This is a genomic window from Chelatococcus asaccharovorans, assembly GCF_003201475.1.
Taxonomy (GTDB): Bacteria; Pseudomonadota; Alphaproteobacteria; order Rhizobiales; family Beijerinckiaceae; genus Chelatococcus; species Chelatococcus asaccharovorans.
In genome coordinates this window covers 229,818-287,488 of sequence record NZ_QJJK01000009.1, presented here as the reverse complement: position 1 = coordinate 287,488, position 57,671 = coordinate 229,818, and the positions used below count along the sequence as shown (strand labels likewise).

48 protein-coding genes and 2 other RNA genes (1 of these 50 only partly in view) are annotated in these 57,671 nt (G+C 65.5%); 16 read left to right on the top strand and 34 right to left on the bottom strand.

Translation table 11 applies throughout. The annotated features are described in order from the left end of the window. The 5 genes from hflC to C7450_RS22085 all read right to left on the bottom strand — a co-directional run. A protein-coding gene (gene hflC / locus C7450_RS22105) for a protease modulator HflC (RefSeq protein ID WP_110376610.1) crosses the window boundary here: on the bottom strand, positions 1–851 show its 5' portion. The gene continues 85 nt to the left of window position 1, outside the view; the window shows 851 of its 936 coding nt (coding positions 1–851); it begins with the start codon at positions 849–851; its stop codon lies beyond the left edge, outside the window. After that, entirely contained in the window at positions 848–1,984 is a 1,137-nt protein-coding gene (gene hflK, locus C7450_RS22100; RefSeq protein WP_110376609.1) for an FtsH protease activity modulator HflK, read from the bottom strand. Before hflK ends, hflC begins: the two co-directional genes overlap by 4 nt. 311 nt (positions 1,985–2,295) lie before the next feature. Then, positions 2,296–2,808 carry a dihydrofolate reductase gene (locus C7450_RS22095; protein WP_110376674.1) on the bottom strand — a complete coding sequence of 171 codons (513 nt, stop codon included), beginning with the start codon at positions 2,806–2,808 and terminating at the stop codon, positions 2,296–2,298. A gap of 141 nt (positions 2,809–2,949) precedes the next feature. Beyond that, on the bottom strand, positions 2,950–3,744 hold the full coding sequence (locus C7450_RS22090; RefSeq protein WP_110376673.1) for a thymidylate synthase: 795 nt from the start codon (positions 3,742–3,744) through the stop codon (positions 2,950–2,952). 367 nt (positions 3,745–4,111) lie between these two features. Continuing rightward, complete coding sequence (locus tag C7450_RS22085) at positions 4,112–4,585, bottom strand: hypothetical protein (protein ID WP_146227451.1); 474 nt, start codon at positions 4,583–4,585, stop codon at positions 4,112–4,114. 391 nt (positions 4,586–4,976) lie between these two features. Between C7450_RS22085 and ssrA the strand changes: the two genes are divergently transcribed. The 5 genes from ssrA (at position 4,977) to C7450_RS22060 (ending at position 8,223) form a co-directional block, all read left to right on the top strand. Beyond that, positions 4,977–5,350, top strand: a transfer-messenger RNA (tmRNA) gene (gene ssrA, locus C7450_RS22080). A gap of 42 nt (positions 5,351–5,392) precedes the next feature. After that, positions 5,393–6,001, top strand: coding sequence for an SspB family protein (locus C7450_RS22075; protein WP_110376672.1), 609 nt, complete (start codon positions 5,393–5,395; stop codon positions 5,999–6,001). A 242-nt stretch (positions 6,002–6,243) separates the two neighbouring features. Then, positions 6,244–7,635, top strand: a complete 1,392-nt coding sequence (fumC, locus tag C7450_RS22070; protein WP_110376607.1) for a class II fumarate hydratase — start codon at positions 6,244–6,246, stop codon at positions 7,633–7,635. A gap of 118 nt (positions 7,636–7,753) precedes the next feature. Then, the gene (locus tag C7450_RS22065; protein ID WP_110376606.1) at positions 7,754–7,972 is read left to right on the top strand and encodes a DUF4169 family protein; all 219 of its coding nucleotides are present in this window, start codon (positions 7,754–7,756) and stop codon (positions 7,970–7,972) included. Continuing rightward, the gene (locus C7450_RS22060; RefSeq protein WP_245450050.1) at positions 7,969–8,223 is read left to right on the top strand and encodes a ribbon-helix-helix domain-containing protein; all 255 of its coding nucleotides are present in this window, start codon (positions 7,969–7,971) and stop codon (positions 8,221–8,223) included. The genes C7450_RS22065 and C7450_RS22060 overlap by 4 nt, the downstream gene beginning before the upstream one ends. A gap of 112 nt (positions 8,224–8,335) precedes the next feature. Here the strand turns inward: C7450_RS22060 and C7450_RS22055 are convergent, their stop codons facing one another. The 3 genes from C7450_RS22055 to C7450_RS22045 all read right to left on the bottom strand — a co-directional run bounded on the left by C7450_RS22055 (position 8,336) and on the right by C7450_RS22045 (position 14,362). Continuing rightward, a complete protein-coding gene (locus C7450_RS22055) occupies positions 8,336–12,166 on the bottom strand; it encodes an AsmA family protein (RefSeq protein ID WP_110376604.1) in 3,831 nt (1,276 codons plus the stop codon). 343 nt (positions 12,167–12,509) lie between these two features. Next, positions 12,510–13,922 (bottom strand): FAD-binding oxidoreductase, encoded by a 1,413-nt coding sequence (locus tag C7450_RS22050; protein ID WP_110376603.1) that lies wholly within the window; start codon positions 13,920–13,922, stop codon positions 12,510–12,512. Positions 13,923–14,131: 209 nt separating this feature from the next. Then, positions 14,132–14,362: a hypothetical protein gene (locus C7450_RS22045; protein WP_146227449.1), complete on the bottom strand. Its 231-nt coding sequence runs from the start codon at positions 14,360–14,362 to the stop codon at positions 14,132–14,134. Between the two features lie 346 nt (positions 14,363–14,708). Between C7450_RS22045 and C7450_RS22040 the strand changes: the two genes are divergently transcribed. The 7 genes from C7450_RS22040 to C7450_RS22005 all read left to right on the top strand — a co-directional run bounded on the left by C7450_RS22040 (position 14,709) and on the right by C7450_RS22005 (position 21,836). Further along, entirely contained in the window at positions 14,709–17,132 is a 2,424-nt protein-coding gene (locus C7450_RS22040) for an ATP-dependent helicase (protein WP_110376601.1), read from the top strand. 430 nt (positions 17,133–17,562) lie between these two features. Then, positions 17,563–18,021 (top strand): aminoglycoside 6'-N-acetyltransferase, encoded by a 459-nt coding sequence (gene aac(6'), locus C7450_RS22030; RefSeq protein ID WP_110376671.1) that lies wholly within the window; start codon positions 17,563–17,565, stop codon positions 18,019–18,021. A 398-nt stretch (positions 18,022–18,419) separates the two neighbouring features. Continuing rightward, entirely contained in the window at positions 18,420–18,602 is a 183-nt protein-coding gene (locus tag C7450_RS22025; protein WP_146227447.1) for a hypothetical protein, read from the top strand. Positions 18,603–18,717: 115 nt separating this feature from the next. Beyond that, entirely contained in the window at positions 18,718–19,647 is a 930-nt protein-coding gene (locus tag C7450_RS22020) for an AraC family transcriptional regulator (protein WP_110376598.1), read from the top strand. A gap of 43 nt (positions 19,648–19,690) precedes the next feature. Next, positions 19,691–20,473, top strand: a complete 783-nt coding sequence (locus C7450_RS22015; RefSeq protein WP_245450048.1) for an AzlC family ABC transporter permease — start codon at positions 19,691–19,693, stop codon at positions 20,471–20,473. Between the two features lie 312 nt (positions 20,474–20,785). Continuing rightward, complete coding sequence (locus tag C7450_RS22010; protein WP_245450046.1) at positions 20,786–21,526, top strand: AzlC family ABC transporter permease; 741 nt, start codon at positions 20,786–20,788, stop codon at positions 21,524–21,526. A gap of 7 nt (positions 21,527–21,533) precedes the next feature. Then, entirely contained in the window at positions 21,534–21,836 is a 303-nt protein-coding gene (locus tag C7450_RS22005) for an AzlD family protein (protein ID WP_110376597.1), read from the top strand. A 27-nt stretch (positions 21,837–21,863) separates the two neighbouring features. On the opposite strand, the gene C7450_RS22000 is transcribed toward C7450_RS22005, so the two are convergent. Beyond that, positions 21,864–23,690 carry an aminopeptidase P family protein gene (locus tag C7450_RS22000; protein ID WP_110376596.1) on the bottom strand — a complete coding sequence of 609 codons (1,827 nt, stop codon included), beginning with the start codon at positions 23,688–23,690 and terminating at the stop codon, positions 21,864–21,866. Between the two features lie 280 nt (positions 23,691–23,970). Here C7450_RS22000 and C7450_RS21995 point away from each other — a divergent pair, with 280 nt between their 5' ends. Beyond that, positions 23,971–24,165, top strand: a complete 195-nt coding sequence (locus C7450_RS21995) for a hypothetical protein (RefSeq protein ID WP_110376595.1) — start codon at positions 23,971–23,973, stop codon at positions 24,163–24,165. 84 nt (positions 24,166–24,249) lie between these two features. After that, positions 24,250–24,372: a hypothetical protein gene (locus C7450_RS34915; RefSeq protein ID WP_281064281.1), complete on the top strand. Its 123-nt coding sequence runs from the start codon at positions 24,250–24,252 to the stop codon at positions 24,370–24,372. A 75-nt stretch (positions 24,373–24,447) separates the two neighbouring features. On the opposite strand, the gene C7450_RS21990 is transcribed toward C7450_RS34915, so the two are convergent. From C7450_RS21990 to C7450_RS34065, 25 genes are all read right to left on the bottom strand, one after another. After that, positions 24,448–25,425 carry a 50S ribosomal protein L11 methyltransferase gene (locus tag C7450_RS21990; RefSeq protein WP_110376594.1) on the bottom strand — a complete coding sequence of 326 codons (978 nt, stop codon included), beginning with the start codon at positions 25,423–25,425 and terminating at the stop codon, positions 24,448–24,450. Positions 25,426–25,649: 224 nt separating this feature from the next. Next, positions 25,650–27,773, bottom strand: coding sequence for an NAD-dependent DNA ligase LigA (gene ligA / locus C7450_RS21985; RefSeq protein WP_110376593.1), 2,124 nt, complete (start codon positions 27,771–27,773; stop codon positions 25,650–25,652). An 87-nt stretch (positions 27,774–27,860) separates the two neighbouring features. Next, entirely contained in the window at positions 27,861–29,534 is a 1,674-nt protein-coding gene (gene recN, locus C7450_RS21980) for a DNA repair protein RecN (RefSeq protein WP_110376592.1), read from the bottom strand. 102 nt (positions 29,535–29,636) lie between these two features. Beyond that, entirely contained in the window at positions 29,637–30,530 is an 894-nt protein-coding gene (locus C7450_RS21975; RefSeq protein WP_110376591.1) for an outer membrane protein assembly factor BamD, read from the bottom strand. A gap of 185 nt (positions 30,531–30,715) precedes the next feature. After that, positions 30,716–31,696, bottom strand: a complete 981-nt coding sequence (gene lpxC / locus C7450_RS21970) for a UDP-3-O-acyl-N-acetylglucosamine deacetylase (protein ID WP_110376668.1) — start codon at positions 31,694–31,696, stop codon at positions 30,716–30,718. A 371-nt stretch (positions 31,697–32,067) separates the two neighbouring features. After that, on the bottom strand, positions 32,068–33,783 hold the full coding sequence (gene ftsZ, locus C7450_RS21965; protein WP_110376590.1) for a cell division protein FtsZ: 1,716 nt from the start codon (positions 33,781–33,783) through the stop codon (positions 32,068–32,070). A 107-nt stretch (positions 33,784–33,890) separates the two neighbouring features. Beyond that, on the bottom strand, positions 33,891–35,228 hold the full coding sequence (gene ftsA, locus C7450_RS21960) for a cell division protein FtsA (RefSeq protein ID WP_110376589.1): 1,338 nt from the start codon (positions 35,226–35,228) through the stop codon (positions 33,891–33,893). Continuing rightward, positions 35,225–36,112 carry a cell division protein FtsQ/DivIB gene (locus tag C7450_RS21955; protein ID WP_245450044.1) on the bottom strand — a complete coding sequence of 296 codons (888 nt, stop codon included), beginning with the start codon at positions 36,110–36,112 and terminating at the stop codon, positions 35,225–35,227. The genes ftsA and C7450_RS21955 overlap by 4 nt, the downstream gene beginning before the upstream one ends. A gap of 53 nt (positions 36,113–36,165) precedes the next feature. After that, positions 36,166–37,089, bottom strand: coding sequence for a D-alanine--D-alanine ligase (locus tag C7450_RS21950; protein WP_110376587.1), 924 nt, complete (start codon positions 37,087–37,089; stop codon positions 36,166–36,168). A gap of 26 nt (positions 37,090–37,115) precedes the next feature. Further along, positions 37,116–38,051 carry a UDP-N-acetylmuramate dehydrogenase gene (murB, locus tag C7450_RS21945; RefSeq protein ID WP_110376586.1) on the bottom strand — a complete coding sequence of 312 codons (936 nt, stop codon included), beginning with the start codon at positions 38,049–38,051 and terminating at the stop codon, positions 37,116–37,118. A gap of 364 nt (positions 38,052–38,415) precedes the next feature. Beyond that, entirely contained in the window at positions 38,416–39,825 is a 1,410-nt protein-coding gene (gene murC, locus C7450_RS21940) for a UDP-N-acetylmuramate--L-alanine ligase (RefSeq protein ID WP_110376585.1), read from the bottom strand. Continuing rightward, positions 39,822–40,970 (bottom strand): undecaprenyldiphospho-muramoylpentapeptide beta-N-acetylglucosaminyltransferase, encoded by a 1,149-nt coding sequence (gene murG / locus C7450_RS21935; protein ID WP_245450042.1) that lies wholly within the window; start codon positions 40,968–40,970, stop codon positions 39,822–39,824. The genes murC and murG overlap by 4 nt, the downstream gene beginning before the upstream one ends. Continuing rightward, positions 40,963–42,144: an FtsW/RodA/SpoVE family cell cycle protein gene (locus C7450_RS21930; RefSeq protein ID WP_110376583.1), complete on the bottom strand. Its 1,182-nt coding sequence runs from the start codon at positions 42,142–42,144 to the stop codon at positions 40,963–40,965. Before C7450_RS21930 ends, murG begins: the two co-directional genes overlap by 8 nt. Before the next feature lie 3 nt (positions 42,145–42,147). Next, entirely contained in the window at positions 42,148–43,575 is a 1,428-nt protein-coding gene (murD, locus tag C7450_RS21925) for a UDP-N-acetylmuramoyl-L-alanine--D-glutamate ligase (RefSeq protein WP_110376582.1), read from the bottom strand. Continuing rightward, on the bottom strand, positions 43,572–43,853 hold the full coding sequence (locus tag C7450_RS21920) for a hypothetical protein (RefSeq protein ID WP_110376581.1): 282 nt from the start codon (positions 43,851–43,853) through the stop codon (positions 43,572–43,574). Before C7450_RS21920 ends, murD begins: the two co-directional genes overlap by 4 nt. Before the next feature lie 7 nt (positions 43,854–43,860). Further along, positions 43,861–44,964, bottom strand: a complete 1,104-nt coding sequence (mraY, locus tag C7450_RS21915) for a phospho-N-acetylmuramoyl-pentapeptide-transferase (protein WP_110376580.1) — start codon at positions 44,962–44,964, stop codon at positions 43,861–43,863. 47 nt (positions 44,965–45,011) lie between these two features. After that, positions 45,012–46,493 (bottom strand): UDP-N-acetylmuramoylalanyl-D-glutamyl-2,6-diaminopimelate--D-alanyl-D-alanine ligase, encoded by a 1,482-nt coding sequence (locus C7450_RS21910; RefSeq protein ID WP_110376579.1) that lies wholly within the window; start codon positions 46,491–46,493, stop codon positions 45,012–45,014. After that, positions 46,490–47,968: a UDP-N-acetylmuramoyl-L-alanyl-D-glutamate--2,6-diaminopimelate ligase gene (locus C7450_RS21905; protein WP_110376578.1), complete on the bottom strand. Its 1,479-nt coding sequence runs from the start codon at positions 47,966–47,968 to the stop codon at positions 46,490–46,492. Before C7450_RS21905 ends, C7450_RS21910 begins: the two co-directional genes overlap by 4 nt. A gap of 46 nt (positions 47,969–48,014) precedes the next feature. Further along, on the bottom strand, positions 48,015–49,850 hold the full coding sequence (locus C7450_RS21900) for a peptidoglycan D,D-transpeptidase FtsI family protein (RefSeq protein WP_110376577.1): 1,836 nt from the start codon (positions 49,848–49,850) through the stop codon (positions 48,015–48,017). Between the two features lie 8 nt (positions 49,851–49,858). Beyond that, positions 49,859–50,248 (bottom strand): cell division protein FtsL, encoded by a 390-nt coding sequence (gene ftsL, locus C7450_RS21895; protein ID WP_110376576.1) that lies wholly within the window; start codon positions 50,246–50,248, stop codon positions 49,859–49,861. After that, positions 50,245–51,351: a 16S rRNA (cytosine(1402)-N(4))-methyltransferase RsmH gene (gene rsmH / locus C7450_RS21890; RefSeq protein ID WP_110376575.1), complete on the bottom strand. Its 1,107-nt coding sequence runs from the start codon at positions 51,349–51,351 to the stop codon at positions 50,245–50,247. The genes ftsL and rsmH overlap by 4 nt, the downstream gene beginning before the upstream one ends. Beyond that, on the bottom strand, positions 51,348–51,842 hold the full coding sequence (gene mraZ, locus C7450_RS21885; protein ID WP_110376574.1) for a division/cell wall cluster transcriptional repressor MraZ: 495 nt from the start codon (positions 51,840–51,842) through the stop codon (positions 51,348–51,350). Before mraZ ends, rsmH begins: the two co-directional genes overlap by 4 nt. Before the next feature lie 959 nt (positions 51,843–52,801). Further along, positions 52,802–53,196, bottom strand: an RNA gene (gene rnpB / locus C7450_RS21880) — RNase P RNA component class A. Positions 53,197–53,248: 52 nt separating this feature from the next. Then, complete coding sequence (locus C7450_RS21875) at positions 53,249–53,800, bottom strand: lytic transglycosylase domain-containing protein (RefSeq protein WP_170147363.1); 552 nt, start codon at positions 53,798–53,800, stop codon at positions 53,249–53,251. Between the two features lie 245 nt (positions 53,801–54,045). After that, positions 54,046–54,816: a lytic transglycosylase domain-containing protein gene (locus C7450_RS34065; protein ID WP_170147362.1), complete on the bottom strand. Its 771-nt coding sequence runs from the start codon at positions 54,814–54,816 to the stop codon at positions 54,046–54,048. A gap of 787 nt (positions 54,817–55,603) precedes the next feature. Between C7450_RS34065 and C7450_RS21865 the strand changes: the two genes are divergently transcribed. Both C7450_RS21865 and C7450_RS21860 read left to right on the top strand, forming a co-directional pair. Next, the gene (locus C7450_RS21865; protein ID WP_110376571.1) at positions 55,604–55,873 is read left to right on the top strand and encodes a glycine zipper domain-containing protein; all 270 of its coding nucleotides are present in this window, start codon (positions 55,604–55,606) and stop codon (positions 55,871–55,873) included. 174 nt (positions 55,874–56,047) lie between these two features. Beyond that, on the top strand, positions 56,048–56,860 hold the full coding sequence (locus C7450_RS21860) for an N-acetylmuramoyl-L-alanine amidase (RefSeq protein WP_110376570.1): 813 nt from the start codon (positions 56,048–56,050) through the stop codon (positions 56,858–56,860). The last annotated feature ends 811 nt before the right edge of the window (positions 56,861–57,671 follow it).

The window sequence follows — 57,671 nt, the reverse complement described above, 5'->3', positions numbered from 1 at the left end:
CGGAAGAAATCCGAGTTCGGTGAGAGCACGAGCCGTGTCCCCCCCGCGGCCTGCGCGCCAAGCCCCGTTTCATAGGCCTGCATGGAGCGGAAGAAGGCGAAGAAGCTCGGATCGCGATTATAGGCTTCGGCGTAGATGCGGTTGCTCTCCGCATCGCCCTCGCCGCGCAAGGTTTCCGCCTTCTGGCTCGCCTCGGCCTTGATAACCGTCACCTCGCGGTCGGCACGAGCCCTGATGCCCTGCGCAAGCTCGGAGCCCTGGGCGCGAATGTCGGCGGCCTCGCGCTGGCGTTCGGTCTGCATGCGCTGGAACACGGCCTGGCTGTTCTGCTGCGGCAGGTCCACGCGGCGCAGCCGCACATCCACCACGGAAATGCCGAGGCCGTTCGCCTGGGTGTTCACTTCCTGACGGATACGCTGCATCAGCTCCTCGCGGCGCGTCCGCACGATCTCCGTGAAGGTCGCGTCAGCCACAAACTGGCGAACCGTCGAATTGATGATATTGGCGAGCCGGAGATTGGCGCCGGCCACGTTGCTGACCGTCTGGTAGAAGCGCACGGGATCCGTAATGCGATAGCGCGTGAAGGCATCGACGACGAGACGCTTCTGGTCGGAGGCGATCACCTCCTGCTCGGGCAGGTTGAGGTCCAGCACACGCTTGTCGAGATAGACCACGCTCTCGATCAACGGCACCTTGAAGTAGAGGCCAGGGCTCGAAATGACCTGGCGCACGCCGCCGAAGCGCAGAACGAGAGCCTGCTGGGTCTGGCTGACGACAAAAGTCGCGCTGTAGAAGACCACGAGGAGGATGAGGACGGCGATGATGCCGACGGTCTTGAGGGCGCTGCTCATCGCGTGGCTCCCTGACGCACCGTCGAACCCTGTACAGGCGGCGTCGACCGCTGCAGTTCACCCAATGGCAGATACGGCACGACGCCCTGGCCCTCCTTGGAATCGATCAGCACCTTGTCCGACCCGGACAACACACGCTCCATCGTCTCGATGAACATGCGCTCACGGGTGACGTCCGGTGCCGCAGCATAGGCCTCGTAGACCTGCGTGAATCGCGATGCGGCACCGCGCGCTTCCGCGACGGCGCGTTCACGATAGCCCTCGGCCGCCTGGATGATGCGCGTGGCCTCACCACGCGCCTCCGGCACGACGCGGCTCGCATAGGTCTCGGCCTCATTGCGAATGCGGTCCTGATCCTGGCGGGCCGCCTGCACGTCGCGGAAGGCATCGATGACCTGCTGCGGCGGGTCGACCTTCTGGAGCTGAACCTGGCGGATTTCGACGCCGGCGCCATATTCGTCGAGCAGTTTCTGCATCGACTGGCGAACCTCAGCTTCGATCGCGCCGCGATCGGTCGTCAGCACCGACTGGATGTTACGCCGTCCAACGATCTCGCGCATGGTGCTCTCGGCCGCTGCCTTGATGGCCGCGTCCGGGTTCTGCAGGTTGAAGACATAATCCTGCGGCCGCGACGGGCTGACCTGCCACTGCACCGTGAAGTTGATGTCGACGATATTCTCGTCGCCGGTGAGCATCAGGCTCTCTTCCGGCACCTCGCGTGCCGTCGCAACACGGCGCGAGGTATCGCCCGTGCGCTGGCCGACTTCGATCGTGTTGACCGTCGTCACCTGCGGCTTGATCACCGAGCCGATGGGATAGGGAAAATTATAGCGCAGACCTTCGCCGGTCGTGCCGACATAGCGGCCGAAGATCATGTTGATGCCGACCTCGTCGGGACGGACCGTATAGAAGCCCGTGGCGAGCCACAGCAGCACAGCGCCTAGTGCGATCAGCGCGATGCCACGCCCGCTGGCGCCGCCGCCCGGAATGATATTGCGCAGCTTGTCCTGGCCACGCCGGATGAAGTCCTCGAGATCGGGCGGATTGCCGCCGCCGCCTCCCGAAGGGCCCGATCCCCAAGGACCGCCGGGCTTTTGGCCCCACGGACCGCCGCTGTGGTTGCTCCAAGACATGCTTAGCCGTTCCTCACTACCGCCGTGTTCTGGTGTTCCGGTCCATTCCGGCGCGAAAGCCGGCCCGAGCCTGATCCCAAACCATCAAATTCCGCCCCGTTCAGACGCCGGGGCCGCCCCCCTGCGACAGGTCATCAGCACCTCCGCATGGCGCGCCCGCGAAGAGTTTGCTCAAGGTTGATGGGTTGCCTGGGGGGCCCATGTCAAGCGCAAGTGGGGTTAAAACCGCGCTTCGTCAACTCACGAGCGTATCAGGGATGGCGGAAAGCCAAGAAAATCCAAACATTGTCCGAACGTGGAGAGGCGATCCCTCACCCGCGCCTGACATAGTCGATGAAAGTGAAGGCGTGATCGTCATGCGGCCCGGCCAGATGCTCCTCGCGCAGAGTCTCCCTGAAATCGCAGGGATCGAAGGTGGGAAAGACCGTGTCGCCGTCCGGCGCAGCATGCACGCGCGTGAGGTGAAGGCGGGCGGCGAGGTGCAAGGTCAATGCGTAGATCTCTCCGCCTCCGGCCACCATCACCGTGTCGGCGCCGAGGCGCTCCGCCGCCGCCTCCGCGCGCCGCAGCGCGTCCGCCAGATCGTGCGCCACCGCGACACCCTCCGGCGCGAAGGCAACGTCCCGCGTCAACACGACGATGGCGCGTCCTGGCAAGGGCCGGCCGATGGAATCGTAAGTCTTCCGCCCCATGAGAAGCGGTCGCCCCTGGGTCAGGCCCCGAAAACGCTGGAGATCGGTGCGCAGATGCCACAGCAGGCGATTGCCGTCGCCGATGACGCCATTGTCGGCAACCGCCGCGATCAAAGCGAGAGGCCTGGTCATCGGCATACGGAATGATGGCGCCTGAAGGCGGGAAACGGCATCATCGCATTCTCGTTAACAGGGTTCAACGCCAGCCACCGACCATCGGCCAGCCATGGCCGGTGCAGCTTGGCCGCCGTTGGCGCAACCCGGAAGCGGCGTTCAAACGGCAACGGGCGCCTTGATGGCCGGATGGGGCGCGTAGCCTTCGAACGCGATGTCGTCGAAGCCGATGTCGAACAAAGACCGGACGGCCGGATTGAGCCTGAGATGCGGCAAGGGCCTGATATCGCGCGACAGCTGCAGGCGTGCCTGTTCGATATGGTTGATATAGAGATGCACGTCGCCGAAGCTGTGCACGAAATCGCCGACGCCGAGCCCGCATTCATGCGCGACGAGATGGGTCAGCAGGGCATAGCTCGCGATATTGAACGGCACGCCCAGAAACACATCGGCGGACCGCTGGTAGAGCTGGCACGAGAGACGGCCGTCGGCAACGTAGAACTGGAACAGGCAATGACAGGGGGCGAGCGCCATCTTGTCGAGATCGGCCGGATTCCAGGCACTGACGACGAGGCGCCGCGAATCGGGGTTACGCTTGATCTCGTTGACGACCCAGGCGATCTGATCGACCGTCTTGCCGTCCGGCGCGGCCCAGGAGCGCCACTGGCGGCCATAGACGGGGCCGAGATCGCCATTCGCGTCGGCCCATTCGTCCCAGATGCTGACGCCGTGGTCCTTGAGATAGCGAATATTGGTGTCGCCCTTGAGGAACCAGATAAGCTCGTGCACCACCGATTTCAGATGCACGCGCTTGGTCGTGACGAGGGGGAACCCTTGCGTCAAATCAAACCGCATCTGATAGCCAAATAACGAAAGGGTGCCCGTACCGGTGCGGTCGGACTTCGAATGCCCTTCGTCGAGAATGCGCCGCAAAAGGTCGTGATAGGCCTGCATGGTCCACCTGCCGCATAAGCCGGAGGCGCCGCCGGACGGGCCGAAGACGCGATAGCCGCCGGGCCCGCTCAAGATGGTTCCGGCGCGCCGAAGCTTCAAGCCTATCCATAGCAGACGGCATGGCTCCCGCAGAGTTCGATTGTCTGCCGATTCGCCATCATCAACAACGATGTGGGGGGCAGCCCCGCTAGCCGGCGGCCGCCCCACCACAGATCCCGGCACAATGCCCTGTTCCGGTCGAATCGTCACCCTACCAGATGCCTTCGGACCTTTGGATCCAGATATGCGCGCGATCCGAAAAGCCGCATTGTGCAAGTCAACGGTACTGTGAGCACGTGCCCATACAAATTCGCAATCATTCAAAGCGTTAGTAGCTGTAGTAAACCGCATTCGTCCAAGGGGACACTGTCGTGTAGGCGGCCCGGTGGATCACACGACGGATCACCTGGCGCTGCGTGGCCACGACGTAATGACGGCGCACAACCCGCGTTGTCACCACAGGGGTCGAGACGACACGTGTGGTGATGACGCGTGTACGCACTTGAGGAGCAGCCACGAATTGCGTGACGGGCGCAGCCACGACATGCGTGACGAGCGGAGCCGCACGCACATAGACGCGCTCGCCGAACTCACCAGAAGCCAGCGCGTAGCCGGGCACGAAGGGACCGGCAACCGGACCGCCGAAATAGACGGGGCCGCCCGCGATATAGCTCGTACCCGCGAGATAGCCCGTACCCGCGAGATAGTTGCCAGCCAGGAGAACCTGAGCCGAGGCCGGTGCGGAGAATACGATGCCGCCAGCAATTGCGGCCGCAGCAACGAGCAATGAACGTTTCAACATGTCATTACCTCACAAAGGCGATCAGAAAATGCTGATCGGAATGACAATACTTCGGGAATGCATTTGGTTTCACGATGCGGGGGCAGCGAGCCTATATGCGAAAAACACTAGGGATTTTCGAATGTTACGGCGCATCTGGCGCCAATCCTGATACATCACCGCCATATCCTGGGTGTCAGCGGCCGCTGGCTTCCCCTCGCTTGATGAGAAAGCCCATATCCGCCGCGCGTGGGAAGAAGGCGCGAAACATGTCGCGTTGCAGCGCTCGGCACTCGGTTCTGTTGGGACGAGCGCCGGCCCTTCATTCCATGGAGATGAAGCCGGACGGGAGCCCGCCCGCGCCAAAAAAATACGGGGAGCGTATCCCTGATTGTGCATCACGCGCTCGGACGATCTTCCCAGCGGCCATCAAGCCCCCTATATTATTGGTGCCGTCGCAAGACGGCTATGGCGATAAACGGCCATCGCAATAAGCCTTTCGGACCCGGGGGCGGTACCCGGCGCCTCCACCAAAGGGCAGCGGCGACAGCGTGCATGCGCGGCGGCTGCCCTTCGGCGGGGGCGAAATAGGATCGACGAGGGTGTAAAGGGTGGACTTTTGCTCGGCATGGTTCCGCCGTTATCGGGCCGAACATATAGTTGCCAACGACAACTATGCTCCGGTTGCCCAGGCTGCGTAACGCAGTTTAGGTATCCGATTCAAAGTCCCGGCGGTTAGCCCCGTCGGGCGGGGTTCGGAGGCACCTGGCAACAGAAGCCTCCACTTCTTTCCGCCTGTCCGTTGTTTGTCCCAAGCGTTCCGAGCTGATGGCCCAGGATCAAATTCGCTACGATCTCCACGTCCAGGAAGCCTTGCGCGGCGCCGTGCGCAAGATTCTTTCCGAAGTCGCGCGTGATGGCTTGCCTGGCGACCATCATTTCTTCATCTCATTCCGCACACGCTTTCCCGGCGTCAGGCTGTCGGCGCGCATGCGCGAGCGCTATCCGGACGATATGACCATTGTGCTCCAGCATCAGTTCTGGGATCTCGCGGTCACGGACTACGCCTTCGAAGTGTCGCTTTCATTCTCCGGCGTCTCCGAGCGCCTCCTCGTGCCCTTCGAGGCCGTCACCGGCTTCTTCGACCCCTCCGTCGATTTCGGACTGAAATTCGAGACGGACAGCGAAGCGGAGGCCGACGACGCCAAGGGTGCAGGCCCTGTTTCCGGGCCGCGAGCGGAGACCGACAAGTCGGGGACGCCGGGCATTGCTCCGGCCAAGCGCCCTGATCCGCGCGCGGGCGTTGATGATGCTGGCGCGACCCCCTCGAAGGCAAAGCCCGCCGTGAAATCATCACCTGCCTCTGAACCGGCGGAAGCCGGCGCGGAAGCGGGGGCCGAGGTGGTCAGCCTCGACGCATTTCGCAAAAAGACCTGACCGCCAGAGGATCCGCGCCAGGACTGAGTTTCGGGACCTGGCTGCGTTCACCTGCGGCGCAGCGCGTTCCGGGGCTGGCCCTTGCGTGGGTGCAGGGGACGTTCGTCTTCGCGCCGGCGACGGATCAAAAAAGACCCTGCGATGACATTTCTCCTGCTGCAATGACATTTCTCCTGCGGGTGCCTCTCGACTCCGGGCCTCAAGGCTTATATGGCCTGCCCAAACCGTGACAGGAGCGCTTGATGCCCAAGATCCGCAGCGAAACTGATTCCTTTGGCCCCATCGATGTCGACGCGGACCGCTATTGGGGCGCGCAGACGCAGCGCTCTCTGCAGAATTTCCGCATTGGTGGCGAGCGCCTGCCCCTTCCTCTCGTTCACGCGCTGGCGCTGGTGAAGCGCGCCGCCGCGCTCGTCAACAAGGACCTCGGCACGCTTGATCCGACGCTTGCCGACGCGATCGCGACCGCCGCCACGGAGGTCATGGACGGCAAGTTCGACGACCATTTCCCCCTTGTCGTCTGGCAGACGGGCTCCGGCACCCAGTCGAACATGAATGCCAACGAGGTCATCGGCAACCGCGCCAGCGAGATCCTCGGCGGTGAACTCGGCTCGAAGAAGCCGGTCCACCCCAATGACCACGTGAACCGCGGCCAGTCATCGAACGACTCCTTCCCGACCGCGATGCACATCGCTGCGGCCCGTTCGATCACCGCCCACCTCCTGCCGTCGCTCGCCCACCTCCACAAGGCGCTGAGCGACAAGGCCGAAGCCTTCAAGGATGTCGTGAAAATCGGCCGCACCCATTTGCAGGATGCGACGCCCGTCACGCTCGGTCAGGAATTCTCCGGCTATGCCATGCAGATGGAACTCGGCATGGCCCGCATCAACAAGACGCTCGAGGATCTCTACCGCCTGGCGCAGGGTGGAACGGCCGTCGGCACGGGCCTCAACGCCCATCCGCAATTCGCCGAGGCCTTCGCCGCCAAGGTCGCCGAGCTGACCGGCCTGCCCTTCACCTCCGCACCGAACAAGTTCGAGGCTCTCGCGACCCATGACGCGATGGTCTTCGCCCATGGCGCGCTTGTCAGCGTTGCCACCGGTCTCAACAAGATCGCCAATGATATCCGCCTGCTCGGCTCCGGCCCGCGCTCGGGGCTCGGCGAGCTGTCGCTGCCGGAGAACGAGCCCGGTTCCTCGATCATGCCCGGCAAGGTGAACCCCACCCAGTGCGAGGCCATCACAATGGTCGCGGCCCAGGTGCTGGGCAACGAAACGACGATCTCCGTCGCGGGCTCCCAGGGCCATCTCGAACTCAACGTGTTCAAGCCTGTGATCGGCTATGCCTTCCTGCAGTCGGTCCGGCTGCTCGGGGACGCAGCCGTGAGCTTCGCCGACAACTGCGTGGTCGGCATCGAGGCGAATACCAGCCGCATCAACGAGCTCATGCAGCGTTCGCTCATGCTGGTGACGGCGCTCGCACCCAAGGTCGGCTACGACAAGGCGGCCTCCATCGCCAAGGCGGCCCATCACAATGGCACCACGCTGCGCGAAGAGGCCTTGAAATCGGGTGCGGTGACGGCAGAGGAATTCGATGCCATCGTCCGGCCGGAGGATATGCTGAGCCCCCATTAGCATAGGAGCTTACGACTTCCAGGGCTGCCTCCAGAAAGCCGCAACTTGCGATATGATGCCCGCCTAACAAGAGCTTGAGCCGGCTATCCAGTTCCGGCCACCGCAGGACGGGGCGAATATGGCTGAAATCGTCAATCTGAGGCAGATGCGTAAAGCGAAGCTTCGTGCTGAGCGCGAGACGCAGGCGGACCATAACCGCGCTCGGTTTGGAGAGCCCTCGGCTCTCCGCCGGGCGCGTGACGTTCAGAACGAGCGCGACAAGCGCCGGCTTGAAGCCCATCGCCTGGGACAGTCCCCAGGCGTTGAAGGGAGCGCCGACGGCGAACCCGCATCATGATGGCCACCGACCAGAAGGCGGCCGCGGGGCGTAACCTGGTCGCCAAGCGATCGGTCGTTATCGCCGGCCATCGCACGAGTGTCTCGCTTGAAGAACCTTTTTGGGAAGCGCTGAAGGAAATCGCCGCAGAGCAAGGGCGGCCCATTGCGGAATTCATCGCAGCGATCGATGCGAGCCGCGCCGGGAATAATCTGTCCTCGGCGATCCGGGTCACGATCCTTGAGCACTATCGCAAGCGTGCCGTGAACTGAAAGCCCCCGGCGAGAGCAAATCCGTCTTTCGCAGATCGGCTCCGCATAGAAATAGACGAGCAAATTCACCGGCTTAGATGGCATCAGACGATTCCATCCAAGCGGATTTGCTCTACCGCAAGGGAACGGAGCTCGGCGGGCGGAGGTCGAGCGGAGCACTGGCCCGCGGCAGCGGCAAGGATTGCACGCTCAATGGCGCATGTGCGCTCGTCGCCGGCTGGGTCGGGACGCGCACGGATTGAGCGGGGCGTACACCATGGCTGCTCAGCGATGGCCTGTCCTGCGGTTCCCTTTCCCCCGCACCGATCGCCGTACTCTCATCGCCCGCGAACGCGGGCACGATCGCCGGGATCTCCGAGCGAGGTGAGACGATTGGCGCCGCCGGACTGCTGTCGGCCGGAGGCGGCGGCTCCTGCGACGGCAGGCTGTTGGTGCCACCCGTGGTCGCCGGTTCCTGCCTTTTGGGGTCCTGGCTATCGCGTTGTTCGGCGGCCCGCTTCTCCGCCGCCAGTCGCTCGCGCTCCAGGCGCAGCTGACGGATCCGCTCGGCACGCTCCTTGGCATCCGCCTCCAGCTTGTCGATACGGTCGAGTTCGCGCGCCAGTGCAATGACCGCAAGGCCATTGGCGAGCGCTGCCGCCTCGACGCTGCGCGCGGGATGCGTGAGCGGACCACGCCATGACACAGCAATCTCGGGAGCCGCCCCGCTCCAGCCTTGCGGCAACTGCCGCGAAACCATCAGGCCGCGCGCGTCGAGGGTGAGAGCTCCGAGGTCGACCGTGCCTGCGAGCCGCAACTGCGTATCGCGATCCTCGACCGCGACCGGCCCGAAACGCAGTGTCCCGCCCGAGACGGACAAGGGCAGCACCACCTCGGGAAGAACCCAGTGCGACCTGTCGAGCTCGGTTGCGATGGCGTCGCGAACCAGGGCCGCCTCGGCCCGAATGGGTTCCTGCGCCATGAGCTTGCCAAGGCCACGCGCGATCGCGGCCGGATCAAGCGCGGGGATCGTTGCGCCGACGCTGCGCAATTCGCCCCCGCCCGCCATGTTGGCGACCAGGGTCGCGACGCTCTCGCCGGAGCTGCCGGCCTCCATATGCCCGGAAAGCCGCCCGGAAGGCTGCTCACCCCGCGCACTGCCGAAGAGGGCCGCCGCGGCCACGTCTTTGAGCCCGACATTGGCTGTCAGCGTGGCGAGGGACCCCTGCCGCTGGAGCCTCAGAGTGGCAAGCACCGAGCCGCCGCCGAAGCGCCCCGTGACATCGCTCACGGTAACGCCGTTGGGGGCGAGGTCCAGCACGAGCTTGCCTTCGGTCAAGGCCATGCCGTCGACGACGTCGAGCTGGCCGAAGCCGAGCTCCACCTTGCCGATGACCGGTGGCGCCGCCTGGACGAAGCGTTGCGAGGACCAGATCTGCCCCTTGGCCGGCGGCGCCACCGGCCCCAGCGCCAGCGCGGCAAGATCGGCAAAGGCAACGCGCGGGACGGTGAGCGCCCCGTCGATCCGGCCATCCTCATTGATGGCAAGCCGGCCCGCGACAGGGGATCCCGCCACATCCCCCTTGAGACCCGTGAGGGCGACGCCCTCCGCGGTCAGGCGGCCATCGGCCTCCAGATTGGCGGCCATTCCGGACTGAAGCCCGGGAAACGAACGCGCGAGAACCTGCGCCAGCGGCGCCAGATCCTCCGTGGCGAACTTCACCTTGCCTTGCGCCAGCACCGCCGCGCCACCGGGCCGCTCCGGCGCGCCGAGGCGCCCCGCCACCGAGAGTGCCGCGCCTGCCACCTTGAGCTCGGCCGTGCCGGCGAGATCGGCCAGGGTCGGGCCCTTCGCATCGAGGACAAGCCGCCCTTCGCCGATGCCGGGCAGAGGCACGACGTCAGCGCCCAGCTGCCGCAGGAGATTGACGCCATCGGGTGCGACGAGCTCGACAGCGACGCGGGCATCATCGGCCTTGGCTGCCTTCTGCACCTCCTGGGCGGGCAGATTGAGCGCCGTCCGGAAGGCGGTGCCGCCGGCCTCCCCTTCGATGGTGGCCGACACAGGGGCGCCCGCATCGCGCCGCTCGGCCTTCAGGGACAGGGTCAGGGGGGCGGCCAGCGGCGCGAGACGTTGCAGCGGCCCGGCGACAGAAGGCGGCAGGAAGCGCGCGGCAAGCGCCGCCACCACCGCCGGACGCGGCGCGGTCAAGCGCCCATCGATCTGGCCCCCAGCGCGGCCGATGCGACCGGCAAGGCTCATATTCGCGCCATCGACATTCGTCATCTCGGCGCTGGCGATTGTCAGCGCCTCGGCATCACGCGTGATGCGCGCCTTCAGTCGGCCTCCCGGAGAGGCGATCGTCCCGAAGCGGGGCGCCTCAAGATCGATCGCCAGGCCGAGGTCCGCCCCTGTCAAGCCACCTGCGCCGGTGTCAAGCAACGGCAGGCTGGCGAGATCCAGTCCCTTGCCGGCGAGCTGCGCGTCAAAACGAGCCCGCTCCGCCCCGGTCGGAGGCGTATAGCGGAACAGGCCGGAGAGCGTGGCATCACCAGATGTGAAACGAATGTTGCGCGCGGCGAACACGGCCGGGGACAGGGAGAGGTCGGCCGTGCCCCGCGCGGCCGGCAGCGCGGCGATTGCTTCCGTCAAGGGTCTGGACAGGCCGATGCGTCCCAGCGAAAGGGCCAGGCGCGCCGGCTCCTTTGTACTGAACTGGACACGTCCGGAAAACGCGGTTGCCGTGCCGAAGGCGATATCGCCCGCGGCCTCCAGCCGCGCGTCACCCGCCCCTGCGAGGGTCAGACGCTCGATCGTGGCCTTGCCGCCCTGCCGCGCGATGACGAGGTCGAGCGGCCCGAACTCCTCGCCGGCGAATGCGAAACTCGCGGCCTGGATACCGATGGACGCCTTCAGCGACGGCAGGGTCGTGACGAGCGTCTCGCCGACGGCGCCGAAATGACCGGCAAAACCGTTGCCCTGGGCCACCTCCAACCGGCGCGACGTCAGCGCCATCGACAAGGCCGGGCCGTTCCGTCCGAGGTCGAGTTCACCGGTGCCCGTCAGCGCGAGGCTGGAGCCGCCATTGGCATTGGTCACCTCGACCATCTCGGCCCTCAGGCGCCGTCCGGATGTCGTCACAGTCGCCGTCATGGCCAATGCCGGGGGCGCCTCAGCCCCCTGATGCGCCGGCTCCGCGCGTGCGGCCTCGGCCTGGGGCAGCGGTATCACCACCCCGAGCTTGCCCGTGAACGCCGGCGCGAGCGCGCGCGATGGGCCGGGCGCGGCGGACGCCAGGGTGACATCGCCATCGATATCGAGATGGGGCGCGGTGAGATCGCCGATCCCCCCCTTGACCCGAAGGCGCCCGTCGGCATCGACGGTACCGGTCGACAGGCGCAGGGGAATGTCGCCGACACGCCCCGTGATCCGCCAGGGTCCAGCGAGGGCCGCAGCCTGGATCTCGGCGTTGATCGGCCCGATGTCGCGGACGCCGCCCTCCGCTTCGATGATGTGCAGCCTTCCGTCATCGACCTCGAGCTTCTCGATGCCGAAGGCCGTGATCGGCATGGATAGGGAGTTGCTGAGCTCGGGAAGCAGCACGCGCCCGTCATCCTCGACGACCGCCGTCACCACCGGGCGCACGAACCGCGCCTCGACCACGCGGATCGCTCCCGAGAGCAAGGCCGCGGTCTCGAGCTCGACCGACAGGGTATTGGCGGTGATGCCGGGGCGGCCGGCGGACGGCGTCCCGATCGTGACCCGGCCGAGCACCACCCGTGGCGTGGGCAGGAGCCTGAGATTGATGTCGCCCTGCGTCATCACCGGCAAGCCGAGCGCGCGCGACAGCGCAAGCTCCACGTCGCCGCGCCGCGCCTCCCAATCGACGAAATACGGCACGGCGAGCGCCGCGCAGAGCACGACGACAACGAGGCCAGCGATGATCGTCAGGATATCGCGCACGCTTAACGGCTCATCGATCGATCGGTCATGGGACAGCCGGCCTGAGGAAACAGGGTCCAGCGGCTGTTACAGTCTCACTTATACTAACGAACTTCGCGCGAAAATGGCCAGAGCATCGGACCGAAAAGGCTCTCCCCGCCGTCGAAGAAATCCGATGCTCGCACAAAGAGATAGGATCACATCCTCGCACGGCCCGAGCCTCACGGCCCTGAAACGGGGACGTATTCCGGCCGCAAACCTAACTCTTCACACCCGGTGGCGACGCATCCCTGCGACGCTTCTACGATGACACGACCTCCAGCACCGTATCGTCCTCGATGGGCATTGCGAGGGCATCCGCGCATTAAACATCGACGATCTTGCCGGGATTCATGATGTTGAGCGGATCGATCGCCCGCTTGATCCGCGCCATCAGGTCGAGTGCGGGTGCGCCATGCTCAGCCTCCAGATAATGCATCTTCTTCTGGCCGACGCCATGTTCACCGGTGCAGGTGCCGCCCATCGCGAGCGCACGCATCACGAGGCGCTGCAGGAAGGCTTCGAGCACCTCGATCTCGGCCGGATCGTCCGTATTCACGAGGGGCTGGACATGGAAATTGCCGTCGCCGACATGACCGACGATGGGCGCGATCAATCCGGCCTCGGCAATGTCGGCGCGCGTCTCCTCGACACAATCGGCAAGGCGCGAGATCGGCACGCAGACATCGGTCGGCACCGGACGGGTGCCGGGGCGCAGCGCAAGCGTCGCCCAATAGGCGTCATGACGCGCCTGCCACAGACGCGACCTGTCCTCCGCCTTGGTCTCCCAGATGAAGGGGCCGCCGCCCAGATCCCTGGCGATCTCGTCGAAGCGCTCCGCTTGCTCACGCACGCTCGCATCGGTGCCGTGGAACTCGACCAGCAGCAGCGGGCTCTCAGGCAGCCCAAGCTTTGAATGCAGGTTCACCGCCCGGACCATGGTCTGGTCCAGAAGCTCGATGCGCGCGACGGGAATACCCGTCTGGATGGTCAGGATCGTGGCGTCGCAGGCGGCATGGACCGTTGGGAACGGGCAGATGCCGGCGGATACCGCTTCCGGGATCCCATGCAGCTTCAGCGTGATGGAGGTGATGACGCCGAGCGTGCCTTCAGAGCCGACGAAGAGCCGCGTCAGATCATAGCCGGCGGAGGACTTCTTGGCGCGGCTTGCGGTCTTGACGACCTCGCCCTCCGGCGTCACGACGGTGAGCGACAGCACATTGTCCTTCATCGTGCCGTAGCGGACGGCATTGGTGCCGGACGCGCGCGTCGCAGCCATCCCGCCGATGGAGGCATCGGCGCCGGGATCGATGGGGAAGAACAGGCCCTGGTCACGCAGAAAGTCGTTGAGTTCCTTGCGCGTCACGCCGGGCTCGACGGTGCAGCTCAAATCCTCCGCATGCACCGCGACGACACGCTTCATCAGGCTGGTATCGATCGAGATGCCACCCAGCGGCGCGTTCACATGCCCCTCGAAGGACGTGCCGGTGCCGAACGGGATGACCGGCACGCGATGGGCGGCGCACAGCTTGACGACAGCGACCACCTCCTCCTCCGTCTCGGGGAAGACGACGGCATCCGGCGGCTGGCTCGGAACCCAGGTCAGCGTGTTGCTATGCTGCTCGCGGACGGCGTGGCTGGTGACGAGCCGCGCGCCGAAATCAGCGGCCAGCGCGTTGATGACGGCGGCGACGGCTTCCGGTGAAGGACGGATGCCGGTTGGCGCGGCTTGCAACATCTCGATCAGCCCCTTGTTCTTGCGTTATGCGCAGCACGCAAGGCGCTGCGGCAGCCAGGTCCGCGGCTCTTGTAGCGGCGCGCGCGGCCCGTGTCGACGGTTGGCCCGTGTCGAAAGGAAAACACGGGCGCCGCGCAAACAGGCGCTCACAGAACCTCTTTGCACACCGGCCTGCCCTGCGGCGCGCGCGGCGAATGACGCCGCCTGACCTACCGCCTGAAGTTCTGCACCGGCGGCGGCGGTGGCACGTAAGGCGGAGGCGTGAGCTGCTGGCGCATCTGCTGGCCGCGGATCTGGTTCAGCTGTTGCTGCTGAAGCTGTTGCTGGCTGTTGTCCTGCAACTGGCGCTCGATGGCGCGATTCTGCTGCTCATAGTTGCGCTGGAGCTGGCTATCGGCCTGGGCAAAAGCGGCCTGGGCACCGGCCAAAATCAGCAACACGCCCGCAATCCCGGAGAAAGTCTTCCTGGGAATGCTCTTCCCCGCGCTCCCTGCGCCTGTCGCTGGCGGCGCAAGACTGTCTTGCTTCAAGGAACCCATGGATCGATCCCAACCCATGGCTCGACCCCAACCCATTGATCGATCCCAAGAAACACTCGCACGCATTGCGGTACACATCGCACCGACCCTCCCATCGAACGCTCCCGGTACTTATATCAGGGCGTATCATCAATATGGGGATCAAAGCCGTCAGGCACCACGGTTTTGGTGTGGGCAGCGCCGCAATCGCGCCACCCGTGCCCTGTGAAAGCTCGACGCCGTTCGCGTTTTGGTCCAAGGTCGGCACATGAATCAAGGTTTGAACCACCCTCCCCCGAAGCGCGAGAGCGATGCCGAGGCGTCACGGATCGCGCCGCGCAGCGGGAGCCTCAGCGAGCGCGCGCGTGCGGCCGCAGCGCCCGCGGCCTATCTCGCCGGCCTCAACCACGAGCAGCGCCTGGCCGTCGAGACCACGGAGGGGCCGGTGCTCGTGCTTGCCGGCGCCGGCACGGGCAAGACCCGGGTGCTCACAACACGGATCGCCCATCTCATCGCCACCGGCCGGGCACGGCCTTCGGACATTCTCGCCGTCACCTTCACCAACAAGGCGGCGCGCGAAATGAAGGCGCGCGTCGGCATGCTCGCCGGCCCCGCCGCCGAGGGCATGCCCTGGCTCGGCACGTTCCACGCCATCTCGACGAAGATCCTGCGCCGTCATGCCGAACTCGTCGGTCTGCGGAGCGATTTCACCATCCTCGACGTGGATGATCAGATCCGCCTCCTGAAGCAGGTGCTTCAGGCTGCCAATCTCGACGAGAAGCGCTGGCCGGCTCGCCAGCTCGCGAGCCATATCGACGGCTGGAAGAACCGGGCGCTCGGGCCGGACCAGGTGCCGCATGGCGAAGCCGCCGCCTTTGCCAACGGCCGCGGCGCGGAGCTCTACCGCCACTACCAGGAACGCCTGAAGATCCTGAACGCGGCTGATTTCGGCGATCTCCTCACCGAAACCATCCGGCTGTTCCGCGAGCACCCGGATGTCCTCGCTCAGTATCAGCAGCGCTTCCGCTACATGCTGGTGGACGAGTATCAGGATACCAACGTCGCCCAGTACCTCTGGCTCCGTCTGCTCGCCCAGGGGCGCGAGCCCGGCCACCGCAACCTCGCCTGTGTGGGTGATGACGACCAGTCGATCTACGGCTGGCGCGGCGCGGAAGTCGATAACATCCTGCGCTTCGAGCACGATTTTCCCGGCGCCGTGGTGGTGCGGCTGGAGCGCAATTATCGCTCGCACGCCCATATCCTGGCCACGGCCTCCCATCTCATCGCGCATAATGAAGGCCGGCTCGGCAAGACGCTGCGCACCGACGACGAGCCGGGCGAGAAGGTGACGATCACCGGCGCCTGGGATTCGGAGGAGGAGGCGCGCCTCGTCGGCGAGGAGATCGAGGCGCTCCAGGCCAAGGGGCACAATCTTTCAGAGATCGCCATCCTCGTGCGCATCTCCGCCCAGATGCGCGAGCTGGAAGATCGTTTCGTGCAGCTCGGCCTGCCGTACCGCGTCATCGGCGGCCCGCGCTTCTACGAGCGCATGGAGATCCGCGACGCGCTCGCCTATTTCCGCTGCGTGGCCCAGCCCGCCGACGATCTCGCCTTCGAGCGCATCCTGAATACGCCGAAGCGCGGCCTTGGCGATGCGACCGTGCAGGTTCTGCATGCGCATGCGCGGGCAGCCCGCATCCCGCTGATGGAGGCGGCGCGCTTCATCGTCGAGACGGAGGAGCTGAAGCCGAAGCCACGCGGCGCCTTGCGCGAATTGCTCTCGGCCTTCTCGCGATGGAGTTCGCTGATCGACACGACGCCGCAGACCGAGCTTGCCGAGATGATCCTTGAGGAATCCGGCTACACCGAGATGTGGCAGAAGGACCGCTCGGCGGAGGCTGCCGGGCGCCTGGAGAACCTCAAGGAGTTGGTCCGCAGCCTCGAGGAATTCCCTGATCTCCGGGCCTTCCTCGAGCATGTCTCGCTGGTCATGGACGCGGTCGAGAACGACACGGAAGACCGCGTCAGCCTGATGACGCTGCATGCGGCCAAGGGCCTGGAGTTCGACACGGTCTTCCTGCCCGGCTGGGAGGAAGGGCTCTTTCCCAACCAGCGCGCCCTCGACGAAAGCGGTCGCGCGGGGCTCGAGGAGGAGCGCCGCCTCGCCCATGTCGGCATCACGCGCGCCCGGCGCCGCGCCAAAATCTTCTTCGCCTCCAACCGCCGCATCCACGGCCTGTGGAACGCGACGATCCCAAGCCGCTTCATCGACGAATTGCCCGAGGACCACGTCGAGGTCACCGAGGCCCCCGCCGCCTTCTCCTATGGCGGCTATGGCAAGAGCCGTTTCGATGAGGTGGACTCCTTCTCCTCATCCTATGCCACACCAGGCTGGCAGCGTGCCCAGAACAGGGGAGGTTTTAGCGGCGGCGGCAGCCGCGGCGGTTTCGCACAGGGACGCGGCGGCTACGGCGGCGCATCCGGTTCAGGGCGCGGCGGCCTGCTGATCGAGGGGGAACTTGTCGCCAAGTCGTCGGGCCCCGCTTCCGAATTCGCACCCGCGGATCGGGTGTTCCACATCAAGTTCGGGCCGGGCTCGGTGGCCGCGGTCGACGGCAACAAGCTGACGGTCGATTTCGACAAGGCCGGCCGCAAGATGGTGCTCGACAGCTTCGTCCAGCGGCAGGGCTAGAGCATTTTCGAGCGAAGTGGACACCGGTTCGCGTGAAGAAAATGCGCTAAAACAAAGACATAGAGCATTTTCGCGATTCGGAGAAACGCGAAAATGCTCTAGCAGGGGTTATTCCCCACCCCCTACCCCTCCCCCTTGCGGGGAGGGGCGCGGAAACGTCGCGGGCATCTCCCAAGTGCGCCATCTCCCAAGTCCGCCATCTCTCAAGTGCGCCATCTCTCAAGACCGCCATCTCCCGACCCACGCAGAGTGGCTGGAAAATGGACAACGCCGCCAGCCGATCCCCCTCCCCCTTGCGGGGAGGGGTAAGGGGTGGGGGGTGAAGACCTTCCACGAAGCGCCGTGATCGCCGCCGTGCCAACACGATTGCCCTCCGCGCGGAGGATGCTAGGACTAAGGAGAACCATCCTGCATGTCGTTCGAGCCCAGCATGGTACAGGTCACGCACGCCCGGCAGGATGATGAAGCCGGCTGGCTCGCGTTGCGGGCGGCGCTCTGGCCGGACTGCCCCACCGCCGACCATCGCAGCGAGATCGCGGCCGTACTGGCAGAGCCGCAGCGGCTGTTGGCGCTCATGGCCCTATCGGATGCCGGTGAGATCACCGGCTTTGCCGAGGCGAGCCTGCGGCATGACTATGTCAACGGCTGCGAGACGTCACCCGTCGTCTTTCTCGAGGGCATCTTCGTGACGCCTGCCTTTCGCCGCCAGGGTGTGGCCCGTGCCCTCGTGGCCGCCGTCGCCGCCTGGGGCCGTAAGCTTGGCTGTCGCGAATTCGCCTCCGATGCACGCGCCGACAACGACGCGAGCCATGCCATGCATGCCGCACTCGGCTTTGCCGAAACGGAACGGGTTGTCTTCTTCCGAAAGCGCCTCGACGAGACGCCTTAGCCACGAACATCCGCCCCCCGTTTTCTCACGGCGAATTGACTCCAGGCTGCGACGCGGCAATGCGCAAATGTTCGACGGTTGGCTCCGGCCGCAGGTTGAAACGACTGAACGTTCAAAGCAATCTCTATAGACAATACAGCCGATACCGGGCCGCAGAAGCGCTATCTTGGCAATAAATCCAAATAAAATTTATTCCTATAATGATCAATATAAGATCACACTTGCGACATATTGACGGTTCGCAGATGGTTGTTTGATGTTTCGCCAGTAGATACCGGAACAAAGACCCGACCCAGCTATTACCTATTGCGCCGGCGACGGATGGCGGTGCGACCGGGAGATCTGGTCGACGTCTCGCCGGCACATTCGGTCACGCATACGGTCATAAGGAGATGATCATGCCGAACCAAGGTGGACACGACACGGGCAAGCAGGACCAGAAGGGCATGCACAAGGATATGCATCCGTCCCAGGGTCATACATCGGGCAGCGGCAAGAGCGCGTCCGGCTCTCACGGCCAGCAGAGCCCGCAGTCCGCTCCCGGGGCCGGCAAGGACAAAGACCAATCCCACCGGAAATAAGCCGGCGGCGTCGGATTGACGTTTGACCAGCACGAAGGCGGTCGGTTCGGGCGCAGCCTGAGCCGGCCATAACTTTTTTTCAAGACAGCGGATTTGGCTGCGCTAGAATTCGCGCATGGAAGGAAACACGAACGCCAGCCGCAAGGCGGCCACCAACGAAGCCATGGGCATTTTCACCCTGGCGGAGGGCGAGCGCACGCGTTTCTTCGCCTGCCCGAATTTCGCGGAACTCGATTGCCTGACAGCGACATTCCGCACCTATCGCTATGTCCCGCACACGCACGACACCTTTGTCATCGGCTCGGTTATCGCCGGCTGCGAGACTTGGACCGTTCGCGGCGTGCGCGGTTATGCCGGGCCCGGCGACTTCGTCTTCGTCAACCCCGGCGAGGTGCATGACGGCGCGCCCCATGGCGGCGGATATTGCTACCGCATGAGTTACCCGTCCGTGGACCTCATGCGGGAGATCGCGGCTGAACTCAGTGAGAAGAACGCGACGGACATCCCATATTTTCCGGACACCGTGGTGCATGATCCCGCCGGCGTCTCGCTCTTCGTTGCCGCCCACGCGGCGATGGATGCCCAGGGCGACACCCAGGCCGGCGACACCCAGGCCGGCGACATCCAGGCCGGCGACATCCAGGCCGGCGAGGAGCTCCTCTACCGCGCCTATGCCCACTGCCTGACCCATCATGCCCGGCTCACCCCGCGCGCGGCGACCGGCCGTGAGGCGGACCGTGTGGCGCGTCTCGGCCGTCTGATCGCGGAATGCTACGCGGACGACCTGTCCCTGAGCCGGTTGGCGGCGGAGGCAGGTCTGCCGCGCCATCGCCTCATCCGCGCCTTCCGCCGGGAGACCGGTCTGACACCCCATGCCTTCCTCGTCGACCGGCGGGTGATCGCCGCGCAAGGGGAACTGCGGCGCGGGGCAACGTCGGCCGAAGCGGCCGCCGCGACGGGCTTCTGCGACCAGGCGCATCTCACCCGTGCGTTCAAGGCCCGCATCGGTATCACGCCCGGCGCCTATCGCGCCGCGGTATCTTGACACCGCTGCCCTGACATCCCGTTGCATGCTTTCGAGGTGGGACATGCATGATCGTGCACAGCCGATGCCTTCGCGGAGCAAGGCCCGGGCCCGCGAATGGCGTGCCGGTATCGCCGCGATCGCGCCCGTCGCCATCGCCGCCATCCCGATCGGACTTCTGCTCGGTGCTCTCTGCAGTGCCAAGGGGCTTACGATCGCCGAGGCGGGACTGATGTCCGTGCTCGTCTTCGCGGGAGGGTCCCAGTTCGCCGCCGTCGAATTGTGGACGACGCCGGTCCCCGTTGCCGCGATTGTCTTCTCGACCTTGCTGATCAACGCGCGACACGTGCTGATGAGCGCGTCGCTTACCCCCAAGACGGGGCTGTTCTCGCCCTTGCAGCGCTATCTCGGCTTCCACTTCCTGACGGACGAGACCTGGGCGCTCGCGGAACGGCGCGCCGCTACCGCCCCCCTGACGCCCGCCTATTGGTTTGCCATGGCGACGGTGCTGCCCACGGCATGGGTTGGCTCGACCCTCGCCGGAGCCGCGGCTGGTTCCCTTCTCGGCAACCCCAGGAGCATCGGCGCCGATTTCGCCTTCACCGCCCTCTTCATCGGACTGATTGCCGGATTCTGGAAGGGGCGTAGCACCGCCGCCACGATCGCGGCGAGCGGCGGGACAGCCGCCCTCACCTATCTCACGCTCGGCCCGCCCTGGCATGTCGCCGCGGGCGCCCTGGCCGGCATCGCCGCGGCCTATGTCACGGCGCCAGGCCCCCTGGACAGCGACGTGCCCGCCGCGGAAGCGGCACCGGCATCGCAAGCCCCGGTGCACGACATGGAATAGCCAGAAATCACCCGGTTATTTTGGCAAAATGGTGCGTCAATCCCCAACAACGGCCCACCGATACTGGCACCTTGCGCCCGATGACATCGATTGAGCCTCCATGTGCAGAAAAAACAATACATTTTAGATCGTGATAACGAAGCATTTTATTATCTTCACCGCACCCATATGACTGACAGATCCGGTAAATATTTAAAAATTGAAGAGAAAACCGATGCGTTATTGTTCTTCTCACTTCAGTCACGCTGCATATGCGATGCCTATCCGCGGTCGGCCATCCGCGCGCCCCAAAGTCATCGCGCGATGACCGGGGTGAAGGAGATACCTCTGGAGGAGGAGGGCGTCGTCCCCGCAACCGCGCAGGCCGAATGGCTGGACGGGCTGATCGCCATCGCCCCGGTGGCCGCCATCGTCATGCCCGTCGGCGTCCTGTTCGGCGCCGTCTCGACGGCCAAAGGACTGACCGTCCTCGAGGCCAGCCTGATGTCCATGCTGGTTTTTGCTGGCGGCGCCCAGATCGCCGCGGTGGACCTGTGGGTTGCACCGGTCCCTATCGCGGCGATCGTGCTCTCCACTTTCCTGATCAACGCCCGCCATATCCTTATGGGGGTTTCGCTCGCACCAAAGACCCAGGCCTTCACGTCACGGCAACGGATCGCGGCGTTCTTCTTCCTGACAGACGAGGCCTGGGCGCTGTCCGAACGGCGGGCTCTGCACAGACCGCTCACGCCCGCCTTCTGGTTTCCGCTGGCGCTCATGGTGCCCGCTCCGTGGATCGCCGGCACCTTGATCGGCACACAGCTCGGCAACTGCCTGGGGGATCCCGGCGCGATCGGCGCCGATTTCGCCTTCACCGCCCTGTTGATCTGGTTGATTGCCAGCTTCACCACGAGCCGCCTGGCCCTCGCCGCCGTCGTGGCGAGCTCCATGACGGCAGCCCTCGCCCATTGCGCCGTCGGCGCTCCCTGGCATGTGGTCGCCGGCGCGATCGCCGGGATTGCTGCCGCCTATGCGAGCGCCGGTTGCGAAGGCACGCCACGGACATGTCCATGAGTTCACGATGAGCATCGACAGTTCCGCCCTGATCGCCATTCTCGCCATGGCCGCGGTGACCTATCTCACGCGCATCGCGGGCATTGCGCTCGCCGGCAGGCTCGCCCTCTCCGGGCGCGCCAAAGCGGCTTTCGATGCCATTCCACCGGCGGTTCTCGTCGCCGTGATTGCGCCGAGCGCGCTGGCGACCGGCTGGCCCGAGACCGCCGCAGCAGGCATTGCCGCCTTGTCAGCGACACGCCTGCCCCTGCTCGTCACCGTTGCGATCGGCGTTCTCGCCGTCGTCGGCCTCAGGGCATTGGCGGCATAGGAGCCGAGGTCGCGATGCCTCGCGGCCTCAGGACAGGAGAGGACGGGTCGTCTCCTGCAACCACAGGAGCGTCTCCGCGTCGACGAGCGGCCCGATATGGGCGAGTACATCGGCGTGGTAGGCGTCGAGCCAGGCGATTTCATCCTCGGTCATCAAGGACGGATCGATCAACGCCCGATCGATCGGCGTGAAGCTCAAGGTCTCGAAGCCAAGCATCGGCCGCTCGCCCCCCGCGACCTCGCGCGGCTCCACGAGGATCAGATTCTCGATGCGGATGCCGTAGGCCCCCTCCTTGTAGTAACCCGGCTCATTGGACAGGATCATGCCCGGTTCGAGCGGCACGGTTCCGAGCTTCGACAGACGCTGCGGCCCTTCATGCACCGAAAGATAGGAGCCGACGCCATGGCCGGTGCCGTGGTCGAAATCGGTTCCCGCCTGCCAGAGCGAGAGGCGCGCCAGCGCATCGAGCTGCGCGCCGGAGGTGCCCTTCGGGAAGATCGCCGTCGCGATGGCGATATGCCCCTTGAGCACGCGCGTGAAACGGTCGCGCATCTCGTCTGTCACCTCGCCCACGCTGACGGTGCGGGTGATGTCGGTGGTGCCGTCGCGATATTGCCCGCCGGAATCGACGAGAAAGATCCCCGGCTCGATCGTCCGGTCCGAAGCGCGCGTGACGCGATAATGCGGCATGGCTGCATGCGGGCCAGCACCGGCGATGGTCGGGAACGACACATCCATGAGCGCATTGGTCTGCCGGCGAAACGACTCCAGCGCCTCGACTGCGGCGATCTCCGTGAGTTTGCCGCCGGGCGCCTCCCGCGCAAACCAGGCGAGAAACCGCGCCATGGCAACGCCGTCGCGCCGGTGCGCGCTGCGGCTGCCCTGCTGCTCGACCACATTCTTCACGGCCTTGAGACGCGTGATGGGATCGGCGCCGATATCCGCCTTGCCCCCGCCCTGCTCGATCGCCTGTTTCAACGCCATGGCACCTGTCGCCGCGTCGAGACGCACCGGGGCACCCTTGGCCGCGACGGCCGCAAGCGCCGCCGCAAAGGATGACGGCGCGGCGACAGCGGCGACACCGGCGAGATGCGCGGACACCGCGTCATCGATGCGCGTGGAATCGACGAACAAGGTCGGCTGCCCCTCCGTGGGCAGCAGGGCATAGGCGAGCACGAGCGGCGTATGGGTGACGTCGCTGCCGCGGATATTGAGGAGCCAGGCGAGATTATGCGGATCGCTGATGACCAACGCCCCCACCCGCGCCTTGGCGAGCGCGTCCTGCACCTTGGCGATCTTGGCGCTCGCCGCTTCACCGGCAAATTCCAGGGGCTGCGCAACAACCGGCGAGGACGGGGGCGCGGGACGCTCCGCCCAAACCGCGTCGATCGGATTAGAGGTGAGCGCCACGAGCTCCCCGCCCGCCGCCCCGACCGCGGCGGCCAGGCGCTCAGTCTGCTGCACCGTATGGAGCCAAGGGTCGTAGCCGAGCTTGCCGCCGGGCTTCAGATGCGCCTCGATCCACGCCTCGACGCTCGTCTCGGCGAGCGCAACGGGTGTGAAGGCGTCGAGGTCGATTTCATCTCGCACCTGCAGCGTATAGCGCCCGTCCACCAGGACGGCAGCAGCGTCGGCGAGCACGACGGCATAGCCCGCCGATCCCGAGAAGCTGGTCAGCCATGCAAGACGATCATCGCTCGGGGGGACATATTCCCCTTGATGCTGATCCGCGCGGGGCACCACGAAGCCATCGATCCCCCGTCGCGCAAGCTCGTCACGCAGCGCCTTGAGACGCGGACCGCCCGTCGCTGCCGACGTGGGCTTGTCGAAGCTCTGATAAACACAAGACGCCATTGAGATCCCACCACATTCATCCGCGAGCCGATGCATTCAACACTAATAGCCGGTTAACGGCGCCACAACGCGTCAGCGCGGTTTTTACCCGCTTTGACACCGAAACATGCAGGCAACGGGCATTTCGTGAGCACAGTGCCGCAATCACTGCACGAGACATGCGCTCATCGCATGGCTCGTTTAGGTCACATGCACTGACCCATCTTCTTCGCACATGCAACATGCCCTATATTGCAATGCATGACGAGACGGCGGTGGCCGTCGCAACGCGGAGGCGTCGATGGCAGAAGTAGCAGTATCCGGCTATGCCGTGGCGGCGAACAAGCCGCAGAAGGCAGTCAGCTTTATCGAGCGGATGTGGGCGCGGATTGAAGCGGCGCAGATGGCCAAGGCCCAGCGCTATTTCGAGCAGCACTACCCTGCCCTGGCACGCGAGTTGGTGGCGATGCACAAGGCGGACAAATCCGCGAACTAATTGGCGAAGCCCTGGGGGCCTCGCTCGATCCGTCATCGCCGCTTCCGCGATGTCGGGGTCCGGTTGGGAAGCACAGAAAGGAACATGAAGATGATCCTGGTGACCCTCTTCAACAGCGTAGCCCGCTTTATCGCCGCAACCCGTGACATCGTTCTCGAAGCCCTCGCGCTGCGTGACGAGATGGCGAAGCGCTACCCGCATATCTAACCATCAGTCCGATCTGCCCGGAGCGACAACCGCCTTCCGGACAGCCGAGATGGTTGCGTTCACAAGCCCGCCCGGTCACATCCAGGGGCGGGCTTTTGCGTGTGACTGCCTCACCTTGCGGGACGCCGCGCCGGCGCGGCTGAGCCGCAGCGTCGCCCAGCCGTCGCGCTGGCTCTTCTGGGCAAGGCGCAAGCCCTGGGCCGCATAGGCCGAGAGCACGCCCGGAACATCGCCGGGCAGCAACCCCGACAGGACGAGCATACCATTGGGCGCGAGCACGGCCGCGATGGAAGGCGCCAGACGCTTGAGCGGCCGCGCCAGAATATTGGCAAACACGAGGTCGAAGCGTCGGGGCCGCGCGGCCAGGGCGTGACGAACCCCGGGCGCGACATAAAGATGGAGATGGCCCGCCGCTGCGTTGAGCTGCGCGTTGCGGCGCGCCACCTCGACCGCGATCGGATCGATGTCGCCGGCGACAACCCGCGCCTTGAGCGCCTTGGCCGCCGCGATCCCCAGGATGCCGGTGCCGGTGCCGACATCCAGCACATGGCGCGGCCGGCGCTGCTTCAGCACGTCCTTCAGCGCCATCAGGCAACCGAGTGTCGTGCCGTGGTGGCCGGTGCCGAAGGCCAGGGCCGCCTCGATCTCGAGCGCGATGTCGTTGGTTTTCACCACATCGCGGTCATGCCCGCCATGCACCAGGAACCGGCCGGCCCGTACCGGTTTCAGCCCGTCGAGGCTGGCCTTGACCCAGTCTTTGGCGGCGACCGCGTCGAACACCGCCGTATCAGCCTTCTCCCCGACAATGAGGCGCAGAAGGTCGCGGATGGCCGTCTCGTCCGGCTCCCGCGAAAAATAGGCCTCGAGCAGCCAGGGCTGCGGCGCAGCATTACCCTCCTTCGGATCGGCCGGCTCGATCTCAAAAGCGGCGACCGCCGTCTCCGCCGGGTCGAACACCTCCCCGAGCAGGTCCGTCAGGCGCCGCGCAGAACCTTCGTCGGTTTCGATGCGCAGGACATGGGTGGGTTTGTGGGGAGGCAGGCCTTCGAGCATGGGAACCAATCACAATCAACGACAGCCATAAGAACTTTGCCGATGCAATGACCACAGCGGCGCGGCAATGTCACGCCCGGAAGGTGAATTGGCCGGACGCAAATGCCCGTGTCCTCCCCGGCGTCGCATAGCGACGGGAAGGGGATCCACGAGCGATGGTGGTTGATTTCTGGATCCCCTTCCCGGGCTGCAGAGCAGCCCGCCGGGGATGACACCCCTTATTCTCACAACCGCCCGACGCGCCGGAGCCAGGTCTCCTCGTCGATCACTTCGACATCGAATTCCTTGGCTTTCGCGAGCTTGGAGCCCGCCCCCGGCCCGGCAACCACGAGATCCGTTTTCTTGGAGACCGACCCCGCCACCTTGGCGCCGAGCCCTTCCGCCATGGCCTTGGCCTCATCCCGCGACATGCGCTCCAGCGCGCCGGTGAAGACAACCGTCTTTCCCGCCACGGGACTGTCCGTCTGCACCGCCTCCATGGGTTCCGGCGTGACCTCGGCCAGGATGGCGTCGAGCGTCGCCTGATTGTGCTCTTCCGCGAAGAACTGAACGATCGCTTCGGCCACGACAATGCCTATTCCGTCGATGGCCGTGAGTTCGACCCAGGCGTCGCTCGTCGGGTCGGAAGCCCGCGTCGCCGTATCCCGCAGCGCGTCGAAGGTGCCGAAATGCCGGGCGAGCAGCCGCGCGGTCGTCTCGCCCACGTGGCGGATGCCGAGCGCGAAGATGAAGCGGTTGACCGGCACATGCCGGCGCGCCTCGATCGATGCGAAGAGATTGCGCACGCTCGTCTCGCCAAAACCCTCGCGGTCTTTCAGCTTCTGCAGGCTCTCCCTGTCGCGGGCCTCCAGCGCGAAGATATCCTGCGGCGCCTGAATCAGGCCTTCGCGATAGAACAGCTCGATCTGCTTGTCGCCGAGCCCGTCGATATCGAAGGCATCGCGCGAGACGAAATGCTTGAGGCGCTCCATCGCCTGGGCTGGACAGGTCAGGCCGCCGGTGCAGCGCCGCACGACATCCTCACGCCCGGTTCGCGGATTGATCTCCCGCTCCGCATGGCTCCCGCAGACCGGGCATGTCTTCGGGAAAACGTAAGGAACCGCGCCCGCCGGCCGCTTGTCGGCCACCACCGACACGACCTGCGGAATGACGTCGCCGGCCCGCTGCACGACCACCGTGTCGCCCACCCGGACATCCTTGCGGGCGATCTCGTCCTCGTTGTGCAGCGTCGCATTCGAGACCACCACCCCACCCACGGTGATGGGCTTCAGCTTCGCGACGGGCGTGAGGGCCCCCGTGCGTCCCACCTGGATCTCGATGGCGAGGAGTTCGGTCATGGCCTGTTCGGCCGGAAACTTATGCGCCAGTGCCCAGCGCGGCGCCCGCGACACGAAACCGAGGCGCTGCTGCAGCGCCAGGCTGTCCACCTTGTAGACGACGCCGTCGATGTCATAGCCGAGATCGGCGCGTTCGGCCTCGATGGCATGATAATGGGCGATCAGATCCTCGACCGTCTCGCACCGCTTCATCCAGGGATTGATCTGGAAGCCCCAGCGCCCGAAAGCCTCGATCACGCCCATCTGGGTGTCGGCCGGCAAGGCCGTCCGCTCGCCCCAGGCATAGGCGAAGAAGGCGAGCGGACGGGACCGGGTGATCGAAGCATCGAGCTGGCGCAATGACCCCGCCGCGGCGTTGCGCGGGTTGGCGAAGACAGGCTTGCCGGCCGCCTCCTGTCGCGCGTTCAGCGCGGCAAAGTCGACATGGCGCATATAGACCTCGCCGCGCACCTCGATGACATCGGGCACGTCAGCGCCGGTGAGGGTCTCCGGGATATCGTCGACCGTGCGCGCATTGGCGGTGACGTCCTCGCCCACCTCGCCGTCGCCACGCGTCGCGGCACTGACGAGTGTCCCGCCCTCATAGCACAGGTTGAGCGAGAGGCCGTCGATCTTGGGCTCGGCCGTGAGCGCAATCTCCGCGTCGGCATCGAGATCGAGGAAACGGCGGATGCGGCCGACGAAATCACGCACATCGTCATCGGCAAAGCCGTTGGCGAGCGACAGCATCGGCACGCGATGGCGGATCTTCGCGAATTTCTCGGACGGCGCCGCCCCGACCTTGTCCGACAGGCTGTCGGCCGCCTTCAGGTCGGGGAAGCGGGCCTCGATCTCGTCGTATCGCCGCCGCAGCGCATCGTAATCCGCGTCGGAGATGGTTGGGGCATCCTGCTGATGATAGCGGATGTCATGGCCGGCGATCTCCTCCTGCAGGCTCGCATATTCGCGCTTCGCCTCCCGCGGCGTGAGCACCGCGACAGCGACAGTACGGAGAGGATTATCCTGTGACATGACGCGGCTCTTCCCTGTCGCCCGGATCGCGTAGCGCCCAAGCTCGACGATGACGGCGAGAATCCTGAAGCCAGCCTTATAAGGCCATCACCCCGCCGCTTCCAGCAGCCGCGCGGCGGCGGCGCGCGCCTCCTCGGTGATGGTGGCGCCGGCCAGCATGCGGGCGATTTCCTCGCGCCGCGTATCCGCCGCGAGCGGCAACACTCGTGTCGCCACGCGCGCAGCCTCCCCGGCCACCGCCTCCTTGGCGATAAGGAAATGGCTGCCGGCGCGCGCCGCCACCTGCGGCGCATGGGTGACGGCGATCACCTGGACCTGGCCGGCCATCCGCCCGAGCCGCGCACCGATGGCATCCGCGACCGCGCCGCCGACGCCGGTATCGATCTCGTCGAAAACGAGCGTCGGCGCCGAGCCACGATCGGCGAGCACCACCTTCAAGGCCAGCATGAAACGCGACAGCTCACCGCCGGACGCGACTTTCATCAAGGGCCCCGGCCGCGTGCCGGGATTGGTCTCGACCCAGAACTCGACGCGGTCGAAGCCGTCCGCCAGCCGCGCCGTCTCGTCGACGTCGACCCGCGTAATAAAGCGCGCCCGTTCGAGCTTCAGCGGCGGCAACTCGGCATTGACGGCTGCATCAAGCTTCGCCGCCACCTTCTGGCGCGCCTTGCTGAGAGCGCCGGCCTTCCTGACATAGAGCGCCTCCGCGGCGGCGACGGCTCCCTCGAGAGCCGCAAGTTCCGCCTCCCCGGCGTCGATGCTGGCCACATCGGCCGTATAGCGCTCGCAGAGCGCGGCGAGGTCGTCTGCCGGCACGTCGTATTTGCGCGACGCGGCCCGCAGCGCAAACAGCCGCTCCTCCACCATCTCCAGGTCGCGCGGATCGAATTCGGCATCGCGCAAGGCGGTCTCGATCACCGCGCGCGCATCGTCGAGGGCAACCAGCGCCGCGTCGAGGGCCTTCACACAGGGTTCGACCAGTTGCGGCGCCTGGGTCGCGCGCCGTTCGAGGCGCCGCACCGCGGCCGACAGCACCGGAACCGGCGAGGCCGGCCCGCCGACGGCATCGAAGGCCTCGGCAAGATCTTTCGCGACCTTCTCCGCCTGCATCATGGTCTGGCGGCGTTCGGCCAGCCGCTCTTCCTCGCCCGCCTCCGGCGCCAGCCGCGAGAGCTCCTCCACCGCATGCCTGAGGAAGTCGACTTCCTTGCGCGCGGCCTCCATCCGGTCGGTGTGGCGTTTCAGGGCACCGCGCGTTTCGGCGAGCCTGGCCTGCGCCTCGCGCAGGGCCGTTGCATCGGCACCGAGCCCGCCAAAGGCATCCAGCAGGGAACGATGCTGCGCAGGATCGACCAGCGCGCGGTCGTCGTGCTGGCCGTGGATCTCGACCAGCTCGCTGCCGATTCCCTTCAGCACCTGCACGCTGACCGGCTGGTCATTGACGAAGGCGCGCGTCCGGCCATCGGCATATTGCACCCGACGCAGAATGAGATCGCCGTCTGATTCGATATCGTAGCCGGCCAGCGACCGGCGGACGGGGTGATCGCTGGCGAGGTCGAAGACCGCCGTGACCTGCCCCTGGGATTGGCCGTGCCGCGTCAGCGAGCCATCGCCACGCCCGCCAAGAGCCAACGCAAAGGCATCAAGCAGGATCGATTTGCCGGCGCCGGTTTCGCCCGTCAAAACACTGAGACCGCCATCGAACGTCAGATCGAGGCGGTCTATGAGGACGATGTCGCGAATGGTGAGCTGGATCAGCATAAGCCAGTCTCAACGCAACAAGGGGGGAGAATGCAACCGAAATGATGCACTTGCGCCATGCAGGCGCGCGCCAATCGCGGCGGCGCCAGCATGGAAACCGAATCAGCCCAGGCGGCCACCGCTGAAGATCTTGCTGATCCACGAGCCGGTGTCTTCACGCGGCTGGATCCCGTCCTTGGCAAGAAGCGCATAGGCATCTTTATACCACTGGCTGTCCGGGAAGTTGTGGCCGAGCACGGCCGCCGCGGTCTGCGCCTCCGCAACGATACCGAGAGCCATATAGGCTTCCACGAGACGCTCCAGCGCTTCCTCGACATGGCGGGTCGTCTGATACTTGCTCACGACGATGCGGAAGCGGTTGATCGCCGCGGTGTAGTTGCGCTTTTTCAGGTAGTAGCGGCCAACTTCCATCTCCTTGCCGGCGAGCTGGTCGCGCAGCACCTGGATCTTGAACTTGGCGTCGGGCACATATTCGGACTTCGGATACCGATCGACCAGCTCCTGCAGGGCGACAAGCGCCTTCTCGGCCCGCTCCTGGTCACGCGATACATCCGGCACTTCCTTGTAGTAGGACATGGCCATCAGATATTGCGCATAGGCCGCATCCTGGCTCGCCGGATGCAGGGCGAGATAGCGCCTTGCCGAACTGATCGCATCATCATACGCCCCGCCCTCATAATTGGCGTAGGTGTTCATGATGAGCGCCTTCTGCGACCACTGCGAATAGGGATACTGCTTGTCGAGCGCATCGAACTTCTTCGCAGCATCGCTATAGTTGCGCTTGTCGATATGGGCCAAACCCTCGTTATAGATCTGATCAGCCGGAACTTCCGGAATAATCTCGGGCTTGTACTTTTCGGTCTTGTCGAACGGATTGAGCGACGAAAGCGAATCGCAGCCCGCCAGCGGAAAGCTGGCGAGGACGAGCACCGTTCCCCTCAGGAGAGCGGTACGGCGACCAGACCGCCCGATCCTCGACAGATATGAGAAATACATCCCTGGAAGGTCCTCCAAGTCGGTGCATCCAATGGCGCAATCAGTCACGCCCCCGGCTGTTTACCCTAACGACGGGCATACGCCAAGCGACGCGACGGTTCACCAGGATAGTGACGCTGTGGAAATTTCAGGGGGAAAATGACCTTTCCAAGGCAAAAAAGCCATATTGCTTCATTGCCCCCGGATCAATTCACCTCAGGCGCAAAAGCCGCGACGGCCATGCCAGCCGGCATTTCGGCATGACCACCATCGCGTCGCGCCTTGATCGTTTCGCCCTTGGTCCGCTCCACCTTCGGCCCGTCGACAAGCGCGTAATTCGCGCGATCGCTGAACAGCTCCCGCAGGATACCGAAATTCATGCGATGGCCACCGCAATAGGCGCGGTATGCCCCCAGAATGGGGTAACCTGCGAGCGCGAGATCGCCCACCGCATCAAGCAGCTTGTGGCGCACGAATTCGTCGGGGAAGCGCAGACCCTCGGCATTGACGACACCATCGTCGCCAACCGCCACGGTGTTCTCCAGCGACGAGCCAAGGGCGAAGCCGGCCTTCCAGTAACGCTCGACGTCGCGCATGAAACCGAATGTACGGGCGCTGGCGATCTCGCGGCGGAAGACATGTTCGTCGAGATCGACGATCTTGCGCTGGCGGCCGATGACGGCATCGTCGAAATTGATCTCGACGTCGAGTTGGAAACCGTGGTCGTAAGGCCGCAGCTCGGCAAAGGCACGCCCCTGGTCGATGCGGACCGGACGCAACACCTTGACAAAACGACGCTGGGCCTTCTGGGACACGATGCCAGCCTGGAGTATGGCCTCCACGAAGCGCGCCGCACTTCCGTCCAGGATCGGGACCTCGGCGCCATCGATCTCGACAAGCACGTTGTCGACGCCCAAACCGTAAAGGGCGGACATCAGATGCTCGATGGTCGCAACCACACCACCGGACTCGTCGCCGACAACCGTGCAGAGCTCTGTCGCGGAAACATAGCGATGGCTAGCCTCGATCAGGCGATCCGCACGACCCTCGAGGCCGGTGCGCAGAAACACGATACCATGCCCGATATCGGCGGGGTGAAGCGCCAGACTGACCGGCTTGCCGGAATGAACGCCGATGCCATCGAGCGTTACTACGGCTGCAAGGGTCGTCTGTTTGCTTGATGGCATCATTCGTGTCCGGTTGCGTCCTCGCGGCGCGAGGGTTCGTTTCATAAGCAACTAATGACATGCCGATCGCTGGGAAACCGATAGAAAATCACCCGCCAATCCACAATGTCCGGCGCACCATACGCGTCGCCTCATAAGAGGCCAAATCACGCTTCCTTACGTTCTGTAACAACGCAGCGGCGCAAGGCCGCGTCGAATTCAATCTATTAATCAATAGTTTACGAATTGCAAACAGGGCGGCTCGATCCGCCCTGAAACACGAGACGCCGCGGACCCGTCAACAGCTTTGACAGGCCGCGGCGCCACGCGTTTACGAATCATTCCTTGCGTCGCGCGTGATCGCGATCAACTCAACTTGGAAACCGAATCGATCAATTGGCCTGCCGGCGCAGGAAAGCCGGAATCTCCAGCTGATCATCTTCCGTCGGACGCGCCTGCTGAGGGGCGCGGCCGTGTTGATCGAGATTACCCTGCGCCGGACGATAGCCCTGCGGAGCCTGAGGCTGGTTCGGGCGCTTGCCGTATTCGGCATGGGTCGCCGAGGGCTGCACCGGGGCCTGCTGGTAGCCAGCCGGCGGCGCCTGGCGCTGCTGACGAGGCTCCGGCTGCGGCTGGGGCTCTTCCTTGCGGCCAAGGCCAACGGACGCAAGACGCTGCAGCAGCGTCATGCGCTTCGTGTCGGCCGCAGCCGCGCGGTTGTCGACCTCGCCGCGCGTGGCCCGGATCTGGTTCTGCGCCGGCAGCGGCAGTTCATCCACGCGCGGCATGCGGGCCGGGCGGATGGTCGCGCGCTCCGCCTGGGGCGGAATGAAATGCTGCGGATGCGGTGCAGCCTCCGCCGGGGCCGGGGTCATAGCGGGCTGGGAGGCCATGCTCGGGCGCGGCTGGGCCGGCTCGATCGTGACGTCGCGATGCACCACCGCGGCAGGCGCCTGCTGGACCATATCAGCCGACGCCGGGGGCACGAAAGCGGGCTCGGGCAGGCTGGCGTTCGGGGCGACCGACTGGGGCGCCGCCGGGATCGCAGGCGCGACGCGCTGCCGCGCTTCCGTGCGGAGGCGCTCGGCCACTTCAGCGATGCGCTGCTCGGTGAGCGAGGGATCCTGCGCACCTTCGAGCAGGGCATGGTCGATCCCCGTGGCGACCACGGACACGCGGATCACCCCGTCGAGGCTCGAATCGAAGGTCGCGCCGAGGATGATGTTGGCCTCGTGGTCCACCTCCTCGCGGATGCGGGTCGCGGCTTCGTCGACTTCGTAGAGGGTGAGGTCGTTGCCGCCGGTGATCGAGATGAGGAGGCCGCGCGCGCCCTTCATCGAGACGTCATCGAGCAGCGGATTGGCGATCGCCGCCTCGGCGGCGGTGATGGCGCGGCGCTCGCCGGAGGCTTCGCCCGTGCCCATCATCGCCTTGCCCATGCCGCGCATGATGGCGCGCACGTCGGCGAAGTCGAGGTTGATGAGACCTTCCTTGACCATGAGGTCGGTGATGCAGGCAACGCCCGAATAGAGCACCTGGTCGGCCATCGCGAAGGCGTCGGCGAAGGTGGTGCGCTCGTTGGCGACGCGGAAGAGGTTCTGATTCGGGATGACGATCAGCGTGTCGACGGCCTGCTGCAGCTCGACGATGCCGGCCTCCGCCACTTTCATGCGGCGCATGCCCTCGAACTGGAACGGCTTGGTCACGACACCGACGGTGAGTATGCCCATGTCGCGGGCCGCACGCGCAATCACGGGGGCAGCACCCGTGCCGGTGCCACCACCCATGCCGGCGGTGATGAACACCATATGCGCGCCGGACAGCTGATCGCGGATCTCGTCGATCACTTCCTCGGCGGCAGCCCGGCCGATCTCCGGCTGTGAGCCGGCGCCGAGCCCCTGCGTCACTTCCAGGCCCATCTGGATGATGCGTTCGCAATGCGAACTCGACAAGGCCTGGGCGTCGGTGTTCGCAACACAGAACTCGACTCCCATCAATCCGGAATCGATCATGTTGTTGACCGCGTTGCCACCCGCGCCGCCGACGCCGAGCACCGTGATATGCGGCTTGAGTTCCCGGATGTCCGGGGCTTGCAGATTGATCGCCATGTCGTGGCCTCTTCTTGTACTTAACGGCGCTCGGCTGCGCGCCTCTCCGTGCCTATCCCGGACCTCGTAGCGGCCGCCGCGCCGCCATCGGTCAAAGCTCTTGGCGGTCAAAAACTATCTTTGATCCACCGCCCCATACGCGCCAAATACCCATCCGTGCCTGTGCCGAGATAGACCCCCCCGGTGTTCGGCTCGAAATGCTCCACATGGGCCACCTGCGGATAAACCAGAAGGCCAATCCCAACCGAGAAGGCAGGCCCCTTTGCCGCCTCCGGCAACCCCTTCACACCGAGCGGCCGGCCGATACGCACCTGGGCCGCTCCCTTGTCACCACCGAGAATGCGACGCGCCATTTCCGGCACGCCGGTCAGCTGACTTGCACCGCCTGTGAGAACAACGCGACGGCCTGCACCCGCCGCGAAGCCCGCACGCCTCAATCGATCACGCACCAGTTCAAGTATTTCCTCGACGCGTGGCTTGATGATTCGCACTAGACTAGACTTTGGCATATGATTGGCAACATCGCGCTCTTCTTCGTCTACCTGCGGAACGGAAATAATTTCCCGCTCATCCGAAGGTGACGATATCGCCGAGCCGTAGAGTGTCTTCAGACGCTCGGCGACAGCCACGCGGGTGGAGAGCCCGCGGGCGATATCCATGGTCACATGGTGCCCGCCGACCGCGAGCGCATCCACATGCACCAGATGCCCGCCGGCGAAGACGCCGACCGAGGTCGTGCCCCCGCCCATGTCGATGAGGGTGGCGCCGATCTCGGCCTCGTCGTCGACGAGCGCCGAAAGGCCGGCCGCATAAGGCGTGGAGATAATCGCCTCGACATCGAGATGGCAGCGCTCGACGGCGAGCATGAGGTTGCGCGCAGCCGCGCTGTCGGCCGTCACGACATGCATGTCGACGCCGAGGTTCTGGCCGATCATGCCGGCGGGATCGAGGATCCCGGTCTGTCCGTCGAGCGAGAAGCCGGTCGGCAGGGCGTGCAGCACGGCCCGCCCGGGACGGACGCTATAGGCGCTCGCCGCATCGAGCACACGGTGGATGTCGCCGTTGGAGACCGAGCCGGAGCGCACGCCGACATTCGCGGCATAGCTCTGCGAGCCGGTGCGCCCGCCCGTGAGGTTGACGAGAACTGAGCGCACCTCGACCTTGGCCATGCGTTCGGCCGCATCCACCGCCTGGCGGATGGAGCGTTCGGCGGCTTCCAGGTCGACGATGATGCCGCCCTTCAGGCCGAGAGAGCGCTGGTGACCGATGCCGAGAACCCGGGCGAGATGGGTGCGGCCGCGCAGCGCCTCGCCTTCCGAGACGGGATTGAGCTGCGCAATGAGGCAGACCACCTTGCTCGTGCCCACGTCGAGGACAGAGAGGATCGCACTTTTGCGCGCCGACAGCGGCTTCAGCCGAGGTGTGAGACCGTTGCTGAAGCTCATATCTCCGGCCCCTTCTGCTTGTTGGGTTTCTTGTTGAGCCGGTCGGCCCGGATCTGCGCTGCCTCTTCGCTCAGGCGCAGGACGAGACGGTCGCCCATGCGCATGTCGACGGACAGAATGTCCTTGTCCAGGATGTGCTGGTCGCGCTCCAGGGCGGCGAGCCGCGCGATGGCGGCGCCCGCGCCCTCCTCGGGCAGGCGGATATCCACGCCATTGTCGAGCTTGAGGTCCCAGCGGCGCCCGGCGACGAGGATGCCGGCGCGGATGCGCTGCTTCAGCGGCCCGGCTTCCTCGCGCAGCTTCAGATAGTCTTTCGACTGCACATTGGCCTGGTCGCCGACAACGAGCGGCAGCCGCACGAAACGCGCATCGTTCAGCATGTCGATGACGGTGCCGTCCGTGGCGATCACGAAGAGCTCGCCGTTCTGCTGCCAGATGGCGTGCGGCTTGCGCTCGGTGATGCTGATCGACAACTCGTTCGGATAGAGCTTGCGGACCGATGCCTCCTTGATGAGGGGCACGAGTTCGAGCCGCTGGCGCACCTCGGCCGCATCGAGCAGCGCGAGCGAGATCTTCGGCGAGATGCCGGCTGCGCCGAGCACTTCCGTGGGGGAGAGCTCGACCAGGCCGGAGATGTTGATCTGGTTGATGCCGAAGCCCAGAGCCCGCGCGATGGCATGCCGCGGTTCACCATAGGCCTGGCGAAAGTCCTCGACATGGCCGCCGAGCACGATGCCATAGATGCTGACGGCCGCCAGGAAGCCAAGCGTCAGCGCGCTGCCCGTTCCACGGGGCAGACGCTGTTCGAACGAGGTCGCGGCGGCAGCCCCCGCGCGCGACCTGCGACGTCTACCTGTCATCACACCTAAGATGGACGCGGACACGTTGCTACTCCCGGCCACACTTCTTGCTGCTACGCCTTCCCCGGCCGCGAATGCTAGCGATCGCAGGAAGCGTCCTTCACCATCCATTGCACGAGCTCACCGAAGGAATAGCCGGCATAGGCCGCCGCTTCCGGCACCAGACTCGTCGCCGTCATTCCCGGTTGAGTGTTCACTTCGAGGCACACAAGTTCTCCCCTCCCCTCGGGGCGGTCGTCATAGCGAAAGTCGGCGCGACTGACGCCTCGACAGCCGAGAGCTTGATGCGCCGTTAACGCCAACTGTTGAACCTGTTGGTAAATATTCGGTTTAATTTGTGCCGGGAGGACGTGAATTGACCCGCCCTTGGCATATTTCGCGTCGTAGTCGTAGAACTGACCGGTGGCGGGCCTGATATCGATGATATCCAACGCCTTGTCGCCCATCACGGCGCAGGTCAGCTCGCGGCCGGCGATGAATTTTTCGGCCAGGAGATAGTCCCCGTAGGCCCAGTCGTCCCTTAACAATTCCTGTGGAGGATGGGTGCGGTCCTCCCGCACGATAACCACCCCGAAGGACGATCCCTCATTGACCGGCTTCAGCACATAGGGCGGCGGCAGAACATGCCGCTTGGCCGCCTCGCGGCGGTGGACGACGATGCCATGCGCCACGGGCACGCCTGCGGCGGCCAGGATGAGCTTGGCCTTGTCCTTCTGCATGGCGAGCGCGGACGCCAGAACCCCGGAATGCGTGTAGGGAATGCGCATGACTTCCAGGATGCCCTGGACGGTGCCATCTTCCCCTACGCGCCCATGCAGCGCATTGAAGGCGACGTCGGGCTTGAGATCGGCCAGCACGGCCGCGATGTCACGCCCGACATCCACCCGCGTCACGCGGTAGCCCTTGCCCTCGAGCGCCTCCGCGCAGCCGTTGCCGGACGACAGCGAGACGTCCCGCTCGGCCGACCATCCGCCCATCAGAACCGCGACATGTTGCGTCATGACTGTCCTCCGCTGTCCGGTCCGGCTCAAGCCGCCAGGCCGATGCGCCTGATTTCCCATTCGAGCTCGATGCCCGCTGATTCGCGGACGCGGCTGCGCAGCTCCTCGCCGAGCCCCTCGATGTCGGCCGCCGTCGCCCCGCCGAGATTGACGAGGAAGTTGCAATGCATCTCCGAGACCTGCGCCATGCCGCGGCGCAGGCCCCGCCCGCCGGCGCGATCGACGAGTTCCCAGGCCTTGGCGCCGGGCGGGTTCTTGAAGGTGGACCCGCCGGTGCGCGTATTCACCGGCTGCGAGGACGCCCGCGCCTCGGTGATGGCGTTCATGCGCGCCAGGATCTCCGCGGGATCCCCCGGGCGCCCGGAAAACAGTCCCTCGACGAAGATGAAGTCCTCCGGCGCATCGCAGTGCCGGTAAGTAAAGCCCATGGCGGCGGCGGTGAGCTCGTGGCGGTTTCCCGCCCGGTCGAGCGCCCGCGCGCTGACGAGGACGTCCGCCGTCTCGCCCCCATAGGCGCCGCCATTCATCCGCAGCGCGCCGCCGATGGCGCCGGGGATACCCCTGAGGAAGGCGAGCCCGTCGATGCCGGCCTCCGCCGCCACCCGCGCCACCTTCACGTCCGGTGCGGCGGCACCGGCACGCACGTGATGCCCCAGCTCCACCGTGATCCCGCCGAAGCCCTTGCCGAGGCGGACCACCACGCCGGGCACGCCGCCATCGCGGACGAGGAGATTGGACCCCAGCCCGACGACGATGAGCGGCAGCTCCCGGGGCGTGTTCGCCAGGAAGAGCGCCAGATCGTCCTCGTCGACCGGGGTGAACAGCACCTGCGCCGGTCCGCCCGTGCGGAACCACGACAACGGCGCCATCGGCGCATTGGCCTCAAGCCTGCCGCGCAGGCCGGGGATCGCTCCGAGCTCGCCCGTGATGTCGGGGAAAGGCGCAACGAGGGGCGTTGTCATGGCGTGGCCCTTCTCTCCCCCGCCTTCCGCAACAGGGCGAGGCCCCATGACAGCTTCATTGACGGTTGCGTTCCCTCTCCCCGGCGGGGAGAGGGACAGGGTGAGGGCATCGCATCGAACCGCCGGGAGACAATCCCCCTCACCCGCTCGCTGCGCGAGCGACCTCTCCCCGCCGGGGAGAGGTATACGCGGCTCGCGGCGACGCAGGGCGTGCGCTTCACCAACCCCACCCGGCTCCGCGCTACGCGCGGATCCACCCTCCCCTGGAGGGGAGGGATCAGAGCCGGCCTTTCCGGAAAAGCCGCAACGTCCGACGCGCCCCTCCCCCTTGCGGGGAGGGGTAAGGGGTGGGGGCCAATCGGCGTCACGCAGCATCCCCCGCCGCGAGTTCACCCGGCAGCGCATAGGCCCAGGCCGTGATCGTGCCGGCGCCGAGACAGACCACGTAGTCGCCCGGCTTGGCGACGTCGCGCACCATTCCGGCGAGCGCCGCGGGCTCGGCGAGCGCCAGCACGTTGCGATGGCCGCGCGCCTTCATGCCGGCCACCAGGCTGTCGCGGTCAGCGCCGGGGATCGGCTGCTCGCCCGCGGCATAGACCGGCGCGACGATCACGGCGTCGGCGTCGTTGAAGCAGGTGCAGAAGCTGTCGAACAGCGATGAGAGCCGGCTGTAGCGATGCGGCTGCATCACCGCGATGACCTGCCCCTTGGTGGAGGCCCGCGCCGCCTTCAACACGGCGGCGATCTCCACGGGATGGTGGCCGTAGTCGTCGAAAATGGTGACGCCGTTCCATTCGCCGGTGCGTGTGAAGCGCCGCTTGACCCCGCCGAAGGAGGCGAGCGCCTTGCGGATGGTGTCCGGCTGCATGCCAAGCTCATAGGCCACCGCGATCGCCGCCGTCGCATTGAGCGCATTGTGATGGCCGGGCATCGGCATGACGAGGTCGTCGATGACGACCTTCGCGCCGGTCTTGCGGTCGCGAATGATGACGATGAACTGGCTCTTGCCGCCGGTGAGGTCGTCGACCACCAGACGTACGTCGGCTTGCGGGTTCTCGCCATAGGTGATGATCCGGCGATCCTCGATATGGCCGACAAGATCCTGGACGACCGGATGGTCGATACACATCACGGCAAAGCCATAGAACGGGATATTGTCGACGAAGGAGCGGAACGCGCCCTTCACGGCGTCGAAAGTCTTGAAGTGGTCGAGATGCTCGGCGTCGATATTGGTGACGATGGCGATATCGGCCGGCAGCTTGAGGAACGTGCCGTCGGATTCATCCGCCTCGACCACCATCCAGTCGCCGGCACCGAGCCGGGCATTGGTGCCATAGGCATTGATGATGCCGCCGTTGATGACCGTCGGGTCGAAATTCCCGGCATCGAGCAGCGTCGCGACGATCGAGGTCGTGGTCGTCTTGCCGTGGGTGCCGGCGATCGCCACGCAGGTCTTGAGCCGCATCAGCTCCGCCAGCATCTCCGCGCGCCGCACGACCGGGAGACGCCTCTCGCGGGCGACCACGAGTTCCGGGTTGTCGCGCTGGATGGCGGTCGACACCACCACGACCTCAGCATCGCCGAGGTTCTCTGCCGCGTGGCCGAGGAACGTCTTCGCGCCCTTGTCACGCAGGCGTTTCACATTGGCGTTGTCGCCCGCATCCGAGCCCTGAACGGTATAGCCGAGGTTGAGAAGAACCTCCGCGATACCAGACATGCCGATGCCGCCGATACCGATGAAATGGATAGGGCCAAGCTCATGCGGGAGCTTCATGGGCGGATCTCCGGTGCGGAATCGATATGGCCAACGCGGACGACGAGGTCGGCGAGTCGTTGGGCCGAATCAGGGATACCGGCGCTCTTCGCCGCTTCGGCCGCCTGGGTCAAGAGTCCGGGTGCAACTAGGCGCTGTGAAATCTCATGAGCGAGGCGCTCCGGGGTGAAGGCATCCTGCAGAATGACCGTTGCGGCGCCAAGTTTGCCAAGCGTCGCGGCATTGGCCGCCTGGTCCTGATCAAGCGCACCCGGCAAGGGCACGAGGATGGACGGGCGGCCGATGATGGCGAGCTCGGCAACGGTGGAGGCACCGGCGCGGCCGATCACGAGATGGGCATCGGCGATGCGGGCCGGCAGGTCCTTGAAGAAAGGCGCGATGTCGGCCTGGATGCCGAGCGTCCGATAGGTCTCGGCGACACGCGCGACGTCTTCCGCGCGGGCCTGCTGGACGATGGACAGCCGCCCGCGGTCCGCCGCCGTCAATCTCTCGATCGCCGCCGGCACGATATCGCTCATCACCCGCGCGCCCTGGCTGCCGCCCGTCACGAGAAGGTGGAGCACGCCGTCCTCGGCGACGGGGACGAAAGGCTTCCGCGCCGCCTCAAGAACGGCCGGCCGGATCGGGTTGCCGGTCTGCGTCGCCTTACCCTTCAACCCGTCCGTCAGTCCGCCGACGGTGGCGAAGCCCGTAGCGATCGCCGTCGCGCGCGGCGCGAGGAAGCGGTTGGCGCGACCGAGCACGGCATTCTGCTCGTGGATGATCGTCGGGATGCCGGCAAAGGAAGCGCCCAGCAGGGGCGGCACGGAGGGGTAGCCGCCGAAGCCGACGACCACGTCCGGCCGGATCTGGCGGGCCAGCGCCCTCGCCTTCCAGATGCCGCGGGCGAGCGTCAGGGCTGCCTTGATCGCTACCGGGATCGAGCGGCGCGACGGCGTCGCCGAGGGAATGACATGGACGGCCTCCGCCGGGAAATCGCCGGCATAGGCCGCCGCCCGCTCATCGGTTGCAAGCTCCACCCGGATGCCGCGGGATTGCAGCACGCTGGCGAGCGCCTGGGCGGGGAACAGATGGCCACCCGTCCCGCCGGCTGCAAGCAGCACGAAGGGGCGGGAGCGGGCGGGTGCCATCGACGTTTCAGACATCCTGTGCGGTCCTGCTGCCATAGGAGCGTTTGACCGGCTGGCGGGTCGGCGTGATGCGGTCGAGAATTTCCGCGCGCGGGCGCTTGCGCGTCAAGGCGATGAGGAAACCCATCCCGAGAGCCAGCGACAGCAGCGAGGAGCCGCCGTAGGAGATGAACGGCAGCGTCATCCCTTTGGCGGGGATGAGGTGGACGTTCACCATCATGTTGATCGAGGCCTGGATGCCGAACAGCGTGACGAGCCCCGTCACGGCGAGGCGGCAGAACGGCTCCTCGTTGCGCTGGGCGAGATAGAGCCCCCGCAGCACGATGAAGCCGAACAGGCAGACCAGCGCGATACAGACGAGGATGCCGAATTCCTCGGCCGTCACGGCGAAGATGAAGTCGGTATGGGCATCCGGCAGGATGCGCTTCACCGTGCCCTCGCCCGGCCCCTTGCCGAGCCAGCCGCCCTGGGCGAAGGCCTCGAGCGCGGTGTCGACCTGGAAGGTATCGCCGGCCTCCTTGTCCATGAAGCGTGAGATGCGATCGCGGACATGGGGGATCAGCTCATAGGCGACGAACAAACCGAAGAGACCGATGCCGCCGATGCCCGCGACCCAGAAGATGTGGAGGCCCGCGGTAAAGAACAGGCAGCCCCAGACGATGGAGATCAACATGGTCTGGCCGATATCCGGCTGCAGGATCAGCGGCACGATCGTCACGGGCAGGATCAGCATGGCAAGGAACGTGCCCGGCACGTCGCGGCGCCGGCTTCCCTCGGCGAACAGCCAGGCTGTCAGCACCACGAAGGCCGGCTTCACGAATTCCGACGGCTGCAGCGTGATGCCCGCGAGCGTCAACCAGCGGCGCGACCCCTTGACCTCAGGCCCGATATAGAGCGCCGCGATCATCATGGCGAGGCCGCCGAGATAGACGAGGAGCGCCGCGCGCCTGACATAGCGCGGCGGGAGGAACGACACCGCGACCATCAGGGCGACGGCCGGGGCGAGATAGACGATTTGCCGGCTGACGAAATGGAAGGTCGACAAGCCGAGCCGCTCGGCGACGGGCGGGCCGCCGCCCATCAGAAACACAAGCCCGGCGACCATCAGCACGGCGATCGCGACCAGGATCGCGCGATCGACGGTCCACCACCATTCGCCGACGAGGGTGCGTTCAGCGCGTGACGCCATGGCTCAATGTCCCTTGTTGCTGGTCGCCGGGATGAGGCCCGGCAGGGCGAGAACGAGGTCGCGGAAACGATCGCCCCGCGCCTCGAAATTCGGAAACTGGTCGTAGGAGGCGCAGGCCGGGGAGAGCAGCACGACGGGCTGCGGATCCGCAGATCGCGCCGCGTTCTCGGTGGCGGCGGTCAGCGCGTTCTCGAGCGTTTCGCAGCGCGTGTAAGGCACCTTTCCGTCGAGCGTCGCGGCGAAATCATCGCTCGACACGCCGATGAGATAGGCATGGGCGATGCGCGGAAAATACGAAGCGAGCGAGGCGATGCCGCCCTCCTTCGGCTTGCCGCCGACGATCCAGTGGATGCCGCCGGGGAAGGCCGCCAAGGCCTTCTCCGTGGAATCGGCGTTGGTCGCCTTGGAATCGTTGATGAAGAGCGTCGCGCCGATGCGCCCCACCTCCTCCATGCGATGGGCAAGGCCCGGAAAAGTTCGGATGTGTACGGCAGGAACCCGCGCCGAAATTCCCAACCGACGAATGGCAGCAATCGCGGCACAAGCGTTCTGCGCGTTGTGCGCACCACGCAGCGAACGAACATGATCTAAGGAAGCAATTATGTTAGTGCTGCCCCGTGGGGTTATCGATACGATATCGGTGCCTTGCGCGAACATGCCCTGCGAAACGGCGTGACTGGCGGAAATCCGATCTGTTCCGCTGAAATCATATGCCTCATAAGCTTTTTCACGGCGAAGAGCGATTGCTTCGCACCACTCGTCATCGACACCTACAACAGCCCATGCAGCCCTCGCCACCAGCCGCTCCTTGATGGCGGCGTAATGCTCCATCGTGCCGTGCCGGTCGAGATGGTCCGGCGTCAGGTTGAGCAGCACGCCGACCGTGGGCGCCAGAGACGGCGCGAGGTCGATCTGGAACGACGAGCATTCGATGACATAGACGCGCTCCGGCGTCAGCGGATCGAGCGAGAGGATCGCCCGGCCGATATTGCCGCCCATCTGCACGTCGCGACCGGCCGCTTTCAGGATATGGGCGATAAGCGCCGTCGTGGTCGACTTGCCGTTGGTGCCGGTGATGGCGACGAACGGCGCCTCGGGCGCGACCTTCGCGCGCTCGCGGCAGAACAGCTCGATATCGCCGATGATCTCGACGCCGGCCGCCCGCGCGAGTTGCGCGCTCCAATGCGGCTCCGGATGGGTCAGCGGCACACCGGGCGACAGGACGAGCGCGGCGATCCCGCTCCAGTCCTCTGCGCGGAGATCCGCGACGTGGATGCCCGCCGCGGATGCCTTGGCACGCCCGGCCTCGCCGTCGTCCCAGGCCACCACGTCGGCACCGCCGGCGACCAGCGCCTCGGCCGTGACAAGGCCCGACCCGCCGAGGCCGAAGACCGCGACACGCTTGCCGGCGAAGGAGGTGATGGGGATCATGCGTGATGCTCCCCCGCCTTCAACAGCGCCGCGCGGACGCGCATGACGACATGGGCGGCGATCCCTCCCCTCAAGGGGAGGGTGGCCTCGCGTCCAGCGAGGTCGGGTGGGGTCGCTCCCTCGCCGGCGAGGTCACTACCGGACAGAGATCCCCACCCGGCGCCTGCGGCGCCACCCTCCCCTTGAGGGGAGGGATCGAGGCCAGCGCGTGGGGAGATTGGCGTCCCCGCCGGGCAGAGGTGGAACGGTCTGGTGATCGATGTGGTCGCGCCCATCATCGCGCCCTCACCGCAGCTTGAGCGACGACAGCCCGATCAGGGCGAGCACCACGGAGATGATCCAGAAGCGGATCACCACCTGCGGCTCCGTCCAGCCGAGCTGTTCGAAATGATGATGGATCGGCGCCATCTTGAAGACGCGCTTGCCTGTGAGCTTGAAGGACGCCACCTGGATGATGACCGAGAGCGCCTCGAGCACGAAGAGCCCGCCGACGATGGCGAGCACGATCTCGTGCTTCACCGCCACCGCGACGGTGCCCAGGAGCCCGCCGAGCGCCAGCGACCCGGTGTCGCCCATGAAGATCTGGGCCGGCGGCGCGTTGAACCAGAGGAAGCCGATGCCCGCGCCGATCAGGGCGCCGCAGATGATGGCGAGCTCGCCGGTGCCGGGCACGAAATTGATCTGCAGGTAATTGGCGAAGATGGCGTTGCCGACGAGATAGGCGATCATGCCGAAGGTCGCGGCGGCGATCATCACCGGCACGATGGCGAGGCCGTCGAGCCCGTCGGTGAGGTTCACCGCATTGCCGGAGGCAACGATGACGAAGCCGCCGAAGACCACGAACAGAAGGCCGATGTCGATGAGGAGGTCCTTGAAGAAAGGAATGGCGATCGATGTCGCGAGGAATTCGCGCGCCGGCGGCAGCGCCCCCCTGCTGACATAGACGATGGCAAGGCAGGCAAGCCCCGCGATGGCGGCCTCGATGGCAAGGCGCGAGCGGCCGGAAAAGCCCTTGTGGGACTGCTTGGTGACCTTGAGATAGTCGTCGTAGAAGCCGATGGCGCCGAAGCCGACCGTGACGAACAGCACGATCCATACATAGGCATTGGCGAGATTGCCCCACAGCAGTGTCGACACGATGATGCCGGAGAGGATCATCAGGCCGCCCATCGTCGGCGTGCCGCGCTTGGCGAGATGCGACTGCGGGCCATCCACCCGGATCGGCTGCCCCTTGCCCTGCTTGACCCTGAGCAGCGAGATCAGCCACGGGCCGAACATGAACACGAAGAACAGGGCCGTCGCCGTCGCACCACCGGCGCGGAAGGTGATGTAGCGGAAGACATTGAGGGCGGAGAAGGTACCGGAGAACTCCGCGAGCCAGGTGAACATGCGCGACTATTCCTTGAGTCTATTGAACCCGGCCTAGGGTCAGGACCCTAGACCTTGACCGCCATAGGCGGAGAAACCGCAAAACGCCCTTTCAAGGCGGTGACGAGCCGGGAAATACGTGTTCCGTTGGAGCCCTTGATCATGACCACGTCGCCGGCACGGAGCGCCGCCGTGACGGTCGCCTCCAGATCCGCGGGCGTCGACGCATAGGAGCCCCTCATTGTCATGGGCAGGCGATGCCACAGGCTCTTCATGGCCGGGCCGGCCGCGAAGACCACATCGACGGCATTCTCCTCAAGCGTCTCGACAAGGGCCTCGTGCAGCCGCTCGCTCTCGGCGCCGAGTTCCAGCATGTCGGCCAGCACCGCGATGCGGCGCCCCCTGAATCCGATATTGGACTGTCCCAGCGCCTCGATCGCCGCCCGCATGGAGGCCGGATTGGCGTTGTAGCTCTCGTCGATGAGCAGCACGTCCCCGCCCGCGACGTTGAGACGTGTCCGCTCGCCGCGGCCAACCGGCGGGGCGAGGTCCGAGAGGGCCAGCGCCGCCAGCGCCAGGTCGCCGCCGAGCGCCTTGACGGTGGCCAGGACCGCCAGGCTGTTCAGGGCGATATGCCGGCCCGGGCTGCCGATGCGGTAGGCGACCGGCACGCCGAAGACCGTGGCGTCCACCACCGTGCAATCGGCCTGAGAAATGATGCGCCGTGCCCGGACATCCGCCTCGTCATGCTCGCCGAAGGTGATGATCCGCCCGGCGGGCGAGGCCATGGCATGCGCCTTCAGCCGCGCGAATTCGCCGATATCGCGATTGATGACCGCGACGCCGCCCGGCTCAAGGCCGAGAAACACCTCGCCCTTGGCGTCGGCAATGGCGGCGATCGACGGGAAGAACTCGAGATGCACCGGGGCCACCGTCGTCACGATGGCGACGTCAGGCCGCACCATCTCGGTCAGCGGCACGATCTCGCCAGGGGCGCTCATGCCGATCTCGAAGACGCCGAAATCACAGGTCGCCGGCATACGCGCCAGGGACAGCGGCACGCCCCAATGGTTGTTGTAGGACGCGGCCGACGCATGGACCTTGCCCTGGGAGCCGAGCGCGAGGCGCAGCGCCTCCTTGGTGCTGGTCTTGCCGACCGAACCGGTCACCGCGACGCAATCGGCGGACGCGCGTGCACGCGCCGCGCGCGCCGCATTCTCGAGGCCACGCAGAACGTCCGGCACCACGAGCAACGGACCCGCGCCCGCGAGTTCGCCGGCATGGATCTCGTCGACATGGATCTCGTCGACATGGGCCTCGTCGACGACAGCCGCCGCCGCTCCCCGGCGGAAGGCTTCCCCGACGAAGGCGTGACCATCGTGCACATCGCCGCGGATGGCGAAATAAACGTCGCCCGGAGCGAGCGTGCGCGTATCGATCGAGACGCCGGTGATGGCGCCGCAGGCCCCGCCTTCAAGGCGGGCGCCCATGGCTTCAATCAAGTCCGGACCAGTCCAGAGGAGATCGGAATTACTCTTGGTCGCACTCATGGCAGCCTCAGCGCGGCGATAGCTTCGGTCACGGCGTCGTGATCGGAGAAGGGCAATGTCTTTGTGCCGATGATCTGGCCGGTTTCATGACCTTTGCCGGCGATGACCAACACATCGCCCGCCGCAAGCCCGGCAATGGCGGTGCGGATCGCCTGCCTGCGATCACCGATTTCGTTAGCTCCCGGCGCCGCCGCAAGAATGGCGGCGCGTATCGCCGCAGGATCTTCGGAGCGGGGATTGTCGTCGGTGACGATGACCGTATCCGCATGCGCGGCGGCGATGCGGCCCATGATCGGGCGCTTGCCCTGATCGCGATCGCCGCCTGCGCCGAACACCACGGCGAGCTTGCCCGTCGCATAGGGCCGCAGCGCCGACAGGACATGCGCGAGAGCATCCGGCTTATGCGCATAGTCGACGATGACGAGCGCGCCCTTGACGGTCGCCACCCGCTCCATCCGCCCTTTGACGCCGATGACCCCTTCGAGCGCCATGAGCACCCGGTGCGGTTCCTCGCCCGTCGCGATGGCGAGCCCAGCCGCCACGAGGGCGTTTGAGGCCTGGAAATCGCCGGCGAGCGGCAGGCGCACCATGTCAGCCCCGCCGCTGTGGCGGACCGTCAGCATCTGGTCGAAGCCTTGCTGATCGATCGCTGCGAGTTTGAGATCCGCCCCGGCTTCCCCGACAGTGATCAGCCGCAGGCCCCGTGCGCGGGCCGCATCGGCCACGGCCTTCGATTCGGGCGCATCCGCATTGACGACGACCGTCGAGTCACCCGGCAGAAGCTCCGCGAAGAGCCGGAGCTTGGCCTGAAGATAAGCCGCGACGCTCGGGTGATAATCGAGATGGTCGCGGCCGAGATTGGTGAAGCCGCCGGCCGTGAGGCGCACGCCATCGAGACGGTGCTGGTCGAGCCCGTGGGAGGAGGCTTCCATGGCAAGATGGGTGACGCCATCGCGCGCGAGCTGGTCGAGCGTCTGATGGAGCGCGACCGGATCGGGCGTCGTCAGCGAGCCGTAGACGGCGCCGCCCGGCGCCACCACGCCGATCGTGCCGAGGCTCGCCGCCCGATGCCCCAGCGCGGCGAAGATCTGACGGGTGAATTCGGCGACCGAGCTCTTGCCGCTCGTACCCGTCACCGCGACGATCGTCTCCGGCTGCCTCGGGTAGAAGCGCGCCGCCGCAAGCGCCAGCACGCGGCGAACGTTATCCACCCGGGCGAAGGCGACCTCCGCCGGCAGGTCCGCCGGGCGATCGCCCTCCCCGACGACGGCGACGGCACCGCGCGCCACGGCATCGCCGGCAAAAGCGAGTCCGTTGGCCTTCGTGCCCGGGACTGCGACGAAGAGGAAACCTGGCCGAACCGCACGTGAATCGGCAGTAAGCCCGGCGATGGTGCGCCGGGCTTCACTCTCCGCGAACTGGCCGGGGATCAGATCGCCAAGGGTTCTGGCGCCCTCTGACACGGGGGCAATCATGGCCCTTCCCTCCCCTTGTCTGGCGCAGCGGTGCCGCCGGCTTGCTTCATCGGATCCCCCAGGCGCCCTGACGGGCCATGGTCGGGAAGGCCGTCGCAAGCGACGCGGTATGGGGTGGCAAGCCGAGCAGAGGCGCAACCCGCTCGATGATCTTGCCGGTGGTCACGCCGGAATTCCAGGCGGCCGTGGTGTAACCATAGCTCTCCGGCGTCGCCTGCGGCTCGTCATAGATCGTGAGGAAAATATACTTCGGCTTGTCGGCCGGCGCGATGGCCATGAACGTCGTGAAGTTCTTGTTCTTGGCGTATCGCCCGTTGATCACCTTCTCAGCCGTGCCGGTCTTGCCGCCGATGAAATAGGCGCCGCCGGACGCCTCGTCCGTCTTGCGTGCCGAGCCGCGCTCTGCGTTGAGGCGCATGATGTAGCGCATCGCCTCGGACGTCTCCGGCTTGATCACCCGGGGTGCATCGGCCTTGGCGTCCGCCTCCGAGCGCTTCAGGAAGGTCGGCTTGATGAAATAGCCGCCGTTCACCAGTGCGCCGACCGCCTCGAGCGCCTGGATAGGCGCGACCGCCAGACCATGGCCGAAAGCGATGGTCGCGGTATTGATCTCGCCCCAGCGGGACGGAACAAGGGGCTCGGCGCTTTCAGGGAGTTCCGTGCGCAGGCGATCGAGCTGACCCATCTTGCGGAGGAAGGCCTTGTGACCTTCGACGCCGACCGAGAGCGCCATCTTGATCGAGCCCATATTCGATGAATGCACGAAGACCTCGGGCACCGTCAGCGTGCGGCCGGTGCCGTGGTATTCGCGAATGACCTGGCGGCCGAAGCGCATCATGCCGCCGGCGGTGGAATAGGAGGAGTTGATGTTCGCCTTGCCACTGTCGAGCGCCATGGCCACCGTCAGCGCCTTGAAGGTCGATCCCATTTCGTAGACACCGACATTGATCCGGTTGATGCGGTCCTTGTCCTGGGCATCGACGGGATTGCTCGGATCAAAATCCGGCAGCGACACGAGCGAGATGATCTCGCCGGTGTTGACGTCGAGGATCGCGGCCGCGGCAGCCTTGGCCCGGTAGTAGGCCATGCCCTTCACCAGTTCGTCGCGCACGGCATGGGTGGCGCGCAGATCGAGCGACAACGCGATTGGCTTCATGTCGTCGGCACTGCGGGCGAAACCGAGGCCGGACAGGGCCTGCAGGCCCTGGCTGTCGAGATATTTCTCGATCCCGGCGATGCCCTCGTGATCGACATTGGCAAAGCCGAGGATATGCGCGCCGATCGGCCCGTTGGGATAGACGCGCTTGTTTTCGGGAATGAAGCCGACCCCGGGGATGCCGAGACGGTGCACTTCCGCTTGCTGCTTGGGCGAGACCTCGCGCTTCACCCAGACGAAGCCGCGCTTGGTGCCAAGTCTGTTGCGCAGATCGGTCGCATTGAGATCCGGCAGGACGGCGGTGAGAAGCTCGGTCGCCTCATCCTTGTCGATGATATTGCGCGGCTCGGCGAAGACCGACGCCGTCTTCACGTCAGTCGCGAGAATGACGCCGTTGCGGTCGACGATGTCCGGACGTGCGGCCATGATGGCGGCTGTGGCCGCGCGATGGAACTCGCTCTGGGCGTCCGGCGCCAGCGCGAGCATCACGAGCCTGCCGATGATGAGGAGGAATAGTATCGAGAAGAAGACGCCGACGAGGCCGATACGCGCCACCCCCTTGTCCGCCCGCATGTGAAAGAAGCGGCTGAGGAAGGCGAGGATGGCGAGGAGGATCTGACGCGCCCGGCCGACCTGCGACGGGCGGCCACCATGGTCCGCGCCGGTATCGGGACCGAGTTGGCCGGGATAGGGATAGGGAGCGTCGATCGATGGCACGTTGGACATATTCACTCTCACCGCGCCGCAGAGGGTGTGCTGGCTGCTGACGTCGAACCGGTTTGTGGCGTCGCCGTAGGCTCACCGAGGCCAAGTGCTTCAAGCTTGCGGCCAATGGCATCGACTTTGGCTTGGCGCTCCGGCACGTCGCTCAATTTGGCGATCTGCTTGACCGTCAGCGGCTGCAGGTCGAGATGCCGCTTGGCCAGGACCTGCAAACGATCCGGACGGTTGAAATACTGCCATTCCGCCCGCATGACGGCGATGGCCTCCTTCTCGCGCTGAACGCGCGACTTCAGTTTGGCCACCTGCTCGGCGTAGTAGATCGTCTCATACTTGATGGAATAGGCGTAGCCTGCCGAGCCGACGAGCAAGGCGATGGCGATGAGATGCATGAGACGGATCATGGACGCGTCCTTCCCCGACTGGAGCCTGGCCGCCCCGCTTTGGACCGGGGCCGTCCGGAACGGCCCGCGTCGGGCAGCGCCGCCAATGCCATCACGTCTTCGTCCTCGGCGCGCGTCGGTGCCATCGTGCGCTCAGCCGCGCGCAATTTGGCGGACCGCGCGCGCGGATTGGCGCGCAGTTCGTTTTCTGATGCGGTCACCGGCCCGCGCGTCACCAGCGTGAAGGTCGCGTCGTCCACCGCCTCGCCGGGCAGATGCCGCGAGACGCCGGCCGTACGCGCCGAACGCCGGGCCATGAACTGCTTGACGATGCGGTCTTCCAGGGAATGGAACGTGACGACCACAAGCCGGCCGCCGGGCTTCAACACCCGCTCGGCGGCGTGGAGCGCGCGCACCAGTTCGCCCAGTTCGTCGTTGACGGCGATGCGCAGCGCCTGGAACGAGCGCGTGGCCGGATGCGGCCCGTTCGGCTCGGCGCGCACAATGCCGGCAACGAGATCGGCGAGTTCCCCGGTCGTGCGGAGCGGCGCCCGGCGCCGCGCTTCCAAAATGGCGCGGGCAATGGCGCGCGAGCGGCGTTCCTCACCGAAATAGTAGAGGATATTGGCGATCTCGACTTCGTCGGCTTCGTTGACGATGTCGGCGGCGCTCCGACCCGCTTGTTCCATGCGCATGTCGAGCGGGCCATCCTGCCGAAAGGAAAAGCCCCGCTCGCCCTGGTCGACCTGCATGGATGAGACGCCGATATCGAGCACGACGCCATCGAGCGGGACCAAGCCCGCCTGCGTCGCGTGCTCCTCCAGATCGCCAAAGCGGCCTTCGATGAGGATGAGACGCCCTTCCGCCGCCTGCACGAGCGACTGCCCGTCGCGGATCGCATCGGGATCGCGGTCGAGCGCGACGACACGTACGCCGTCGGCGGCCTGCAGGATCGCGCGGGTATAGCCGCCCGCGCCAAAAGTGCCGTCGAGATAAGACCCGCCCGGTTGCGGGGCGAGCGCGTCCAGGACCTCTTCCAGTAGCACGGGAATGTGACGGGCCGGTCCGCCAGCAGCATCGACCGGGCCGTTTCCAGCCTGGCCGCCACCGCGACCCGTCGTCATTCCCGTGCTCCGGAAGACCCCGGAACTCTTGGCGCATTGCCAAGAGTAGCGACGCCAAGGGCGCGCTTGAGCTCCCGCACCTTGACCCGCGCCTCCTCGAGATGCGTCCGGAACAGCTCCGGCTTCCACATCTGAAATTTCTGCCCATGCCCCACAAAGGTCACATGGTCGGCGATACCGGCGTGGTCGCGCAGCGTATCCGTGAGGATGACGCGCCCCTCCGTATCCACCTTCAGGACCTCGCTCGTCCCGAGAAGTGCTGTCGAGAGATGATCCCGCTCCTCCGAATAGGGAGACAGCGTCGACAGCAAGCCGTCGATCTCTGCCAAGAGAGCGTTGCCCCCCGCGTCCAGAGCCGGCGTGTCCAGCGCCGGATGCACATAGAGCCCCTCGAAACCATCCCTCACGAGCACGGCCCGGAATGACGCCGGGATGGAGACCCGACCCTTCGCGTCCAACCGGTTCGTGAAGTTGGACACAAAGCGATCCATGGCAACCGCCCCTAGCCGTCCCCTTGCCTGTCCACGCGGGCGATACCGGTGAACCTACGCTGACCCCGCAAGCCCCGAACGACCGCCGGCCGCCGACCCCGAAGGAGGCGCCAAGTACTTTGTCAGAGCTTGTGAATCCCGCGACTGACGGGATGATTTGGGATAGCATGGGATTTTATGGTCGTCAATGGAATCGGGAAGCTCCGGTGATGGTCCCCGGGAGAGCCATGACACTCCCTCAAGGTTAACGAAGGCTTGCCGTCCAACGCTCCGCGGCGCTGAAGCTCTTCAAAAACGCGTCACTTTTTTGATGAAGGAGGACGGGCGCGGCAGCGAACAGCCCGGCGCGACCTGGAGGCCGTTTCGCGGAAGGATTGAAACCTGGGCGGCGCGGCGACGTTGATCGTTCGCCGACTGCGGAAAGTGCGAGAACCGTCGGGATGCGCGCCGACCGGCCGGTGGGTAGAGGCGCTATGCGGCGGGCTGGCCTCACCGTCCTGGAGACGGACAACGGGGGCCTGGCTGACCCGCAGCGTGCCGCCGGACCGTCACGCAACCCATCACGCTGAAACGCATAAAATCGTTATTCTACAAATATTTAATCTGAAATAGTGAATCAATATCACCATCGATCGAAACAAGGCGGACAAGGCGATATTGCGATTCCGCGGCAAGGACTTGCAGGCGGATTTGACGACGCACCTTGAGTCGCCGCGCCGGCATTGTGGGACGCGATCCCAAGGCTTCGCAGGAATGCCCCACCGAATGCCCCACCAAATCCCCCCGCGTCAGCGGGTAGAGGCGAGGCCTACGGCGCCACGCTCAGAGCGGAGAAGGGATAATGATTCCGGTCCAAGGGGATGGCGCGACATTTTGAATCAGAAATGCAGCACTCGTGCATCCGCCAAGTCGCCGACGCGCGGGGCCTCGCCGCGGGACGGCGGTGGACGGACGGCGGTCGTGTCAGCCGGCCTGTAAGCCGGGTTCTGTAAGGCCGGCGAGCGAACCCGCCGACGTGACGACCATTCCTCTGGGACTGCCGTTGCCGACAGCCTCCAGCAACCAACCCGGACGACGGGCCCGGAAACGGGCCTGGTGCCGAAGCCCCTGTCGTCCCTATTCGGTTTTGCTCCCGGTGGGGTTTACCGTGCCGTCTGCGTTACCGCCGACGCGGTGCGCTCTTACCGCACCCTTTCACCCTTACCGGGCATCGAAATGCCCGGCGGTTTGCTTTCTGTGGCACTGTCCCTGGGGTTGCCCCCGCCGGACGTTATCCGGCACCGTGTTTCCGTGGAGCCCGGACTTTCCTCCGCCGAGGGATCGCTCCCCCCGCGGCGGCCGTCCGACCGGCTGACGCCCGTTCGATAGGCGCCCCCAGCCCGCGGGTCAAGCGGCGGCGGACATCGTCAGTTGCGGTCCGCGACCACGGACCGGCTCGCATCCGGCAGCTTGTGCCGGGTTTCGTCGGCGATGATCCCCTTCACCTTCGCGCAATAGTCGCGGTTGGTGGTGTTGGGACGCTTGGCATAATAGCCGCTGTTGTAGCGCATGATCGTGCCGCACATGTCGCCCCCGGCGCGCCGATAGGCGCCAGCCAGATATTTCACGCCATACATGATGTTGATATCGGGTGCGTAGAGGCCCGAGACCGTGCCGACATAGCCGATGTCGCGCGCGGTCGACGGCTTGATCTGCATCAACCCGACGGCAACGCCGCTGAAGGCGTTCTGCTTGTAGCGACTTTCGACGCGCATGACCGCGTCGACGAGCGCCACCGGCAGGCCGTTCTCCCGCGCATATTGCGCCACGAGATCCATATAGCGGCTGCGGTAGATCCCATTGTAGCGCAATGGCTTGCCCGCCTTCACGCGGATCGCGCCCTTGTATCCCACGACAGGAAGGCTATGGGCGTCGATCGGCGCGCTGGGCTGCCTGGTTGCGAAGACCAGTTCACCCATACGATTGATATCGAGCGCACCCGGCAACTCCGACCGCTCGCTTGATTGCGACGCCCAGGCCGAACCGGCCGAAAACAATGCAGAAAGACACACGCATGCAATCATTTTCGTGAAATGCAATCCTCTCACTCCTAAAAATGGCTCAATCAAAAAATCCTGCCGCGAGGCGATGCCTCGCAGCCTGCCAGCTCCAACGGTGGCGCATATCGGCTTATATTGAGCCGTGACCTAATCGGGCCGAATGATCAGCGCCGACTGACATGGGGCTTCACCTTGGCGCAATATGCCCGCGCAGCGCCCGTCATGGACGTTGCGCGATGACCGGCCTGGTACTTCAACACAGTCCGGCAGGTGTCCCCTCCCGCAAGGCGATAGGCCTGCGCGAGATAACGAATTCCATAACGCAAGTTCGTATCAGCGTCGTAGAGTCCCTGGACAGGGCCCTGGTACCCCATTCCACGCGCTGTCGCGGTACTGATCTGCGTCAGCCCGACATTGACACCGTTGCGGGCGCGCGGATTGAACCGGCTTTCGACACGCACCACAGCCGTCGCGAGCGCCACGGGAACGCCATTGGCCGCTGCGTGACGCGCGATCAGGGCATGCACGCCACCCGCGGCCGGGCCGGCATCGGTCATGGACCCGATCCCCGCGATGTCCGCGGTTCCGGGTTCCGCCAAGGCGACCTTCAGGGACCGCGAAGGCGCGCTGACGGCCGGTGCCGCGACGGGGGGTGCCTGCGGCGCACGGACGGCGACCGACGATTCCGGACCCTTGTCTGCGCCGCCGTCACTGGCCACCGTCTTGTCACCCGTCTCGCCAAGCAATTTGGCAACCGGCGAGCGCGGCGGGACCGGAATGAGCGAAGCCGCTACCGGCTTGCGCAAATCCGCAGACGACAGGTCCAGCGGCCGGGGCGTCTTGCGCTGGACGGAACCGACCGGCGCGGCCGTCGTCGTTGGGGTCTTAGGCTGCACCGCGCTGACCTCAGCCGCCACGGGCGTCTGTATCTTCACCGCGGCCGCCGGACCGGGCGAAATGGAAATATGGCTTGGCGACGCTGCTGTATTTGTAGACGCCGTAGCACTTTGCATCACTGCTGCATTTGGCGACGCCGCAGCACTTGGCGTCTCCGCAGCTCTTGGTGTCGCCGCAACACTTGCCCCGGTCGCACGGGTCCGCTGCACCTTTCGCCTGTGCTCGCCCTTGCCGTCCTTCTTGCCCACCTTGCCACCAGCCTTCGCAGAGGCCTGCAATTCGGGCGGGATTTCCAACGCACGCCGCTCAGCCTGGGCGGATGCCGTGGAGATGCAGCCGATCGTCGCCATTAGCGACACTGTCAGCAACATCCCGCTTTTTCTGTACGCGCTCTTCATGCCCGCGTCAGATCCATACGCACGTCCTCCTGTTACCAAAAGCGAGGTGTGGATAACTTCGCCCATAGTGCAGCCGCGGCGCGACGATAATTCATATCGCCGATCAGCAGCACTCAATCACAAACATCGAGCTTGAGCAGATGACTTCGCGCAAGAATGCGGCGATCTTCGGGCAGGCGAATCAGGGACTACTGTCAAGAACGGCCAGGATAAATAATCCGGACTTCTATTTGGAACGAGATGTGATTTACATACACTTACTTTATATAAGAGTATTCGTAGATAATCTAAGACGCGCAGAGAATATACATTCATCGCCAGCGCAAGACGCCTGCCAGCGCGGAAAATCCCTGGATTGCCGGGGAACTGCGGTGCTTTTCCGTGCGTTGAGATCCCGTCTCCATGCGGTTTGAAAGGAAACGACCCCATGAAAAAGATCCTGGCGATCAGCCTCGTCACCGTCGGAATGGCTGGCGGTCTGACGGCCTGTAACACGCCACAGGACCGGGCCGTTGGCGGAGCGGTCATCGGCGGCGCGACCGGCGCTGCGGTTGGTGGGCTGGCGACCGGTCGCGCGAGCGGGGCCTTGGTGGGCGGCGCGGTCGGCGCGGCTGGCGGCGCCTTGATCGGCGCGGCGACGGCGCCGAATTGCGAGACCTACTACTATCGCGGCCGCCGCTATCAGGATTGCTACTGATCAACCCAACTCAACGATAGTCGTCGGGAAGGATGGCGGCCGGGTGACCCCGGCCGCCATCCTTGCACCGTACCGCGCCTCTTCGTCGAAGGTTGCGGCGGGGCAAGCCATATGGGACATCAAAGGCTTCCCCTCACCGGCCGAGGGATATCCGCCGATGAAAGTTGCCCGCCTATGACCGAGACGCCCAACCGCCTGCCCCGCCCGGACAGCCCTGTTGCCGCCAAGGTCTTCGCTTCCCCCAACCACGGGGAACGGCTCATCGGAGCCGAGCCTCCGAAAGGGGGGAGCATCCGCGCGCCGGATATGCTCATCCTCCACTACACGGGAATGCCCGAGGCGGGAGAGGCGCTGACCCGGCTCTGCAGTCCGATATCCGAGGTCTCCGCCCATTATTTCGTGTTCGAGAACGGGCATGTCCTGCAACTCGTGCCCGAGGCGCGACGCGCCTGGCACGCCGGCGTCTCCTTCTGGCAGGGCGAGACGGACATCAACTCGGCATCGATCGGCATCGAGATTGCCAATCCCGGCCACCCCGGCGGCATGCCCCCCTATCCGGACATCCAGATCGATGCCGTCATCGCCCTCACGCAGGACATTGTCGCGCGCTGGGGCATCCGCGCAGACCGGGTCCTCGCCCATTCCGACGTCGCGCCGTCGCGCAAAATGGATCCCGGCGAGACCTTTCCCTGGGGCCGCCTCAGCCAGGCCGGTGTTGGGCACTGGGTTCATCCCGCCGATATCGCGGGCGGGCGCTTCTTCAGCCCCGGCGACAGGGGGCAACCCGTCGAGGCCCTGCAGGCGATGTTTGCGCTCTACGGCTATGGCATCGCCATCACCGGCCTCTACGATGCCGAAACAGAGGCCGTCGTGGCGGCGTTCCAGCGACATTTCAGGCCGGCCCGGGTCGACGGGATCGCGGATGCGTCGACGCTGACGACCTTGCGCGATCTCATCGCCTCACGCCCCGCCGCCACTGGTGCCTGACGCCACTCCGGCCAGGCGTTGCGCCACGCCGAGCCTCGGCCAAGACATGTCACAAAGACACGTCACAGGGACAGACCGCCGCGGACATCCGGAATCGGCAGCAAAATCCGGCTTTTTGGGCCGCATTGGCGAAATCTCGGCATTTTTCGGCAGATATCGTGCGGTTTCGGAAGAGATTGAAACCGATCCGCAAAAAAGCAGGGCGAAAACGCCGATTTCCACTTGCTATGCGCTGCAGTTTCGTGTGCAACTATAGCCCTGCGCCCAAGTCGCAGGAGGAAACAGCACGACCGCCCCCGAAACCTGGCTGGGCGGTCTTGCACTTATAAAGGGCTTTTCGGGGTCAGAGGGAGCCGCACGGTCAAGGACCGGTCGGCGGACATCGTCGCTGCCCTCCCAAGAAAGAAAAAAGGCCGCACTGATGTGCGGCCCAAGTCTAGGGAGGAAACGCCCAAGGAGGGCAGCGACATGGCATCGCCATATCGCAATGCAACATTACTTCGCTGACGCAAAAGTTGCAAGCAATAATCTATGCGCTGGAAGCATGGCACCTAGACATGCAAATCTGGAGGCCAGCTCGACGGGACGGGCAGAGCGGCGCCATTAATCGAACAAAAAATCTGCCACATCAAAACGATAAGGCGAACCACGGAACGCTGCAGCCGCGTGCCGGCACCCGCTGCGAGGGGCGAAGCGCGCAACGAAGCATGACAATCCCGGCGAGGTTTGCCACGCATGTTGCAGAAGAGCCACAGGCACCCGACGCGACCGATCCACATATCGGCCCCGACCCCGGCCAGGGCGGCCGTCA

Excerpts from the sequence above, each read along its gene's own strand:
- lpxC (WP_110376668.1), bottom strand. The coding sequence starts at position 31,696 with ATGCCATCAAGCAAACAGACGACCCTTGCAGCCGTAGTAACGCTCGAT.
- murC (WP_110376585.1), bottom strand. The coding sequence starts at position 39,825 with ATGAAGCTCCCGCATGAGCTTGGCCCTATCCATTTCATCGGTATCGGC.
- mraY (WP_110376580.1), bottom strand. The coding sequence starts at position 44,964 with ATGTTCACCTGGCTCGCGGAGTTCTCCGGTACCTTCTCCGCCCTCAAT.
- C7450_RS21900 (WP_110376577.1), bottom strand. The coding sequence starts at position 49,850 with ATGTCCAACGTGCCATCGATCGACGCTCCCTATCCCTATCCCGGCCAA.
- murB (WP_110376586.1), bottom strand. The coding sequence starts at position 38,051 with ATGACAACGCCCCTCGTTGCGCCTTTCCCCGACATCACGGGCGAGCTC.
- C7450_RS22015 (WP_245450048.1), top strand. The coding sequence starts at position 19,691 with ATGCATGATCGTGCACAGCCGATGCCTTCGCGGAGCAAGGCCCGGGCC.
- recN (WP_110376592.1), bottom strand. The coding sequence starts at position 29,534 with ATGCTGATCCAGCTCACCATTCGCGACATCGTCCTCATAGACCGCCTC.
- murG (WP_245450042.1), bottom strand. The coding sequence starts at position 40,970 with ATGTCTGAAACGTCGATGGCACCCGCCCGCTCCCGCCCCTTCGTGCTG.
- C7450_RS22075 (WP_110376672.1), top strand. The coding sequence starts at position 5,393 with ATGGCCCAGGATCAAATTCGCTACGATCTCCACGTCCAGGAAGCCTTG.
- hflK (WP_110376609.1), bottom strand. The coding sequence starts at position 1,984 with ATGTCTTGGAGCAACCACAGCGGCGGTCCGTGGGGCCAAAAGCCCGGC.
- C7450_RS22040 (WP_110376601.1), top strand. The coding sequence starts at position 14,709 with ATGAATCAAGGTTTGAACCACCCTCCCCCGAAGCGCGAGAGCGATGCC.
- C7450_RS21975 (WP_110376591.1), bottom strand. The coding sequence starts at position 30,530 with ATGTATTTCTCATATCTGTCGAGGATCGGGCGGTCTGGTCGCCGTACC.
- C7450_RS21990 (WP_110376594.1), bottom strand. The coding sequence starts at position 25,425 with ATGCTCGAAGGCCTGCCTCCCCACAAACCCACCCATGTCCTGCGCATC.
- C7450_RS21910 (WP_110376579.1), bottom strand. The coding sequence starts at position 46,493 with ATGAGTGCGACCAAGAGTAATTCCGATCTCCTCTGGACTGGTCCGGAC.
- C7450_RS22025 (WP_146227447.1), top strand. The coding sequence starts at position 18,420 with ATGCCGAACCAAGGTGGACACGACACGGGCAAGCAGGACCAGAAGGGC.
- C7450_RS22085 (WP_146227451.1), bottom strand. The coding sequence starts at position 4,585 with ATGTTGAAACGTTCATTGCTCGTTGCTGCGGCCGCAATTGCTGGCGGC.
- C7450_RS22090 (WP_110376673.1), bottom strand. The coding sequence starts at position 3,744 with ATGCAGGCCTATCACGACCTTTTGCGGCGCATTCTCGACGAAGGGCAT.
- mraZ (WP_110376574.1), bottom strand. The coding sequence starts at position 51,842 with ATGGATCGCTTTGTGTCCAACTTCACGAACCGGTTGGACGCGAAGGGT.
- ftsA (WP_110376589.1), bottom strand. The coding sequence starts at position 35,228 with ATGAGCTTCAGCAACGGTCTCACACCTCGGCTGAAGCCGCTGTCGGCG.
- ligA (WP_110376593.1), bottom strand. The coding sequence starts at position 27,773 with ATGTCACAGGATAATCCTCTCCGTACTGTCGCTGTCGCGGTGCTCACG.
- C7450_RS22095 (WP_110376674.1), bottom strand. The coding sequence starts at position 2,808 with ATGACCAGGCCTCTCGCTTTGATCGCGGCGGTTGCCGACAATGGCGTC.
- C7450_RS21865 (WP_110376571.1), top strand. The coding sequence starts at position 55,604 with ATGAAAAAGATCCTGGCGATCAGCCTCGTCACCGTCGGAATGGCTGGC.
- C7450_RS22050 (WP_110376603.1), bottom strand. The coding sequence starts at position 13,922 with ATGTTGCAAGCCGCGCCAACCGGCATCCGTCCTTCACCGGAAGCCGTC.
- C7450_RS21950 (WP_110376587.1), bottom strand. The coding sequence starts at position 37,089 with ATGACGCAACATGTCGCGGTTCTGATGGGCGGATGGTCGGCCGAGCGG.
- C7450_RS21995 (WP_110376595.1), top strand. The coding sequence starts at position 23,971 with ATGGCAGAAGTAGCAGTATCCGGCTATGCCGTGGCGGCGAACAAGCCG.
- murD (WP_110376582.1), bottom strand. The coding sequence starts at position 43,575 with ATGATCCCCATCACCTCCTTCGCCGGCAAGCGTGTCGCGGTCTTCGGC.
- C7450_RS21860 (WP_110376570.1), top strand. The coding sequence starts at position 56,048 with ATGACCGAGACGCCCAACCGCCTGCCCCGCCCGGACAGCCCTGTTGCC.
- C7450_RS22060 (WP_245450050.1), top strand. The coding sequence starts at position 7,969 with ATGATGGCCACCGACCAGAAGGCGGCCGCGGGGCGTAACCTGGTCGCC.
- C7450_RS22000 (WP_110376596.1), bottom strand. The coding sequence starts at position 23,690 with ATGGCGTCTTGTGTTTATCAGAGCTTCGACAAGCCCACGTCGGCAGCG.
- rsmH (WP_110376575.1), bottom strand. The coding sequence starts at position 51,351 with ATGACGACGGGTCGCGGTGGCGGCCAGGCTGGAAACGGCCCGGTCGAT.
- C7450_RS22065 (WP_110376606.1), top strand. The coding sequence starts at position 7,754 with ATGGCTGAAATCGTCAATCTGAGGCAGATGCGTAAAGCGAAGCTTCGT.
- C7450_RS22005 (WP_110376597.1), top strand. The coding sequence starts at position 21,534 with ATGAGCATCGACAGTTCCGCCCTGATCGCCATTCTCGCCATGGCCGCG.
- C7450_RS21930 (WP_110376583.1), bottom strand. The coding sequence starts at position 42,144 with ATGGCGTCACGCGCTGAACGCACCCTCGTCGGCGAATGGTGGTGGACC.
- C7450_RS34915 (WP_281064281.1), top strand. The coding sequence starts at position 24,250 with ATGAAGATGATCCTGGTGACCCTCTTCAACAGCGTAGCCCGCTTTATC.
- fumC (WP_110376607.1), top strand. The coding sequence starts at position 6,244 with ATGCCCAAGATCCGCAGCGAAACTGATTCCTTTGGCCCCATCGATGTC.
- C7450_RS22020 (WP_110376598.1), top strand. The coding sequence starts at position 18,718 with ATGGAAGGAAACACGAACGCCAGCCGCAAGGCGGCCACCAACGAAGCC.
- C7450_RS21905 (WP_110376578.1), bottom strand. The coding sequence starts at position 47,968 with ATGATTGCCCCCGTGTCAGAGGGCGCCAGAACCCTTGGCGATCTGATC.
- ftsZ (WP_110376590.1), bottom strand. The coding sequence starts at position 33,783 with ATGGCGATCAATCTGCAAGCCCCGGACATCCGGGAACTCAAGCCGCAT.
- ftsL (WP_110376576.1), bottom strand. The coding sequence starts at position 50,248 with ATGATCCGTCTCATGCATCTCATCGCCATCGCCTTGCTCGTCGGCTCG.
- C7450_RS21875 (WP_170147363.1), bottom strand. The coding sequence starts at position 53,800 with ATGGGTGAACTGGTCTTCGCAACCAGGCAGCCCAGCGCGCCGATCGAC.
- C7450_RS21920 (WP_110376581.1), bottom strand. The coding sequence starts at position 43,853 with ATGATGGGCGCGACCACATCGATCACCAGACCGTTCCACCTCTGCCCG.